This is a genomic window from Vibrio sp. M260121 (assembly GCF_036533715.1).
Classification (GTDB): Bacteria; Pseudomonadota; Gammaproteobacteria; order Enterobacterales; family Vibrionaceae; genus Vibrio.
The window spans coordinates 57,672-110,869 of the sequence record NZ_JATABF010000012.1 but is presented as its reverse complement, the minus strand read 5'-3'; the positions used below and the strand labels follow the sequence as shown (position 1 = coordinate 110,869).

45 protein-coding genes and 2 tRNA genes (1 of these 47 only partly in view) are annotated in these 53,198 nt (G+C 45.6%); 35 read left to right on the top strand and 12 right to left on the bottom strand.

The features are described 5' to 3' along the window. Positions 1–198: 198 nt before the first annotated feature. A complete protein-coding gene (locus QTO06_RS09470; RefSeq protein WP_331407593.1) occupies positions 199–3,585 on the bottom strand; it encodes a response regulator in 3,387 nt (1,128 codons plus the stop codon). Here QTO06_RS09470 and QTO06_RS09465 point away from each other — a divergent pair. Next, the gene (locus QTO06_RS09465) at positions 3,584–3,817 is read left to right on the top strand and encodes a hypothetical protein (protein WP_029790366.1); all 234 of its coding nucleotides are present in this window, start codon (positions 3,584–3,586) and stop codon (positions 3,815–3,817) included. The two genes, QTO06_RS09470 and QTO06_RS09465, sit on opposite strands and share 2 nt — an antisense overlap. Here the strand turns inward: QTO06_RS09465 and rsmC are convergent. The 3 genes from rsmC to hemL all read right to left on the bottom strand — a co-directional run bounded on the left by rsmC (position 3,814) and on the right by hemL (position 7,656). Beyond that, positions 3,814–4,839, bottom strand: a complete 1,026-nt coding sequence (gene rsmC, locus QTO06_RS09460; protein ID WP_331407590.1) for a 16S rRNA (guanine(1207)-N(2))-methyltransferase RsmC — start codon at positions 4,837–4,839, stop codon at positions 3,814–3,816. The genes QTO06_RS09465 and rsmC overlap by 4 nt on opposite strands. A 76-nt stretch (positions 4,840–4,915) precedes the next feature. After that, the gene (locus QTO06_RS09455; protein WP_005449176.1) at positions 4,916–6,001 is read right to left on the bottom strand and encodes an AI-2E family transporter; all 1,086 of its coding nucleotides are present in this window, start codon (positions 5,999–6,001) and stop codon (positions 4,916–4,918) included. Positions 6,002–6,360: 359 nt separating this feature from the next. Then, positions 6,361–7,656 carry a glutamate-1-semialdehyde 2,1-aminomutase gene (hemL, locus tag QTO06_RS09450; RefSeq protein ID WP_005449175.1) on the bottom strand — a complete coding sequence of 432 codons (1,296 nt, stop codon included), beginning with the start codon at positions 7,654–7,656 and terminating at the stop codon, positions 6,361–6,363. Between the two features lie 246 nt (positions 7,657–7,902). On the opposite strand from hemL, the gene erpA reads away from it, so the two are divergent. The 3 genes from erpA (at position 7,903) to QTO06_RS09435 (ending at position 12,617) form a co-directional block, all read left to right on the top strand. Then, positions 7,903–8,244 carry an iron-sulfur cluster insertion protein ErpA gene (gene erpA / locus QTO06_RS09445; protein ID WP_005449174.1) on the top strand — a complete coding sequence of 114 codons (342 nt, stop codon included), beginning with the start codon at positions 7,903–7,905 and terminating at the stop codon, positions 8,242–8,244. A gap of 113 nt (positions 8,245–8,357) precedes the next feature. Next, positions 8,358–9,473: an efflux RND transporter periplasmic adaptor subunit gene (locus QTO06_RS09440; protein ID WP_331407587.1), complete on the top strand. Its 1,116-nt coding sequence runs from the start codon at positions 8,358–8,360 to the stop codon at positions 9,471–9,473. A 9-nt stretch (positions 9,474–9,482) separates the two neighbouring features. Then, positions 9,483–12,617, top strand: coding sequence for an efflux RND transporter permease subunit (locus QTO06_RS09435; RefSeq protein ID WP_331407585.1), 3,135 nt, complete (start codon positions 9,483–9,485; stop codon positions 12,615–12,617). Between the two features lie 38 nt (positions 12,618–12,655). Here QTO06_RS09435 and QTO06_RS09430 read toward each other — a convergent pair whose 3' ends face one another. Beyond that, the gene (locus tag QTO06_RS09430; RefSeq protein ID WP_331407583.1) at positions 12,656–13,945 is read right to left on the bottom strand and encodes a peptidoglycan DD-metalloendopeptidase family protein; all 1,290 of its coding nucleotides are present in this window, start codon (positions 13,943–13,945) and stop codon (positions 12,656–12,658) included. Between the two features lie 130 nt (positions 13,946–14,075). Here QTO06_RS09430 and tyrS point away from each other — a divergent pair, with 130 nt between their 5' ends. Both tyrS and QTO06_RS09420 read left to right on the top strand, forming a co-directional pair. After that, the gene (gene tyrS / locus QTO06_RS09425) at positions 14,076–15,263 is read left to right on the top strand and encodes a tyrosine--tRNA ligase (RefSeq protein WP_005439437.1); all 1,188 of its coding nucleotides are present in this window, start codon (positions 14,076–14,078) and stop codon (positions 15,261–15,263) included. Positions 15,264–15,686: 423 nt separating this feature from the next. Then, positions 15,687–16,532 (top strand): magnesium transporter, encoded by an 846-nt coding sequence (locus QTO06_RS09420; RefSeq protein WP_041058704.1) that lies wholly within the window; start codon positions 15,687–15,689, stop codon positions 16,530–16,532. On the opposite strand, the gene dacB is transcribed toward QTO06_RS09420, so the two are convergent. After that, positions 16,511–17,935 (bottom strand): serine-type D-Ala-D-Ala carboxypeptidase, encoded by a 1,425-nt coding sequence (gene dacB, locus QTO06_RS09415; RefSeq protein ID WP_331407582.1) that lies wholly within the window; start codon positions 17,933–17,935, stop codon positions 16,511–16,513. The two genes, QTO06_RS09420 and dacB, sit on opposite strands and share 22 nt — an antisense overlap. 117 nt (positions 17,936–18,052) lie before the next feature. Then, positions 18,053–19,057 carry a porin gene (locus tag QTO06_RS09410; protein ID WP_039840252.1) on the bottom strand — a complete coding sequence of 335 codons (1,005 nt, stop codon included), beginning with the start codon at positions 19,055–19,057 and terminating at the stop codon, positions 18,053–18,055. A 534-nt stretch (positions 19,058–19,591) separates the two neighbouring features. Between QTO06_RS09410 and greA the strand changes: the two genes are divergently transcribed. After that, positions 19,592–20,065 (top strand): transcription elongation factor GreA, encoded by a 474-nt coding sequence (gene greA / locus QTO06_RS09405; RefSeq protein ID WP_005439449.1) that lies wholly within the window; start codon positions 19,592–19,594, stop codon positions 20,063–20,065. 92 nt (positions 20,066–20,157) lie between these two features. Here the strand turns inward: greA and yhbY are convergent, their stop codons facing one another. Beyond that, positions 20,158–20,454: a ribosome assembly RNA-binding protein YhbY gene (yhbY, locus tag QTO06_RS09400; protein ID WP_005425257.1), complete on the bottom strand. Its 297-nt coding sequence runs from the start codon at positions 20,452–20,454 to the stop codon at positions 20,158–20,160. Between the two features lie 138 nt (positions 20,455–20,592). On the opposite strand from yhbY, the gene rlmE reads away from it, so the two are divergent. From rlmE to vmrA, 17 genes are all read left to right on the top strand, one after another. Then, on the top strand, positions 20,593–21,222 hold the full coding sequence (gene rlmE / locus QTO06_RS09395) for a 23S rRNA (uridine(2552)-2'-O)-methyltransferase RlmE (RefSeq protein ID WP_005439450.1): 630 nt from the start codon (positions 20,593–20,595) through the stop codon (positions 21,220–21,222). A gap of 108 nt (positions 21,223–21,330) precedes the next feature. Continuing rightward, positions 21,331–23,307 (top strand): ATP-dependent zinc metalloprotease FtsH, encoded by a 1,977-nt coding sequence (ftsH, locus tag QTO06_RS09390; protein ID WP_012128827.1) that lies wholly within the window; start codon positions 21,331–21,333, stop codon positions 23,305–23,307. A 69-nt stretch (positions 23,308–23,376) separates the two neighbouring features. After that, positions 23,377–24,207 carry a dihydropteroate synthase gene (folP, locus tag QTO06_RS09385; RefSeq protein ID WP_045369753.1) on the top strand — a complete coding sequence of 277 codons (831 nt, stop codon included), beginning with the start codon at positions 23,377–23,379 and terminating at the stop codon, positions 24,205–24,207. 19 nt (positions 24,208–24,226) lie between these two features. Continuing rightward, complete coding sequence (gene glmM / locus QTO06_RS09380; protein ID WP_331407579.1) at positions 24,227–25,567, top strand: phosphoglucosamine mutase; 1,341 nt, start codon at positions 24,227–24,229, stop codon at positions 25,565–25,567. Between the two features lie 225 nt (positions 25,568–25,792). After that, positions 25,793–26,131 (top strand): preprotein translocase subunit SecG, encoded by a 339-nt coding sequence (secG, locus tag QTO06_RS09375; RefSeq protein ID WP_005530332.1) that lies wholly within the window; start codon positions 25,793–25,795, stop codon positions 26,129–26,131. 18 nt (positions 26,132–26,149) lie between these two features. Then, positions 26,150–26,233: transfer RNA gene (locus tag QTO06_RS09370), tRNA-Leu, on the top strand. A gap of 56 nt (positions 26,234–26,289) precedes the next feature. After that, positions 26,290–26,366: transfer RNA gene (locus QTO06_RS09365), tRNA-Met, on the top strand. A gap of 232 nt (positions 26,367–26,598) precedes the next feature. After that, complete coding sequence (gene rimP, locus QTO06_RS09360) at positions 26,599–27,054, top strand: ribosome maturation factor RimP (protein WP_005530330.1); 456 nt, start codon at positions 26,599–26,601, stop codon at positions 27,052–27,054. A 36-nt stretch (positions 27,055–27,090) separates the two neighbouring features. Next, positions 27,091–28,578 (top strand): transcription termination factor NusA, encoded by a 1,488-nt coding sequence (nusA, locus tag QTO06_RS09355; RefSeq protein WP_005530328.1) that lies wholly within the window; start codon positions 27,091–27,093, stop codon positions 28,576–28,578. A 21-nt stretch (positions 28,579–28,599) separates the two neighbouring features. Then, positions 28,600–31,284 carry a translation initiation factor IF-2 gene (infB, locus tag QTO06_RS09350; protein ID WP_331407577.1) on the top strand — a complete coding sequence of 895 codons (2,685 nt, stop codon included), beginning with the start codon at positions 28,600–28,602 and terminating at the stop codon, positions 31,282–31,284. 109 nt (positions 31,285–31,393) lie between these two features. Beyond that, entirely contained in the window at positions 31,394–31,801 is a 408-nt protein-coding gene (rbfA, locus tag QTO06_RS09345) for a 30S ribosome-binding factor RbfA (protein ID WP_331407575.1), read from the top strand. Next, positions 31,801–32,745: a tRNA pseudouridine(55) synthase TruB gene (truB, locus tag QTO06_RS09340; protein WP_331407574.1), complete on the top strand. Its 945-nt coding sequence runs from the start codon at positions 31,801–31,803 to the stop codon at positions 32,743–32,745. Before rbfA ends, truB begins: the two co-directional genes overlap by 1 nt. A 150-nt stretch (positions 32,746–32,895) precedes the next feature. Further along, a complete protein-coding gene (gene rpsO, locus QTO06_RS09335) occupies positions 32,896–33,165 on the top strand; it encodes a 30S ribosomal protein S15 (RefSeq protein WP_005380094.1) in 270 nt (89 codons plus the stop codon). Between the two features lie 314 nt (positions 33,166–33,479). Further along, on the top strand, positions 33,480–35,612 hold the full coding sequence (gene pnp, locus QTO06_RS09330) for a polyribonucleotide nucleotidyltransferase (protein WP_009707524.1): 2,133 nt from the start codon (positions 33,480–33,482) through the stop codon (positions 35,610–35,612). Positions 35,613–35,795: 183 nt separating this feature from the next. Continuing rightward, a complete protein-coding gene (nlpI, locus tag QTO06_RS09325; RefSeq protein ID WP_331407572.1) occupies positions 35,796–36,719 on the top strand; it encodes a lipoprotein NlpI in 924 nt (307 codons plus the stop codon). A gap of 97 nt (positions 36,720–36,816) precedes the next feature. Continuing rightward, a complete protein-coding gene (locus QTO06_RS09320; RefSeq protein ID WP_005439471.1) occupies positions 36,817–37,230 on the top strand; it encodes a MarR family winged helix-turn-helix transcriptional regulator in 414 nt (137 codons plus the stop codon). Between the two features lie 57 nt (positions 37,231–37,287). After that, a complete protein-coding gene (vmrA, locus tag QTO06_RS09315) occupies positions 37,288–38,634 on the top strand; it encodes a sodium-coupled multidrug efflux MATE transporter VmrA (protein WP_331407570.1) in 1,347 nt (448 codons plus the stop codon). Positions 38,635–38,704: 70 nt separating this feature from the next. Here the strand turns inward: vmrA and QTO06_RS09310 are convergent, their stop codons facing one another. The 3 genes from QTO06_RS09310 to QTO06_RS09300 form a co-directional block, all read right to left on the bottom strand. Continuing rightward, positions 38,705–39,583, bottom strand: a complete 879-nt coding sequence (locus QTO06_RS09310) for a U32 family peptidase (RefSeq protein WP_009707523.1) — start codon at positions 39,581–39,583, stop codon at positions 38,705–38,707. Between the two features lie 20 nt (positions 39,584–39,603). Further along, positions 39,604–40,617 (bottom strand): ubiquinone anaerobic biosynthesis protein UbiU, encoded by a 1,014-nt coding sequence (gene ubiU, locus QTO06_RS09305; protein WP_005431919.1) that lies wholly within the window; start codon positions 40,615–40,617, stop codon positions 39,604–39,606. A gap of 149 nt (positions 40,618–40,766) precedes the next feature. After that, entirely contained in the window at positions 40,767–42,806 is a 2,040-nt protein-coding gene (locus QTO06_RS09300) for a sensor domain-containing protein (protein WP_005439475.1), read from the bottom strand. A gap of 265 nt (positions 42,807–43,071) precedes the next feature. Here QTO06_RS09300 and ubiT point away from each other — a divergent pair, with 265 nt between their 5' ends. Together ubiT and QTO06_RS09290 are read left to right on the top strand one after the other, a co-directional pair. Continuing rightward, the gene (gene ubiT / locus QTO06_RS09295) at positions 43,072–43,599 is read left to right on the top strand and encodes a ubiquinone anaerobic biosynthesis accessory factor UbiT (RefSeq protein ID WP_005431915.1); all 528 of its coding nucleotides are present in this window, start codon (positions 43,072–43,074) and stop codon (positions 43,597–43,599) included. Then, positions 43,583–44,086, top strand: a complete 504-nt coding sequence (locus tag QTO06_RS09290; protein ID WP_009707522.1) for a GNAT family N-acetyltransferase — start codon at positions 43,583–43,585, stop codon at positions 44,084–44,086. The genes ubiT and QTO06_RS09290 overlap by 17 nt, the downstream gene beginning before the upstream one ends. Before the next feature lie 83 nt (positions 44,087–44,169). Here the strand turns inward: QTO06_RS09290 and QTO06_RS09285 are convergent, their stop codons facing one another. Next, positions 44,170–44,622: a hypothetical protein gene (locus QTO06_RS09285; protein ID WP_005439486.1), complete on the bottom strand. Its 453-nt coding sequence runs from the start codon at positions 44,620–44,622 to the stop codon at positions 44,170–44,172. Positions 44,623–44,685: 63 nt separating this feature from the next. On the opposite strand from QTO06_RS09285, the gene QTO06_RS09280 reads away from it, so the two are divergent. The 9 genes from QTO06_RS09280 to QTO06_RS09240 all read left to right on the top strand — a co-directional run. Continuing rightward, positions 44,686–45,084 (top strand): DNA polymerase III subunit psi, encoded by a 399-nt coding sequence (locus QTO06_RS09280; RefSeq protein WP_005431900.1) that lies wholly within the window; start codon positions 44,686–44,688, stop codon positions 45,082–45,084. Between the two features lie 12 nt (positions 45,085–45,096). After that, positions 45,097–45,552 (top strand): ribosomal protein S18-alanine N-acetyltransferase, encoded by a 456-nt coding sequence (gene rimI, locus QTO06_RS09275; protein ID WP_331407569.1) that lies wholly within the window; start codon positions 45,097–45,099, stop codon positions 45,550–45,552. A gap of 294 nt (positions 45,553–45,846) precedes the next feature. After that, positions 45,847–47,436, top strand: a complete 1,590-nt coding sequence (gene prfC, locus QTO06_RS09270; RefSeq protein ID WP_331407568.1) for a peptide chain release factor 3 — start codon at positions 45,847–45,849, stop codon at positions 47,434–47,436. 119 nt (positions 47,437–47,555) lie between these two features. Further along, positions 47,556–47,723 carry a DUF5363 family protein gene (locus tag QTO06_RS09265; RefSeq protein WP_009707518.1) on the top strand — a complete coding sequence of 56 codons (168 nt, stop codon included), beginning with the start codon at positions 47,556–47,558 and terminating at the stop codon, positions 47,721–47,723. Further along, positions 47,710–48,483 (top strand): TatD family hydrolase, encoded by a 774-nt coding sequence (locus QTO06_RS09260; RefSeq protein ID WP_331407566.1) that lies wholly within the window; start codon positions 47,710–47,712, stop codon positions 48,481–48,483. The genes QTO06_RS09265 and QTO06_RS09260 overlap by 14 nt, the downstream gene beginning before the upstream one ends. A 204-nt stretch (positions 48,484–48,687) precedes the next feature. Beyond that, a complete protein-coding gene (locus tag QTO06_RS09255; protein WP_005439507.1) occupies positions 48,688–49,971 on the top strand; it encodes a NupC/NupG family nucleoside CNT transporter in 1,284 nt (427 codons plus the stop codon). Between the two features lie 580 nt (positions 49,972–50,551). Then, complete coding sequence (gene deoC / locus QTO06_RS09250) at positions 50,552–51,328, top strand: deoxyribose-phosphate aldolase (protein WP_005530303.1); 777 nt, start codon at positions 50,552–50,554, stop codon at positions 51,326–51,328. 99 nt (positions 51,329–51,427) lie between these two features. After that, entirely contained in the window at positions 51,428–52,756 is a 1,329-nt protein-coding gene (gene deoA / locus QTO06_RS09245; RefSeq protein ID WP_255985241.1) for a thymidine phosphorylase, read from the top strand. Between the two features lie 68 nt (positions 52,757–52,824). After that, on the top strand, positions 52,825–53,198 hold the beginning of the coding sequence (locus QTO06_RS09240) for a phosphopentomutase (protein ID WP_331407563.1). 847 nt of this gene lie beyond the right edge of the window; the window shows 374 of its 1,221 coding nt (coding positions 1–374); the start codon lies at positions 52,825–52,827; its stop codon lies beyond the right edge, outside the window.

The window sequence follows — 53,198 nt, the reverse complement described above, 5'->3', positions numbered from 1 at the left end:
GGCGAATAACTTCTTTGCCAGAGTGATTATTGCCAACCGCATGAAAGCAGTGCTTACCTAAATCGATACCTAAAATGTGGATAGTAGACATATGGTTCACCTCGTTCTGATAGCCTACTCTAAGCGTAGGGCTTGAGAGTGAGGCGGACAATATAATTAGCCCCGCTGAGTCGCGGGGCTGATATTTGGTGATTTGCGTTAGCTCGTAAGGAGCCTTTGCATCTTATCGCGCTGTGCCTCTATGTAAGCGCGTTCAGGGCTTTGTTCTTTACAGTGCTCAAGAATGAACTCGATTGAGCTTAGAACCGTTCTCCAGCGCGGTGTCTTAGGCAAAGTCTCAATACGCATGTATTTATCGAGCGTACGTGTTTGCAATGTACTGCGGTCGAGGTAGACGCGCCATAAACCACTTTGTTCAGCAAAGGCAAACTTGGTTTCTCCAGTCACCGATTCCCAATATTCCAATGCATGAGTCATCGTATCGACTAATACTTCGCGCATCAGCTCTTGTTTGTCCTTCTTGTTACCCAATGCTTTATCAGCAAGGCGAGTAAACTCACCGCCAAGTTCTTTCAGCTTCTGCAGCTGGTCTTTGTCACCATCAAATGCGTAACTTGAAAGTACTTCAACGGCCGTCTCTAGGTTATGGATACGAGCTGCATTCGCGCCGCCTCCTACATTGAAGATATACATGACATCTAAACCAGAGCCTTCAGGCAGCTTGAGGATGTCTGCTTCAATGTTTTGACGAATATCTTCGATGTAGATATCAATCTTGCCACAGTAGTGCGGCTGCTTAACCGTAAGGAACTTAGGTGCAATTAGCTCATCAGCGGAAGAGCGTTTTAGCTGTTCTAGGCTACGTTTAAATAGCTTACATGCTGCTTCGTTAGCAAAGCGAATACGTTGATCTTCACGAAGACAAATAATCGCCTCAGGTGCCGATTCTAGCTGTTCTAGCAGTCTACCTTGTGTCTCGAGCAGGCTGGCTTCGACTTCAGCACGCTGGCGTAGCTCCGATTCCAGTAACTTGTTCTCGATGTGGCGCATTTCAGCCTGACTTGCCGTCAAGTGGGCCTGAATACGTGCCGCGAGCTCTTGCTTATTAAATGGTTTGGTTAGGTAATCGTTCGCTCCCGCTTCAAAGCCCCTAACTCGGTCTTCGGTTTGGCTTAGCGCTGTGAGCATAATGATTGGCAGCTCTGCATGATCGTAAGTTTCACGAAGTTCACTACAAACCTGATAGCCACTCATGCCTGGCATCATTATATCCAGTAGCAGCAACTCAGGCTTCTCTTGTTCAATTAAAGCGAGTGTCTCAGGACCATCAGAAATAGTGCGTACGCGGTAGCCTTCAAGCCTTAGGAAGCTTTCAAGAACGCGTAAGTTAACCGGTTCGTCATCAGCAACATACAACAGCGGACCATCAGGGTTCTCTGGTAATGATAAGTCGTCGTTGTTTTCAAAGTTCGCTTCTGGAATTTGGAAGTGTCCACGCGCCGCAAGGCTCTGTGTTGCTTGAATCTCTTCTTCATTAGCAAGTGGCAGAGTAAAGCTAAATGTAGTGCCGACCATTGGTTGACTACTTACATATAACGATCCACCCATCAATTCGATAAGTTGACGGCTGATTGATAAACCCAAACCAGCGCCTTGACGGTAGCGACTAGCGTCTTGGCCGGCTTGAATTAAAGGTTCAAAGATATGCTCAAGATGTTCAGCCGGGATCCCCTGACCAGTATCAACCACTTGTACGCGGACTTGATCGTCCACGACGGTAGCAGAAATTACGATCTTACCTTCAGAAGTATATTTAATTGCATTACCAATTAGGTTGTACAGTACTTGTTCCAAGCGTTGTGGATCGGCAGACACCGCTTTTAGATCGGCAGGAACCTGATTAATGATACGAATCGTCTTGTTGCCTAGTAGGTGACTTGAAAGCTCAAGCACTAAGCGAGTCGCACTTGCTAGGCTCACTGCCGATTTTTGGATATCCATGCTGCCATAGCGCATCTTGTGGTAATCCAATAAATCGTCAACAAGATTTGCCAAACGTTGACCACTTTTGATGATGATATCCAATTGGTATTTTTGACTCGCAGGAATTGCACCATTAGCACCAGATACTAAAGTCTCTGCAATGCCGACCATACCGTGTAATGGTGTACGTAACTCGTGAGAGGTTGTCGCTAGGAACTCATCTTTCAGCTTATCTGCCAACTGCAATTCTTCGTTTTGCTTTTGGATCAATTTGATGTTGCTTTCTAGCTCTTCATTTTGCTGCTTAATGGTTTGGATCTTTTCTCGAATTGAGCGTTGCATGCGCTCAAAGCTGATCGCGAGTCGACCGATTTCATCTTTACGCTCTGTATTAAAGGTCGTTTCGTCCAGATCGCCGGCAGATACTTTCTCTGCTGCCCAAGTCAGCTTAAGAAGCGGGGAGGTGATGAAATTAGATAAGTAGTGTGAGGCGATCACAACCAAGATGATCGCAATCAGCATCGCAATAACAAACAGCTTCTCGAGCTGGTGGACTCGAGCAAAGGCTTCTTTTTCTGGAAGTTGTACGACAATCGCCCAAGTTAGACCGCGAGTTTCAATTGGCGCAAATGCCGCAATCATCTCTTCACCCAAGCGGTTGCTGTAAGTACCTACTTCTGTGTCGCCTGCGAGTGCTTTATCGACAATCTCTAAGCTGTTTTGGATTTCTTCCTGTTTGGTGTTAATGGTGCGAGGTTTATGATCGCTGCCCACTAGTAAGGTTTCAATCGAGGAATCGCGGTTGATTTCAGCAATAAGCTTAGTAATGCCGTTGTTTGGTAAGCGGAACATCGCATAGCTGTGCAGGTAGCCTTGTTGGACAATCGGTGCGCCGAGCCAAGCGACCTGTTTACCGTTTTCGATATCAAAGTCAGACACGACAACTGGCGTGTAATCTTCATTGACCTTACGACGTGCACTCACATCTTCAGACAAACGTTTAAAGGTGCGCCCTAGCGCCGTATCTTTGTAGCGTCCTGTCAGTAGGTTAGTGCCATAGTTGTCGTCTTTATTGATTGAGTAAGTGACATTACCATCGATATCAACCAATAAAATGTCATTAAAATCAGATCGCTTTAACAGCTCTAGGTATGCCCAGTGGTAACGTTTGTGCAATAGGCGGTAACGTTCGCTGCCAACGTAGTTAGATGATTCCGGTAAAATCGAGGTTTTGATTTGATCGCCACTGCCTTTGATATAGCGCTGCTGTGCGTTTTCTCTGGCTTCATCAATATCGTGACCCAAGCGACTAAACGCATTGACCAAACCGTAGAATCGTCCGCCGCTGGCGTAAGCAAGTTCGGAGCGTACGAAGCCCATGACTTCAGTCTCTTGAGCTGCAAAGTAGTCGATGATTTGTTGTTGTTTGGTATCACGAACTGAAAGAAGGTGCGATGTGCTTTGTTCTTGAAGATCTTTACTGTGTGATTGCAGGAAGAAAATCGCAGTTATCGTCAGTGGCGTGATACTAAGAACCAAAAACGCGGTCATTAGCGTGCTTTGCAGGCGCTTAAATTTCTGCTTTTTGTAGAATTTAAACATGGATAAGATTACAACTCATAAAAGGGCAGCGACCAATTTACTGGGGCTTGCCAAGGTTCTCGTTAAAAACGGACAAGAAGTTAAATTCGATAGAATTAACAAAATTAACGAGTTTTTTTTCTTTGACAAGAAAGTTGATTGGAAAGCGTGGGGAGAGACGCAGTTTTTCGTTGAGTTGAATGAATTTTGGCAAAGGTTTGCGCAGGATTTCACCTGCGCAAAGAGAGATTAGGATTTTTTCGCGTAGTATATCGAGAATTTATTGGTCTTATTTAGCGTCTCGCAATTATTGAATGCTTGCTCAATAATTGGTGGGTATTTTAAGAAGCTGTTTGCCACAATGACCATTTCACCCTGTTTAGTCATGTATTGTGGTGCTTGACCCAAGAGTGTTTCCGCCGCGTTGTAGTTTGTATCTAGACCACTGTGAAACGGTGGATTACTGATGATGAAGCGATAATCTTTTGCCGTATCGGAATAGATGTCTGAAGCAAACACACGTCCAGTTATGCCATTCGCTTCTAATGTTGCTTGGCTTGATGTGATGGCATAAGCGTTAATATCACACATCTCAATCGCGATCTCTGGGTTTGCTTTAGCCATAAATGCACCCAGTACACCAGCACCACAACCAAAGTCGAGTACCTTGCCTGAAAGCTTAGGTAAGGTTTCAAGCAGAAGACGACTGCCTAGGTCAAACTCACCATGGCTAAATACACCAGGTAGACTCTTAACGGTAAGTGATTGTTCACCGAGTGTAATTTCGTAAGATTTAAACCAGTCGGCTTGATTGAACGGTTTTGGTTCGTTAAGGCAAGTGCCCCAGTAAAATGAACAGCGACGAGCAGAGTCGTACTTGTTCACTGGACCGTACTCTTTGAACATTTTCTCAATGCTCTTGATTCCTGAACGGTTCTCACCAACGACGACGATTTCTGTATTGATGCCAAGTTTCGCCATCAACATTGCCAGCAAGTATTCTGCCTCAGATTTAGCTTTTGGCCAGTACAGAAGCACCATGTCTGCTTGTGTCTCAATATCAAACTCTGAGCCAAAGTGGCTCTTCACCTTGTTCGATGTGCGAATTTGACGGTAGTAGCTGTAGTTAGAAGTAAAAACCTCCACTGACTCACAATGAGCCACTAACTCGAGAGGAAATAGATCTTCAACTTCACCAGCGACTAAAACGTGTTTTCCGTTAAAGTACTCAAGTTGGCGCTGAGCTATTTGGCTAGGAGCAATATAAGCAGACATAAATTTGGTTCATCAGAAATAATTAGGGGCAGATTTTCGCACAATCTGCCCCAAGCTTGAAGTGATTAAGCAGCGACTAACTGTTGTCTTGTTGGTTGAGGAAATCCTTAAACTCTTCTTCGTAGATGTTAAACAACACCATGGTGACGGCAAAAATCAGTGGACCGTAGATAAGACCGATCAAACCAAATAGATGCAAACCACCCAATAGAGAGAAAAATATCATTAGCGTGTTCATACCCGCGCTGCCTTGCATTAGCAGAGGGCGTAATAGGTTGTCGATAGAGCCGACTACCACGACACTCCATACCGTCAAGAAGATTGCCCAAGTGGTGTCACCGGTTAAGAACAAGTACGCTGCGGCTGGAATCCAAATTAGTGCTGTGCCAACTACAGGGATAAATGAAGCAAAGCCCATCATGGTTCCCCAGAATAAACCAGGGAAGCCTGCAAGCCACATACCGATACCACCAGCAAAGCCTTGAGCAATCGCGGTTAAGAATGACCCCATTACAGCGGATTTCGAGACTTGTTCAATCTCGGTCAGAATTTTGTCTTCTTGGCTGCGTGAGAGGGGCAGAATATGACGCATTGCTGAAATGATCTTGTCGTGGTCACGTAACAGGAAGAACAAAACAAACAACATTAGGAAAAAATCCATTAGGAAGTTCGTTGCATCACCCAGGATTTTTGCACTTATAGCTACAAGGTTTGAACCAAATGATGTTGCGAATTGCCCGATCTTTTCTGCGATGGCTTGTGGTTCGATTTTGTCGAAAGGTAAGTACTCATTAACCAACGCTAAACCTTTGACTACCCAAGGATGTTGGAAAATATCTTGGATGCCACCATTGGTTACCCACTTGTAGGTATTTTGCGAAAATACCGAACCTTGCTGCACGATAGCGGCAAAAACAAATAGTAATGGAATCACGATAATAAAGGTTAAAACCACACAAGAGAGCAGTGAGACCAAGTTTTTGTGATTAGGTAGTTTTCGTTCAAACCATTCATGTATTGGGAACATGAGCAGTGAAATGATAAACGCCATGACGATCGAGTTGATGTAAGGTTCGACCAACAAATAGCAGGCAAAAGCAGCGGCGAGCAGCGCAACAACTAGCACTCGATGACTCGACGTGATTTTTACATTATTCGGCATGTGATTAATCCAAATTACGGAATATTTACGTTTACGCCTTATACCACAGCGCAAAATCTTTATTACTTTGCACCGACGATTCTTTCAAGCTTATGACATAGCTGAATTGGGAAGGTGCAGTTGACCTTGTTATAATGACCACAAATCAGGTGGTTATCAATCAAGAGATGGAAAAATGGGTTGTTGTAACAGCGATAAGAAATGCCAGAGCGAAAAGAAGACCAGACGCATTCCTTGGTTTGGGATTGTTCTTGGGATTCTTGCCATCTTAGTCATCTTTAATTGGCAAGCATAATTCAAATAATAAAAAAGGACCTCGAAGGTCCTTTTTTGGGAATTTATGTTCTGGGAAGGAACGCTTATTTTGATTCTTCTGCCAGAATTGCGAAACAACGATCCGCAGCTTCTAGTGTTGCGTCGATTTCTTTTGAACCGTGAGCAAGAGAAGTAAAGCTTGCTTCGAATGCTGATGGTGCAAGGTATACACCGTGTTTTAGCATTAGGTGGAAGAAACGCTTAAAGCGCTCGACATCGCACTTAGTCACGTCTTCGTAGCACGTTACGGTTTCTTGGTCAGTGAAGAAGAAACCAAACATGCCACCCACTTGGTTTACTACCATTGGGATGCCGTGTTTTTCAGCAAGAGCTTTGAAGCCTTCAGCAAGTTGTTTGGTTTTTGCAGCAAGACGTTTCTCGTTACCTTCTTCTTTTAGCAGGTTCAAACATGCAAAGCCTGCCGCCATTGCTACTGGGTTACCGGAAAGTGTGCCCGCTTGGTATACAGGACCTGTTGGCGCAACATATTGCATGACTTCTTTACGACCACCAAAAGCACCCACTGGCATACCGCCACCGATCACTTTACCTAGTGTCGTTAGATCTGGTTTGATGTTGTAGTGTGCTTGCGCGCCACCTAGAGCTACACGGAAGCCTGTCATTACTTCATCAAAAATCAGTAGAGCACCTTCTTGGTCACAGATTTCGCGTAGACCTTCGTGGAAGCCTTCTACTGGAGGGATACAGTTCATGTTGCCCGCTACTGGCTCAACGATGATACATGCGATTTCGCCTTTGTTTGCGGCGAATAGTTCACGTACTGAATCTAAGTCGTTGAATGTTGCCGTTAGTGTGTGCTTTGCAAAATCGGCAGGAACGCCAGGAGAACTTGGTTGACCTAGAGTTAGTGCACCTGAACCTGCTTTTACTAGCAAGCTGTCTGCATGACCATGGTAACAGCCTTCGAACTTCATGATCTTGTCACGACCAGTAAAGCCACGAGCAAGACGGATAGCACTCATTGTTGCTTCCGTACCAGAACTTACCATGCGGATTTGTTCCATAGATGGCACTAGCTCAGATACAAGCTCGGCCATGGCAATTTCCATTTCAGTTGGCGCACCGAAACTTAGACCGCGTTGTGCAGCATCGATAACTGCTTCACGGATAACTGCGTGGTTGTGACCTAGAATCATAGGACCCCAAGAGCCAACGTAATCAATGTACGCTTTACCATCGGCATCAAAAATCAGGGCACCGTCTGCTCGTTCGATAAATAGCGGAGAACCGCCAACGCCGTTGAATGCACGAACTGGTGAGTTCACACCGCCAGGAATGGTTTGCTGAGCCTTTTGATATAGCTCTGATGATTTGGTCATGGGGTTATCCTCTTTTGATTGCTCGGACCAAGTGGAGCGCATTGTACCTAGCTAATCTCAAGTTAGAAACGTTTTGGGTAATTTATGTGTTGTCTGGCGGTGTAATCTTACATATCAGCATCTGATCTAAAGAATCGTCGTCGAATACTTGAACGAGTTGGTCAGGTATTGGATAATCGCTCTAATTAGCACAAATTTGACGTCTCGCTACAGGCTTGACGCATTACACGAGTGAGAGAGGTCTTCGTGAGCGAAGTAAACGTACCATTGTCTTTTTCTGATGCAGCAGCATCACGCGTTAAAGCGCTGATTGCGGAAGAAGAAAACCCAGCACTGAAGTTACGCGTATACATTACTGGCGGCGGCTGTAGCGGTTTCCAATATGGCTTCACATTTGATGAGAGCGTAAATGAAGGTGATACTACGATCGAAAACAGTGGCGTAACACTGGTTGTAGACCCAATGAGCCTGCAATACCTAATCGGTGGCGTGGTTGATTACACGGAAGGTTTAGAAGGAGCACGCTTCTTCGTTAATAACCCAAATGCGACGACAACTTGTGGTTGTGGTGCATCATTCAGTGTTTAATTAACACGACAACAGGCAGTCAATTGGCTGCCTGAGTTTTACGTAGCAGGGAGTCACGTAAACGCACTCCAGTTCCATAGAGGGCTGTGAGGTAAAAATAAAAAGGACTTTGTATGTCTGAAGTTTCTCTCGGACGAAGCCTTGTCGAACGTCCATGGCTAGTTTCTTTAACACTGATTTTCGTACTTGCTGCATGGCTTGCAATAGGCCAACTTAAGGCGCAAGACGAAGCGAGCTTATCATCCTCCCCTCAATCCGATGACACGCCTGTTGCTAAGGTGATGTTCAACTCTTTTACCGCCCAGCCAACCAGTAAAACCATAGAGTTATATGGACGAACTGCGCCAAATAGACAAGCTCGTTTAGGGGCAGAAGTTGCGGGTAAGATCATTCGCTTGAACGTTCAGAAAGGGCAACGTGTTAAACAAGGGCAGGTGATTGCCAACATCGACGAGCGCGATCTCGATATTCAACTTAAGCGCGCTAAAGCGATGTTGCGTGTCAAAGAGAAAGAATTTAAAGCGGCAGAATCTTTGAAAAACCGAGGTTTGCAAGGTGAAGTTGCCTTTGCCACGGCACAAGCTGCACTTGTTGATGCTCGCGCAAACCTGAGTAATGTTGAAACCGCACTTAAAAACACCAAAGTCAGAGCGCCTTTTGACGGCATTCTTGACCATCGATTCGTTGAAGTGGGGGATTTTGTTGGTGTTGGCGATCCTATTGCGACCGTCATTGACTTAGAGAAGTTAGTCATTGAAGCGGATGTGAGTGAGCGTCATATCCAATATTTAAAACAAGGCCAGCAAGCTGATGTCAGAACCATTGATAACACCCACCATCAAGGTGTTATCCGTTATATCGGGCGCGTATCTTCTACTTCGACCAACACTTTCCCGATTGAGATTGAAATCAGTAACGATGAAAGTGCAATGCCTGCGGGTGTTAGCGCTGAGGTGGTATTGTCGCTAAGTGAAGTGATGGCAGTGAAAGTAACCGCTGCAATGCTCGCGCTCGATGAAGAAGGCAACCTTGGCATCAAAACACTGCGTGAGCAGCATGTCCACTTTGTTCCTATTCAACTTGTGAAAGCCGAAAAAGATGGCGTTTGGCTGTCTGGATTGGGCGACCAAGTGGACATCATCGTACTCGGGCAGGGCTTTGCACGTGATGGTGATTTAGTGATGGCGACCAAAGTGGATGACGCCATTGAAGCTGCGAACCAGCAATAAGGAGGCAATATGTTTGCTTTGATTGATGCTGCGTTATCGCGTGCACGTACGATGCTCACCTTGTTGGTGATGATTTTGATTGCTGGTGTGATCACCTACATTACGATTCCTAAAGAATCGAGTCCAGACATCACCATCCCTATTATCTATGTTTCGGTAGGTCACCAAGGCATTTCGCCAACTGATGCGGAGCGCTTATTAGTTCGCCCAATAGAGCAAGAGTTGCGTTCGATTGAAGGCGTAAAAGAAATGACAGCGGTTGCTTCAGAAGGCCATGCCTCGGTTACGCTTGAATTTAGTGTCGGTGTTGATCTGGCTGAAGCGATGGCAGATGTGCGTGACGCCGTCGATCTTGCCAAACCTAAATTGCCTGAAGACAGTGATGAGCCAACGGTAAATGAAGTGACATTCGCATCAGAAGAGCCAGTCCTCACTTTGGTTCTGTATGGCACCGTCCCTGAGCGCACAACAGTACAAATTGCTCGAGCACTGCGTGACAAGCTAGAAAGCTACCGTCAGGTGCTTGAAGTTGATATTGCCGGTGATCGTGAAGACATTGTTGAGATCGTCGTCGATCCGCTGTTGATGGAAAGCTATGGCCTGGATCAAGCAGACATCTACAACTTGATTGCTCTCAATAACCGAGTTGTGGCAGCGGGTTTCGTGGATACTGGCTATGGCCGTTTTTCAGTCAAAGTTCCTTCCGTATTTGATTCTCTCAAAGATGTATTAGAGTTACCGATTAAGGTGAACGGCAAAGAAGTGATTACTTTTGGCGATGTGGCGACCGTGCGCCGGGCCTTCCGTGATCCTGAAAGTTTTGCTCGTTTGGATGGTGACCCTGCTGTCGTATTGAATGTGAAAAAGCGTGCTGGCGAGAACATTATTGAAACGGTGGAACTCGTTAAACAGGTTCTGACTGAAGCGCAAAAGCGAGCGGATTGGCCAAACAACTTGCAGGTCAAATATACGTGGGATCAGTCCGATGACGTCAAATTGATGCTCAACGACCTACAAAACAACATCCTTTCCGCGATTATCTTAGTGGTTATCGTCATTATCGCGATACTTGGTGTGCGGACCGCTCTCTTGGTGGGGATCTCTATTCCTGGCTCATTCCTTACCGGCTTATTAGTGCTTTCGGTGTTTGGCTTAACGGTCAACATTGTGGTGCTATTCGCGCTGATCATGGCCGTAGGTATGCTGGTGGATGGCGCTATCGTGGTGACCGAATTTGCTGATAGGCGGATGCAAGAGGGCACGCCACGTAAAGAAGCATATCGGGACGCGGCAAAACGAATGGCGTGGCCTATCACCGCTTCGACGGCAACGACCCTTGCTGCGTTTGCACCGCTATTGTTCTGGCCGGATATTACCGGCGAATTCATGAAGTACTTGCCGTTAACGTTGATTGCTACACTGACTGCCTCACTGATGATGGCGCTGCTGTTTGTCCCAGTGATTGGTGGGATTATTGGTAAGCCTCAAGTTGTGAATCCAAAAAGTCAGCAAGAGATGGTTGATCTGCATAACGGTGAATTTGATAAAGCCACTGGCATCACCAAGCTCTATTACAAGACACTTTCGATTGCGATTCGTCACCCGTTAAAAGTATTGTTCAGTGCGATTTTGCTCGCGGGTGGTGTTGGCTTTACTTATAGCAAAGCAGGCTTAGGCGCTGAATTCTTCCCAGAAGTGGACCCTGCATTCTTTACCGTCAAGGTGCGTTCTTACGGTGATTTATCGATCAACGAAAAAGACGTCGTGATGAAAGAGATCGAAAAAGTCATGCTAGGGCACGATGAGTTTGAAAGTGTCTACACACGTACCGGAACGGATTCAAATGATGGCGATGAGATAGGTCAGACTCAGATTACCCCTGTTGACTGGCAATATCGCCGCAAAGTGAAAGACATCATTGAAGAGCTCAAACAGACCACTAATCAATTTTCTGGCGTGGAGTTGGAGTACAAATTTCCCGATGCTGGTCCGCCAGTAGAGCATGATCTCGTCATTGAAATGTCGGCGCAAAATTCAAGCATTGACCAGTTAGACAGTGCAGCCAAAATGGTTCGTTACTGGGCTGATCGTAATCCTGCTTTAACTAACTTGAGTGATACCACTAATAAAGAAGGGATTGATTGGCAGATTGATATCCGCAGGGACGATGCTTCTCGCTTTGCCGCTGATGCGACTCTGGTTGGTAATACCGTCCAGTTCGTGACTAACGGTTTGAAGATTGGTGATTATTTGCCCGATGATGCCGATGAAGAAGTCGATATTTTAGTGCGTTATCCGCAAGATAAGCGGGATATCGGCCGCTTTGATCAATTACGTGTAAAAACGGCGGCAGGCTTGGTGCCGATCACTAACTTTGCGCAGATTAAGCCCGATCACAAACAAGACACAATTCGACGTGTTGATGGCCGACGCGTAGTGAACATCAAAGCAGATATGGTTGAGGGTTATAACCTTGCCCTTGAATTGCCCAAGATAACCGCAGAAGTAGAGCAGTTGGGCTTGCCTGCTGGTATTGAGTTTAAAATTCGCGGACAAAACGAGGAGCAAGAAAACTCTTCTGCATTTTTACAAAGTGCCTTTATGGTTGCACTTGGTGTGATGGCATTGATCCTGATTACTCAATTCAACAGCTTCTACCAAGCATTTTTGATTTTAAGCGCAGTGCTGTTCTCTACGGTTGGCGTGTTTGCCGGCTTGCTCATCTTCCAAAAACCGTTCGGCATCATTATGTCGGGGATTGGAGTGATTGCACTGGCTGGTATTGTTGTAAACAACAACATCGTATTGATCGACACTTACAATCAAATGCGTAGACGCGGTTTAGAAAAATCAGATGCGATTTTACGTACTGGGGTGCAGCGTCTTCGCCCCGTGTTGTTAACCACAGTCACTACCATTCTTGGCTTACTGCCAATGGTGTTAGAGATGAACATCGACTTAGTTAACCAGAAGATTGAGTTTGGTGCGCCAAGCACACAATGGTGGTCTCAGTTGGCAACAGCGGTCGCGGGCGGTTTGGCTTTTGCCACGGTGTTGACGCTGGTGCTTACGCCTTGTCTTCTCATGCTTGGTCGTGAACACAAGCTTGATGAAGAAGAACCACAAACAAAAGAGGCAGCTTAGGCTGCCTCTTGGGTGTTGTTCTAAACAATCATGTCTTTTTACTTCATCGCGAGTAATTTACTGTAGCGATCCAGCTTAGCCATACTGATCTTTGCGTTCGCCAAGAAGGTTTGTTTTGCTTTACCGGTCAGAGATTTCGACTGCGGTAAGTTTACCGTTCTTGGGTTTTTATGAACGCCGTTAACCAAGAATTCGTAGTGCAAGTGTGGACCAGTTACACGGCCAGTACCACCCAATGTACCGATGGTTTGGCCTTGCTTAACACGTTGTCCCGTTTTTACTGTTCGCTTAGTTAAGTGTAAGTATTTAGTAATGTAGGTATTGCTGTGTTTAATAAACACGTAGTTACCATTGAATTTGTTGTACGCTGATTTTTGCACAACACCATTACCCGCAGCCCAAATTGGTGTACCTACAGGCGCGGCATAATCAGTACCTCTGTGAGGGCGAACTCTCCCGGTAACTGGGTGTAAGCGACGAGGATTAAAGTTAGAGGTAACACGACGGAAATCCAAAGGTGCTCGTAAGAAGGCTTTCTTCATCGCTCGGCCATTTTCATCGTAGTACTTACCGCTCTTCTCATCTAAGATTGCGGTAAAGGTGTCACCTTGGTTGTTAAAGATTGCAGCAATGATTTTTCCGCGTCCAATCACTTCGCCTTCAACCACTTCTTCTTGGTAAAGCACGCGGAAGGTATCGTTTTTACGAATGTCCAAAGCAAAGTCGATATCCCAACCAAAAATTCCCGCCAGTTCCATAATTTGGTTTGCATTCAAACCGGATGAAATCCCCGCATTCCAGAAGTTGGATTTGATAGTTGCTTCAGCGTAGTTGTATTGGTAATCGACTTCTTTCTTGTCCACTTCAGAAACGTATTTGCTGCCTTGCAGTTTGATACGGAAAGTTTCGAAGGCATTGAGTGTACGTTTAAGTTGAATAAAGTCGTTGTTTTCATCAAAACCAAACTGGAGTCTATCGCCAGGACGAAGTCGAGTGAGCTGTTGTTTGATTTCTTTATCGGAAGTAATCAGTTCATGCAAAAGGCGAGGAGATAGACCAACGCGCTGAAACAAGACTGCAGCACTCTCACCATTTTTGACTTTATACGTTTCCCAGCGCAAAACTGAAGGGAGGTTAGAAGAAGTGCTGCGCTCGGGTGATTCTACGGAAATCGGTACCGAATAATGCTCACCAACTTTGAGTCGGCTTTGCTGCGGATCGAGGTCTTGCGGATCGGGTAAGAAAAACAGCGCGACAATGATAAGCGCACTAAAAAAACCGATCAGTACTTTGTGCAAGAGTGGTAGTCGGACAAAAATCGAATGCATGAGGTACTTGATTACTAAATTAAACGTAAAAATTGACAACTACCTAGTCTAACGTGTTTCAAAATGCATCGCTATTCAAGTAAGATGTTCAGCTATTATATTTTTGCCAAATCTGTGGGAGTGAACAAGAATGGCGAGCATTGAAGCTGCATTAGCCGAGATTAAGCGCGGTGTTGAAGAGCTGATTCCAGAAGAAGAGCTGATCGCAAAACTAAAAGAAGGTCGTCCTCTACGTATTAAATTGGGCGCCGATCCAACAGCACCTGACATTCACCTAGGCCATACGGTTATTTTCAATAAGCTTCGCTTGTTCCAAGAACTAGGTCATGAAGTGACATTCCTAATCGGTGACTTCACTGCGATGGTTGGTGACCCAACAGGTAAGAACACAACTCGTCCACCACTAAGTCGTGAAGACGTTCTACGCAACGCTGAAACGTACAAAGAGCAAGTGTTCAAAATCCTAGATCCAGCTAAGACAAAAATTCAGTTCAACTCTGAGTGGCTATCTGAGCTTGGCGCAGAAGGCATGATTCGTCTTGCTGCGAACCAAACTGTTGCTCGTATGCTAGAACGTGACGACTTTAAAAAGCGTTACGCTGGTGGTCAACCAATCGCTATCCACGAGTTCATGTACCCGCTACTTCAAGGTTGGGACTCAGTAGCAATGGAAACGGACGTTGAACTTGGTGGTACTGACCAAAAATTCAACCTGCTAATGGGGCGTGAGCTGCAAAAATCTCACGGTCAAAAACCTCAAGTTGTACTGATGATGCCTCTTCTAGTTGGTCTAGATGGCGAGAAGAAGATGTCTAAATCTTCAGGCAACTACATCGGTATCAGCGAAGCGCCAAGCGAAATGTTTGGTAAGATCATGTCTATTTCTGACGATCTAATGTGGAGCTACTACGAGCTACTGTCTTTCCGTCCATTGGAAGAAATTGCACAGTTCAAAGCTGACGTGGAAGCTGGTAAGAACCCTCGTGATATCAAAGTACTGCTAGCGAAAGAAATCATTGCACGCTTCCATAGTGAAGCGGATGCCGATGCGGCAGAGCAAGAATTCGTGAACCGTTTTGCTAAGAACCAAATTCCAGATGAAATGCCTGAGTTTGATTTTGAAGCGGGCACACCAGTAGCAAACCTACTGAAAGAAGCAGGTCTATGTGCTTCAACTTCTGAAGCAATGCGCATGGTTAAACAAGGCGCAGCTAAGATTGAAGGCGAGAAAGTTGCTGATGCGAAGTTTGCACCTGAAGCCGGTACTTACGTATTCCAAGTTGGTAAACGTAAATTCGCACGAATTACTATTAAGTAATCAATAACTGCTCAAAATGAAAGCGCCTTATAGGCGCTTTTTTTGTATGAAAATTTGGTGAATCCGCAAGAGATTGACTGTAAAAGTGGCTCGTTTTTGCTACTATACGCGCGCTGCTAGATGAGCAGCTTTATCGGAGATTTACATGAACAATACCGACCATCCTCCCAGTTGCTGGGTGAGTAAGATTAAGGGAGCGAAATAACCCGCTTCGGTATTGGCGATCTCCGCCTTACCTGAGTGGTGAGGCATCTTTTCGAATTTTTCCTTCTTGTTATTTCCCTTCATAAATTCTGAATAGACAGTGCTTTTGCATTGATGTTTTCGTGCATCCAGTGTTTCTAATACACGTAATGGATTGTGCCGAAGGCTTTTTGCGTGCGTTGTCGATGGTCGTTACCAATGCCAATCGGGAGATTCGCCATGACGGTAATGAACAACACTTTTATTGAAACAACACCAAACTTCTCAGAAGTAGAAATTGGTGCCGCTCGTAATGCTTTTTTGCGATACGAGCAAGAGCAACAACTGCATTTACTCACTGTTATGCCTATTGATGAGGCGGTAGGTATTTTGCAGCATTGCTCAGTAGGTTATGTGAATAGCCTTATCGCTCAACTTGAACAAGCAGGGCACGACAAACGTGCGCGCCATTACGCTCACCAGCTAGGTCTGCATATGTCTGAGGTTGATACACCAGACGGTTATCTTTCTACGAGCGTGCTAGGGCATGTGAAACAGCGTATTGGCTGGATCATTGCGCTTGCGCTGCTTGGAATAGTCTCCGGGTTAATTATCGCTCAATATGAAGACACCTTGAGCCAACTCGTTTTACTGGCGGTTTACATGCCGGTAATCGCGGCAGCTGGTGGTAATACAGGGACGCAAGCGGCAACCTTGGTGATCCGGGCTCTCGCAACGGGTGAGCTCAAGAAACGCCAATGGTTGGAAGTGCTATGGAAAGAAAGCCGTGTCGCTCTGTTTATCGCACTAGCGATTGCTATCGTTATGGTAGGTCGCATCATGCTATTTAGTGGTGGGCAATCTACAGGTGGCTTTGCGCTTGAGGATATCGCGTTGGCGATTGCCGTTGCGTTGTTTATTCAGGTGACCATTTCAACCACGCTAGGCGGATTACTGCCTATTATTGCACGAGCTTGTAAACTGGACCCAGCCGTATTGGTGAGCCCAGTTTTAGCATCGATTGTCGATATATCAGGGATGTGGATCTACTTTACCGTAGTGAACTACTTCTTAGGCATTGCCTGACTGAAACTCACAATGTCTTGATAGAACAATTTCTCAAACTGAGTAATAGGGGCGACAACAGGTTTGTTATCGTCCCTTTTTTCTGGGAAATAGTCCGACACAAACTGAACAAAGACCGTGTTTGGTTTGCCATTCTTATCTAATCCATACCCAGCCATGTTGTAGGTTCCGTAAAGTGAACCGCTCTTCGCAATCAACTGTCCTTTAATTGGCGCCTTACGCATACTTTTGCGATATTGCAAGGTCCCTGACTCACCAGACTTAGGCATGATTGCGATCAGGTTAAGCTCTTTCTCATGCTGCCAAATGTAACGCAAAATAGCCGCCATCGAAGTAGCTGAAATTCGGTTGTTACGTGATAAGCCTGAGCCGTCTTCTAATCTTGCATTACGAATATCGACACCTGTATTGGCAAAGATGATCTGTTTGATGGCTTCTGTGCCATTAGTAAAGCTTCCCGGTTGAACAAAAAACTTCGCGCCAAGTGTTTTAGTCAGTGTGTCAGCAATCAAGTTGTCTGAGCGTTTTAGCATCTGATCCAATAGTTGCGGCAACGGTTTAGATTTGTGTACAGCAAGCAATTTACGCTGCTTTTCTGGAGCTTTACCAATACGGACATTCCCTTTTAATGAAATGCCAACTTGTTTGAGGAGTTTTTGCACTTTTTGGCTGGTGTAGCGTTCAGGATCTTGCACGGCGAATTTAAGAGGAAGGGGCTTGTCGCCACGGTCGACCAGACAGCCGGTTAGTTCATATTTGTTGTCTGGGTTAGCAATAAGGTCTAAATCACAGTGACGGCTCTTCTGAACGCTTCTAGAGACGGTTTTGACACTCGTGCTGACATTAATTGGTTGATGTTCAGGAACATAAACCCGTGTTGAACCGTTTTTCTTGGTGTAAATGGAAGCTTGAACACAGTTGTCATTTAGAGTGATTGCGGACGCTGGCGCACTATAACAAACACCCAGAATATCCCATGGCCATCCTACAGCGCGGTTGTACCCAGTAAAGGCGCTATTATCTAACCAAAGATCGCCTTTAATTTGGTTTAGTCCATTTTTCTTTGCTCGCGTCAGCATCGTTTTTAGATCTTGAGTGAGCAAGGTTGGGTCGCCAGAGAAGGTAAGTACAGCATCTGAGCTCGAGCTTTCTAATGTGGTGCGAAATGCGAAGCTATTCCCTAGTTCGAGCTTTGCCGCTAAAGCCGTGACTACTTTTAAGGTACTGGCTGGTGGGAAATACTGATCGGTTGGGTGAATACCGGTTAGCTCGCTTTGGTCGTTAAGCTTTTCAGCAATCAAGCTGACACGAGAACCTTCTGGCAAAACCTCTTGGTGAGGATAGGCCATTGATGTGAGTGGGGCGAGACTAGAAAAAAATAGTAGAGACCAAGGTAAGCGCATAGTGACAGTTCGTGAGGTTAGTTATGCAATTGAGTATATACCGAAAAATCGCAGAATTCTGGATATAAAAAATGCCCGCATAGTGCGAGCATTTTATCTTCAAGTCTTAAGACTTAATTAGAAGTCGTAACGTAGACCTAGAGCTAGCTCGTCTTCTGCATCAGCTTTAGTAGCTTTGTAGTTAGAAGCAGTAGTTGAGCCCATTGAATCGCCAGCATCAATCAGGTTGAAGTTGTACGATACGTAGCCACGGAAGTTAGGCTTGAAGTAGTAAGACGCGTCTACAGCGAAGTTGTTTGCTGAAGTTTCGCCGTTAGTTTCTGCGTTGTTGTATGTAGAAGTGAACACAGTTTGACCTAGAGTGTAAGCACCCGCTAGTTCGTAACCTGTGTAGTCTACAGTGTTCTTGAATGTTGCTTCTTTTTCGCCGTCAGTGAATACACCAGCGAAGTATAGGTCGCTCATAGTGTAAGAAGCAGCAAGCATGTATTCGTTAGCGTCAGCTTGGTCTGCGTAACCAGCACCTAGGTCAAGACCTGTGTCGCCTAGAGTGTAGATTGCAGATAGAGAGTAGCCATCTTCGCCGTTGTCTTTGTATTCGCCGTTTACTTCTTCACGGTCAGCAAAACGGTAGCTAGCTTTAACAGCTAGGTTTTCGAATTGACCTTTGTAAGAGAACATGTTGTCAGAACGGTCAGCTGCAGCTAGTTTGTCAGCAGCAGAGTTACCGTGGTAAGCCATGATATCTGTGAAGTCAGTAATAACGCCTAGCGCACCGTCGTTTTTACCGTAAGTCATTTCACCGAAAGCGCCGCCTAGACCAGCGTATGCGTAACGAGTGTCTAGATTGCTGTTGCCGTCTACGCCGCCGTTTTCAGCTGTAGTGAACTCACCTTCCCAGAAACCAACACCGTATAGGTTGTCGTTGATTGCTTGAGTACCAAGGAAGTTTAGACGGATACGAGAGTTGTCCGCTACGTCGCCATCTTTCATAGATAGACGTGCTTCAGCACGGCCGCCCATTTCTAGAGAAGTGCCGTCTTGGTTGTAAAGCTCAGCTGCGTTAACGCCAGTTGCCATAGCTGCTGCAGATACAGAAAGAGCAATTAGAGTCTTTTTCATCTTATTTGTCCTAGTTAGCTGTCCATAATCATTGTTTTATGGGGGAGAGGTTATCTCTCACAAGTTGTTGTGCGTATAGTTTCACTCGTGAGAATCGCCCACATTCGAAAAAGCTATGACGTAACAACTTGCCGGACATGTTTTACTGCTAAAGTTTCCTTATGAGTTAGTAAAATGATATAAATCCAACTAATGAACAGTGTTCAATTGTGTGGTTGGTTATCTCAAGTTGTTGTATTTTAATGGTTTGTGTTGGCATGACATTAGCCTGACATTGATTTGTTTTTATATTTCTTGAGGTTTTTTATGTAATGAACAGTGTTGTTTTTCAATAAATTGCGATGATGGTTAAATCTAAAAACAATAGATGGCGTGTTATTAACCACACAACTAAGCAGCAAAATCGAATTAGGGTGATTTCATACCCTAGTTTGTTTAAACTAATCAAAACAGAATCTTTGAACGTACTACCCAGTCACCATGATTGGGTGGGCTTTTTTTGTCCAAAGACACCTTTGGCCTTGAGGTTATATAATGGAAAAAGTTCCAATGACACTGCGTGGCGAACAATTGCTACGTACTGAGCTAGATCGTCTACTAAAGCTTCGCCCACAAATTTCAGAAGCAATCGCAGAAGCGCGTGAACTAGGCGACTTGAAGGAAAACGCAGAATACCACGCAGCTCGTGAAGAACAGGGTATCTGTGAAGCACAAATCCGTGACATTGAATACAAGCTATCTGTAGCTCAAGTCATTGACGTAACAACGATGGACAACACTGGTAAAGTGATTTTTGGTTCAACGGTTACTCTAATTGACTGTGATACGGAAGAAGAGAAAACGTACCAAATCGTTGGTGACGATGAAGCAGATATCAAAGCCGGCCGAATTTCAATCAGTTCTCCAATCGCACGTGGCTTGATCGGTAAGATGGAAGGTGACGAAGTCGTTATTCAAACCCCAGGCGGTGCGAAAGACTTCGAAATTGACAGCGTCGAGTACATCTAATTAAAACCAGTCTGTTTTAATTAGGCTTAAATAGTAGATGCAAAAAAGGTCGCCCATGGCGACCTTTTCTTCTTCCTCTGCGCAAGTAGGGATTACTTACGTGGGATTTCGATTTTACGCTCTTCAGACTGGCGGTATAGCACAAGTACTTTACCAATTGTCTGAACTTTTTCAGCGCCCGTCTCACGTACGATAGCGTCGATGATCAGCTGTTTTGTCTCACGGTCTTCTGATGCAACTTTAATTTTGATCAGTTCGTGGTGGTCAAGAGCGATTTCAATTTCTGCTAGCACGGCTTCTGTAAGTCCATTTGCGCCCATTAGCACAACAGGTTTTAAACTGTGAGCCAGGCCTTTTAGGTGCTGCTTTTGTTTGGTGCTTAGGTTCATTACGCGGCCAATTTTCTTTAAAATAAGGGTTGAAAAAAGCTATTTTAACGCCATCTATTGCTGAAGACTATAATTTATTGAGTAATAGGTTGAGCCTATTAGAACAATAGCTCCTAATTACGCCTTGTTGGGATTAAAATGAGTAAACAAAAACATTCGGCTAGTTCTGGTCGTTGGTTGAAAGAACACTTTGATGATAAATACGCAAACGAAGCTCGTAAAAAAGGCTACCGTTCTCGTGCTTACTTCAAAATCGAAGAGATCCAAACGAAAGATAAATTGTTGAAATCTGGGATGACTGTCGTCGATTTAGGTGCAGCTCCAGGTGGATGGTCTCAATATGCTGCTAAGATAATAGGTGAAGAAGGTCAAATCATTGCATGTGACTTATTGCCTATGGATCCAATCGCTGGTGTAAGCTTCCTGCAAGGTGACTTTCGTGACGAGGCGGTTTTAGATGCTCTATTAGAAAGAATCCAACCTTCGATGGTTGACGTAGTAATGTCTGATATGGCACCTAACATCGCTGGTAATAACTCTGTAGATCAGCCACGAGCTATGTATTTAGTTGAATTGGCTTTAGATATGTGTCGACAAGTTCTAGCACCTAATGGTAGCTTTGTCGTAAAGGTTTTCCAGGGTGAAGGCTTCGATCAATTTGTGAAAGAAGTCCGAGACATGTTTAAAGTCGTAAAAATCAGAAAACCAGACTCATCGCGAGCTCGCTCCCGAGAAGTCTTCGTTGTAGCCACTGGTTACAAAGGTTAACTATTTCGCTCGTTTAGAGCATGGTTAACACTATAGCTACAGGAAATGAACTGTAGTACCCTACCTTTAATTACAATTAGTTATCGAGAGGCTGACACCTTGAGTGACATGGCAAAAAATTTAATTCTGTGGCTTGTTATCGCTGTCGTATTGATGTCGGTATTCCAGAGCTTTGGCCCTGGAGAGAGCAATGGCAGAACCGTGGATTACACCACGTTTGTACAGGAAGTTGGCCAAGGCCAGATTCAAGAAGCAACTTTTAAAGACGGTGAGATTAGCTTTGTTCGTCGCGGCGGCGGTGCCAAAATGGTTACTTACATGCCTGTGTATGACCAAAAGCTTCTAGATGACCTAATTAATCAAAACGTGAAAGTGCAAGGTACGCCTCCTGAAGAGCAAAGCTTACTAGGCACTATTTTCATTTCTTGGTTCCCAATGATCTTACTGATTGGTGTGTGGATTTTCTTCATGCGTCAAATGCAAGGCGGCGGCGGTAAAGGCGCTATGTCTTTCGGTAAGAGCAAAGCTCGTATGATGAGCGAAGAGCAGATCAAAACAACTTTTGCGGACGTTGCAGGCTGTGACGAAGCAAAAGAAGACGTTAAAGAACTGGTGGACTACCTGCGTGATCCAAGCCGCTTCCAAAAACTGGGCGGTAAGATTCCAACAGGTGTTTTAATGGTTGGTCCTCCTGGTACTGGTAAAACGCTACTAGCGAAAGCCATTGCTGGTGAAGCAAAAGTACCATTCTTTACTATCTCTGGTTCTGACTTCGTAGAAATGTTCGTAGGTGTTGGTGCATCTCGTGTACGTGACATGTTTGAACAAGCGAAGAAAGCAGCACCTTGTATCATCTTCATCGATGAGATCGATGCGGTTGGTCGTCAACGTGGTGCAGGTGTTGGTGGTGGTCACGATGAACGTGAACAAACACTAAACCAAATGCTTGTAGAGATGGATGGTTTTGAAGGTAACGAAGGTATCATCGTTATCGCTGCGACTAACCGTCCTGACGTACTTGACCCTGCGCTATTGCGTCCTGGCCGTTTTGACCGCCAAGTCGTTGTTGGTCTTCCAGACGTACGTGGTCGTGAGCAAATTCTTAAAGTACACATGCGTAAAGTGCCTCTAGCGGGCGACGTAGAGCCGTCTCTAATTGCACGTGGTACTCCAGGTTTCTCTGGTGCAGACCTAGCAAACTTAGTTAACGAAGCTGCTCTATTCGCTGCACGCGGCAACAAGCGCAACGTTTCTATGGTTGAGTTTGAACTGGCGAAAGACAAAATCATGATGGGTGCAGAGCGCCGTTCAATGGTGATGTCTGAGGAAGTGAAAGAATCAACAGCATACCACGAAGCGGGTCACGCAATTGTTGGTCGCTTGGTTCCTGAACACGATCCAGTGTACAAAGTGTCTATCATTCCACGTGGTCGTGCGTTGGGTGTGACGATGTACCTACCTGAGCAAGACCGTGTGAGCATGTCTCGCCAACACCTAGAATCTATGGTTTCTAGCCTGTACGGTGGTCGTCTAGCGGAAGAGCTGATCTACGGTGCTGACAAAGTATCGACAGGTGCATCGAACGATATCGAACGTGCAACAGACATCGCTCGTAAGATGGTTACGCAGTGGGGCTTCTCTGAGAAACTTGGTCCGCTACTGTATGCGGAAGAAGAAGGTGAAGTGTTCCTTGGCCGTAGTGTGACTCAGACTAAACACATGTCTGATGACACAGCGAAGCTGATCGACGACGAAGTTCGTAAGATCATCGACCGCAACTATGACCGTGCGAAGAAAATCTTGGAAGATAACATGGACATCATGCATGCGATGAAAGATGCGCTAATGAAGTATGAGACCATTGATGCTGGCCAGATTGATGACCTAATGGAGCGTAAAGCTGAGATCCGTGAACCTGCTGGTTGGGGCGACAAGCCAAACAAACCAGAAGATAACGATAAGCCTCAAGCGAAGCCTGAAGTAAAAGCAGAAGAGAAGCCGGTTGAGCCTACAAAACCTGTAGAGCAATCAACGTCTCAAGAAGCGACTTCAAGCGAAGCGCCGGAAAAGAAAGACTCTGAATAAAGAGTAGCCTTTGATAACAAACCCCGAGTTAAGCTCGGGGTTTTTGTATCTGTTGTGATTATTAACGCTATGATTATTAAAGCAAACAACAAATCTCTCGATCTTTCTCGCCCTCATGTTATGGCAATCCTCAATGTCACGCCTGACTCATTTTCTGATGGTGGTAAATTTAACTCACTTGAATTAGCGCTTGCTCAAGTTGAGAAAATGATCGCCGCTGGTGTGAGCATCATCGATATCGGTGGTGAATCAACACGACCAGGTGCCCCTGATGTTGAATTAGAAGAAGAACTGCAACGTGTGATTCCTGTTATCCAAGCGATACGTGATAAGCACGATGTTTGGATTTCTGTTGATACCAGTAAAGCTGAAGTGATGCGCCAAGCGGTTGCTGCTGGTGCAGACCTTATTAACGATGTTCGTGCGCTTCAAGAGCCAGGAGCATTAGAGGTAGCAGCAGAAGCTAAGTTGCCAATTTGCCTGATGCACATGAAAGGCCAGCCACGTACGATGCAAGCCAATCCTCAATACGATGATCTGATGGAGGATGTCTCTGCATTCCTTCAAGAACGAATTGCTGCTTGTGAGGCTGTGGGTATCGATAAGTCTCAACTTATCCTTGACCCAGGTTTTGGTTTTGGCAAAACCATAGAACACAATTATCATATGCTCGCTCATCTTGAGAAATTCCATGAATTTGGCTTACCAATCCTTGCTGGTATGTCGCGTAAATCCATGATTTTCAAGCTGTTGGATAAGCCAGCGGCTGACTGCACTAATGCGAGTGTCGTCTGTGCGACTATCGCGGCGATGAAAGGCGCGCAAATTATTCGAGTTCATGACTTTGAAGAAACCATTGAAGCAATGAAAGTGGTTGAGATGACGAACAAAAATATCTAAAAGAATTAAGGAAAGTTTTATGTCTGATAAAAGACGTTATTTCGGTACTGATGGCGTACGCGGTAAAGTTGGACAATACCCAATTACTCCAGATTTTGTACTGAAGCTTGGCTGGGCAGCTGGTCGTGTACTGGCGAAACAAGGCACAAAAAAAGTTATCATCGGTAAAGATACGCGTATCTCTGGTTACATGCTTGAATCTGCTCTTGAAGCCGGTCTTGCCGCTGCTGGCCTGAAAGCAACCTTTACTGGTCCAATGCCAACCCCAGCGGTTGCTTACCTAACGCAAACCTTCCGAGCGGAAGCGGGCATCGTTATTTCAGCTTCTCACAACCCATACTACGACAACGGCATCAAGTTCTTCTCGTCTGAAGGCACTAAGCTTCCGGATGATATCGAGCTTGCTATTGAAGCTGAGCTAGATAAAGACATTGAATGTGTGGAGTCTGCTGAGCTTGGTAAAGCCACCCGCCTGAGCGACGCGGCTGGTCGTTACATCGAGTTTTGTAAGAGTACCTTCCCATCAGATCTTAGCCTAGCGAACGTGAAGATTGTGGTTGATTGTGCCCATGGTGCTACTTACCACATCGCTCCTAACGTATTTAAAGAGCTAGGTGCTGACGTTGTTGCAATGGGCGTTGAGCCAAACGGTACTAACATCAATGCTGAAGTTGGTGCGACAGACGTTCGTGCGCTACAAAAACGTGTTGTAGAAGAGCAAGCTCACCTAGGCCTTGCGTTCGATGGTGACGGCGACCGTATTATCATGGTTGACCATTTGGGCAACAAGATCGATGGCGACCAAATTGCTTACATCATCGCTCGTGATGCACTGCGTCGCGGCGAACTAAAAGGCGGTGTCGTTGGTACGCTAATGACTAACCTAGGTATGGAAAATGGCCTGAAGCAATTGGGTATTCCGTTCGTACGTGCTGCGGTTGGCGACCGCTACGTAATGGAACAGCTACTTGCGAAAGGTTGGAAGATCGGTGCTGAAAACTCAGGCCACGTTATCTTGCTAGATAAAGTGACTACTGGTGACGCTATCGTAGCAGCGTTGCAAGTGCTTGCTTCTGTTGTCGGTAGCGAAATGACATTGCACGACCTGTCTCAAGGTATGACGCTTTACCCACAAGTACTAGAAAACGTACGCTTTGCTGGTGAAAGCAACCCACTTGAAGCTCAAGCTGTACTAGACTCAGTAGCAGCGGTTGAAGCTGAACTTGGTGATAAAGGTCGCGTATTGCTTCGCAAATCAGGCACTGAGCCTCTGATCCGAGTGATGGTTGAAGGTGAAGATGCCGAGCTTGTTCAAAGCTCTGCGCTTAAAATTGCAGATGCAGTAAAAGCAAGTTGTTAATCATTGCGTTAACCTATTTTGCGAGAGAAAAGGGCATCTTTTGCCCTTTTTTTGAGCGCTTAATGCGTTAGCGCTGACTTTTTACTAATTTTCCCTTGTCAGCGTTACTGGCTTTCGCTAGTATTGCTCCGCCTCCCGTTAGGAGGTCGCTAGCCTTGTTCATAAATAAACGCGATTGTTTTTGAACGGCGCTGGCTCAACAATTTGGAACATAGGTGGAAAAAAATGTTTTCAGTTCTACTTGTGATTTACCTGTTGGCGGCGCTTGGTGTGATTGGCCTTGTGTTGATTCAACAAGGTAAAGGCGCAGATATGGGAGCCTCGTTCGGTGCAGGTGCTTCAAACACAGTGTTTGGTGCAAGCGGCTCAGGTAATTTCTTAACCCGAACAACTGCTATTTTAGCAACCGTATTTTTTATCGTTAGCTTGCTACTTGGTCGTATGTCTACGCACAAGACTGAGTCACAATGGGTAGACCCAACACTAGGTCAACCAGTTGTAGAACAAGTTAAAGATGCAGCAAGTGAAGTTCCAGCACCTACAGGTGATGAGATTCCACAATAAGCTGTAAAGGTTTATGTAGCCGAGATGGTGAAATTGGTAGACACGCTAGCATGAGGTGCTAGTGCCTTAGGTGTGAGGGTTCGAGTCCCTCTCTCGGCACCATGAATTTACAAACTTGTAAATCACTTAGTTGAGCGTATAATGCTCAGCAAGTCGGACGCGGGGTGGAGCAGCTTGGTAGCTCGTCGGGCTCATAACCCGAAGGTCGTCGGTTCAAATCCGGCCCCCGCAACCAATCTCTTCTTTCATTTGGAAAGAATGATTCGATTGGCAAGTTTGCACAGTGCTAACCACACTGTGAGTTAAGAAAAGCAATTTTTGGCTATTCTTAACGTATCAGGGTCCAGCAGCATAAAACCCCGACTTTCGGGGTTTTTTGTTATCTGAGTTTTTGTAATTTAACTCGGATCACTGCTTGGTTTTTTGATTGGGCTCTGAGCCCTTTTTTTGTTTCTGGAGTGGTTCAAATGACTGGTTTAGAAAGACAACTTACTGAAATGCTTGAAGCTCCTGTAGAAGCAACAGGCTACGAGTTGGTTGGATTAGAATTTATTCGTGCGGGTGCGCACTCAACGTTGCGTATCTACATCGACCATGAAAATGGTATCAACGTAGATGCCTGTGCAGAAGTTAGCCATCAGGTAAGCGCAGTATTAGACGTTGAAGATCCAATTTCTGTTGCTTACAGCCTAGAAGTTTCTTCTCCAGGCTTAGAAAGACCACTTTTCAAAGCAGCACATTACGAGCAATTTATTGGTCACGAGGTCAGCATCGTATTGAAAATGGCTGTTGCAAACCGTCGTAAGTGGAAAGGTATTATCCACAGTGTTGATGGTGAGACAATTGCAGTTACTTGTGAAGGGCAACAAGAAGAGTTTGCTCTAAGTAACATTTCAAAAGCTAACCTGATCCCTAAATTTTAGTTCCCTAAAAAATTTGAAGCTTAGAGGCTAAATACAATGAGTAAAGAAATTTTAGCGGTAGCAGAAGCGGTATCGAACGAAAAAGCGGTACCTCGTGAGCGTATCTTTGAGGCTCTTGAGATTGCTCTAGCAACTTCTACAAAGAAAAAGTACGAAATCGAAATCGATGTACGCGTAGCTATCGACCGTAAAACGGGTGAGTTTGAAACATTCCGCCGTTGGTTGGTTGTAGAAGATGTTGAAAACCCAACAAAAGAAATCTCTCTAGAAGCTGCACAATACGAAGATGCAGACATTCAACTAGGTGATTTCGTAGAAGACGATATCCCATCGGTTACATTTGACCGTATTACGACGCAAACTGCTAAGCAAGTTATCGTACAAAAAGTACGTGAAGCTGAGCGTGCGCAAATCGTAGAACAGTTCATCGACAACGAAGGTGATTTGATCACTGGTGTTGTTAAGAAAGTAAACCGCGAGACGGTTGTACTTGATCTTGGTAACAACGCAGAAGCGGTAATCCTACGTGATGACCAACTTCCTCGTGAAAACTTCCGTCCAGGTGACCGTGTTCGTGGTCTTCTGTACAAAGTTGCTCCTGAAGCGCGTGGTTTCCAACTGTTCATCACTCGTTCTAAGCCAGAAATGCTGGCTGAACTGTTCCGTGTAGAAGTGCCAGAGATCGCTGAAGAAATCATCGAACTTAAAGGCGCTGCACGTGATCCAGGTTCTCGCGCTAAGATCGCTGTTAAAACAAACGACAAGCGTATCGACCCTGTAGGTGCGTGTGTTGGTATGCGTGGTGCACGTGTACAAGCAGTATCTGGTGAGCTTGGTGGTGAGCGTATCGATATCGTTCTTTGGGACGATAACCCAGCTCAATTCGTTATCAACGCAATGGCACCAGCTGACGTTGCTTCTATCATCGTTGATGAAGATGCACACTCAATGGACATCGCTGTTGAAGCTGACAACCTAGCGCAAGCTATCGGTCGTAACGGTCAAAACGTACGTCTAGCATCTCAACTAACTGGTTGGGAACTGAACGTAATGACTGTGGCAGATCTTCAGAAGAAACACGCTGAAGAGTCTCAAGCGTCTATCGAAAACTTCATGAAGTACCTAGACATTGAAGAAGACTTCGCTCAACTGCTTGTTGAAGAAGGTTTCTCAACGCTAGAAGAAATCGCATACGTTCCAGTTAACGAACTGCTAGACGTAGACGGCCTAAACGAAGAGCTTGTAGAAGAACTTCGTAGCCGTGCGAAAGACGCACTAACGACAATTGCCCTAGCGCAAGAAGAGTCTTTTGAAGGTCTAGAACCTGCTGAAGACCTACTAGGCCTTGAAGGTCTAGAGCGTGAGATGGCATTCAAGTTGGCAGCAAAAGGTGTAGCAACACTAGAAGATCTAGCCGACCAAGGTATCGACGATTTAGAAGGTATTGAAGGCCTGACAGAAGAACGCGCAGGTGAGCTTATCATGGCTGCACGTAACATCTGTTGGTTCGGCGAAGAAGCATAATATCAGCAAGGAGGAAGCGGCATGACACAATTAACAGTTAAAGCTCTGAGTGAAGAGATTGGTACTCCAGTCGACCGCTTAATGGAACAACTTGCTGACGCTGGCATGAACAAAGCGAGTTCTGACCATGTATCGGATGAAGAGAAGCAAAAGCTTCTCTCTCACCTGAAGAAAGAGCACGGCGATAAGTCGGGCGAATCTGAACCTACTAGACTGACGCTTCAACGTAAGACTCGTAGCACGCTAAGTGTTGCAGCAGGTGGCGGCAAAAGTAAGGATGTTCAAGTAGAAGTGCGTAAGAAGCGCACATATGTGAAGCGCAGCACTATCGAAGACGACGCAAAACGTGAGGCTGAGGAAGCAGCAAAGCGTGAAGCTGAAGAGCTTGCGAAGCGTGAGGCAGAAGAACAAGCCAAACGTGAAGCTGCAGAGAAAGCACAGCGCGAAGCCGATGAGAAAGCGAAACGTGAAGCGGATGCAAAACGTGAAGCTGAAGAAAAGGCAAAACGCGCACAAGCTGAAAAGGCTAAGAAAGACATGAATGCAAAAAATGCGGATGTTAATACGCAAGCGAAGAAAGAAGCTGACGAGCTAAAGCGTCGTCAGGAAGAAGAAGCCCAACGTAAAGCTGAGCAAGAAGCTGCGAAGCTTGTTGAAGAAGCTCGTAAACTTGCAGAAGAGAACGAAGCTCGTTGGTCTGAAGAAGAGTCTAAGAAGAAAGAACTTGAAAACTCTGACTACCACGTAACCACTTCTCGTTACGCTCGTGAAGCTGAAGATGCAGCTGACCGTAAAGAAGAAGGTGGTGCTCGTCGTAAGAAGAAGAAGCCAGCAAAAGAAGAGCAATCACGCGGTGGTCGTAACCAACGTGGTGGCAAAGGCCGTAACAAAGGCAAACTTGCTAAGCCAACTTCAATGCAACACGGTTTCGATAAGTCTGCGACTGTAGCAAAACAAGACGTAGTAATCGGTGAGACAATCGTTCTTTCTGAACTTGCTAACAAGATGTCGGTTAAAGCGACAGAAGTTATCAAAGTAATGATGAAGATGGGCGCTATGGCGACTATCAACCAAGTGATCGACCAAGAAACAGCACAACTTGTTGCTGAAGAAATGGGTCACAAGGTAGTTCTTCGTAAAGAGAACGAACTGGAAGAAGCAGTACTATCTGATCGTGATACAAACGCAGAAGCAGTACCACGCGCTCCAGTAGTAACAATCATGGGTCACGTTGACCACGGTAAAACGTCAACACTTGACTACATCCGTCGTACTCACGTTGCTTCAGGCGAAGCGGGTGGTATCACACAGCACATCGGTGCTTACCACGTTGAAACTGACAACGGCATGATCACGTTCCTTGATACTCCTGGACACGCGGCGTTTACTGCTATGCGTGCTCGTGGTGCTCAAGCGACAGATATCGTTGTTCTTGTAGTTGCAGCAGACGATGGCGTAATGCCACAAACAGTTGAAGCGATCCAGCACGCGAAAGCGGCAGGCGTTCCTCTGATTGTTGCTGTGAACAAGATCGATAAAGAAGACGCGAACCCAGACAACGTTAAGAATGAGCTAGCTCAATACGACGTAATCCCTGAGGAATGGGGCGGTGAGAACATGTTCGTTCACATCTCTGCTAAACAGGGTACAAACATCGACGGTCTTCTAGAAGCAATCCTTCTTCAATCTGAAGTTCTAGAGCTTACAGCTGTAGCAGAAGGCATGGCATCTGGTGTTGTTGTTGAATCTCGTCTAGATAAAGGTCGCGGTCCAGTTGCAACAGTACTTGTTCAATCAGGTACGCTAAACAAAGGCGATATCGTTCTTTGTGGTCAAGAATACGGCCGTGTTCGTGCAATGCGTGACGAACTAGGTAAAGAAATCACAGAAGCTGGTCCATCTATCCCTGTAGAGATCCTAGGTCTTTCAGGCGTACCATCTTCAGGTGATGAAGCAACAGTAGTACGTGATGAGCGTAAAGCGCGTGAAGTAGCGAACTACCGTGCTGGTAAGTTCCGTGAAGTGAAACTTGCTCGTCAGCAGAAATCTAAACTAGAGAACATGTTCTCTAACATGACTGCTGGTGAAGTTGCTGAACTAAACGTAGTACTGAAAGCTGACGTACAAGGTTCTGTAGAAGCAATCGCAGACTCTCTACTGAAACTGTCTACTGACGAAGTGAAAGTGAACATCGTTGGTTCTGGTGTTGGTGGTATTACTGAGACTGACGCAGTTCTTGCAGAAGCTTCAAACGCAATCATCCTTGGCTTTAACGTACGTGCGGATGCATCTGCTCGTCGTGCGATTGAAGCAGCAAGTGTTGACCTACGTTACTACTCAATCATTTACCAATTGATTGACGAAGTTAAACAAGCAATGGGCGGTATGCTTGCTCCAGAATTCAAGCAAGAAATCATTGGTCTTGCTGAAGTACGTGACGTATTTAAGTCACCAAAACTGGGCGCAATCGCTGGTTGTATGGTTACTGAAGGTCTAATTAAGCGTAACAACCCAATCCGCGTTCTACGCGACAACGTTGTTATCTACGAAGGTGAGCTAGAATCACTTCGTCGCTTTAAAGATGACGTTCAAGAAGTTAAGAATGGCTACGAGTGTGGTATCGGCGTTAAGAACTACAACGACGTTCGCGTTGGCGACCAGATCGAAGTATTCGAAATCGTTGAAATCAAACGTACTCTAGACTAATTGACTAAAATTACTAACTGTCTGAAAGACAAACAGTAATTGGTTGTTGAATACACCATGGGGGGCTGGCTTGACCATCCCCCCATTCTTTCTATTTAAGAGAATGAATATGTCAAAAGAATTTAGCCGCACGCAGCGCGTATCACAGCAGCTGCAAAAAGAACTTGCGATGATCCTTCAACGTGAAGTTCGTGACTCTCGCCTAGGCATGGTTACGATTTCAGACGTAGAAGTGTCACGCGACCTTGCTTACGCAAAAGTATTCGTTACTTTCCTATGTGTGGGTGAGCAAACACCAGAATCATGCCTAGCAGCACTACGTGAGCACGAAGTGCACATCCGTATGATGCTTGGTAAGCGTATTCGCCTACGTCTAACGCCTGAAATCCGTTTCTACTACGACAACACACTAGTAGAAGGTATGCGCATGTCGAACTTAGTTTCTGAAGTTGTTAACGAAGATAAACGTAAACAGCATGATTCAGGTCGCGAAGAAGATCAGGCAGGGGAAGAGTAATGGCTCGTCGTCGTAAAGGTCGTCCAATTAATGGCGTTATCTTGTTGGACAAACCAACAGGTATTTCTTCAAATGATGCACTGCAAAAAGTAAAACGTATTTTCTTTGCTGAAAAAGCGGGTCATACGGGTGCATTGGACCCACTAGCGACGGGCATGTTGCCAATCTGCTTAGGCGAAGCAACTAAGTTCTCTCAGTTCTTGTTAGATTCAGACAAGCGCTACCGCGTAATTGCAAAGTTAGGTGAGCGTACTGATACGTCTGACTCTGATGGCGAAGTGGTAGAGACGCGCCCAGTTGACGTGAACCTAGAGAAGCTAGAAGCGTGCATCGACACGTTCCGTGGTGAATCAGACCAAGTACCTTCAATGTTCTCAGCATTGAAGTACCAAGGTAAGCCATTGTACGAGTACGCTCGTAAAGGCATCGAAGTGCCACGTGAATCTCGCAAGATCACGGTATACGAAATCGTACTTCACCGCTTTGAAGGTGATGAAGTTGAGATGGAAGTACACTGCTCAAAAGGCACTTACATCCGTACTATCGTTGATGACCTAGGTGAAATGCTTGGCTGTGGCGCACACGTGACTATGCTTCGTCGTACTGGTGTTGCTAAGTACCCATACGAAAAAATGGTGACGCTAGAACAACTTAATGAGTTGCTTGAGCAAGCACATCGCGATGAAGTAGCACCGAAAGAGTTGCTTGATCCACTGCTGTTGCCAATGGACACTGCCGTTGAAGGTTTGCCTGAGGTAAACCTAAACGCTGAGCTAACTAACTTAGTACAACACGGTATGCCAGTGCAGGTACTGGGTGCGCCAGAGGGTACCCCAATTCGCATGACTTCTGGTGAAGATAAGCTGTTTATTGGCGTTGCTGAAGTGAACGACGATGGAAAAGTGGCACCAAAACGTTTGGTAGTTTTCCGCGACGAAGAGTAACTTCACTAAGCTCTAGAAAATACCGGCGATAATGCCGGTATTTTTATATTGCGCGGGTGAGGAAACTTCCCTATAATTCGCGCTTCGCGTAGCGGCTGAATCAGAGATTGGCTGCTACAACTTTAAACCTACTCTTATTAGGAGAGAATTATGTCTCTGAATGCAGAAACTAAAGCAGCAATCGTTGCAGAATACGCACAAGGCGAAGGCGACACAGGTTCACCAGAAGTTCAAGTAGCTCTACTTACAGCTTCTATCAACCACCTACAAGGTCACTTCAAAGCACACAAAGGCGATCACCACAGCCGTCGTGGTCTTCTACGTATGGTTTCTCGTCGTCGTAAGCTTCTAGATTACCTAAAAGGTAAAAATCTAGCTCGCTACCAAGACCTAATCAAGCGTCTAGGCCTACGTCGCTAATCAGCGACTGCATAGCAGTTTGTCTAAAAGGGGCTTTGTGCCCCTTTTTTGTTGCCCGTTACTTATTTTCACTGCTATGGCTTAGCCAAATCAAACTTATGCCGTTATACTACACGCGGCTAAATCTCGTTTTGAGATTTTCACAAAGACTCATTGCATTACAGTCAACCACGTCGACCAAAAGGTCGCGACTATTAAAAGCGAATTGCACACCATGTCAGTTTGTTTTCACTAGTCGCGATTCGTAATGTCTTGAGTATCAATCAATACTCTCTGAGCAAGTCCATCGATGCGCTTAGAAACAAGGAATAACAATGTTCGAAAAACCAGTTGTTAAAACGTTCCAGTACGGTAACCACACAGTTACTCTAGAAACTGGCGTTATCGCACGTCAAGCTACGGCTGCCGTTATGGTAACTATGGACGATACAGCAGTATTCGTTTCTGTAGTTGGTAAAAAAGAAGCAGTTGAAGGTCAAGACTTCTTCCCGCTAACAGTTAACTACCAAGAGCGTACTTACGCTGCAGGTAAAATCCCTGGTGGTTTCTTCAAGCGTGAAGGTCGTCCATCTGAAGGTGAAACGCTAACGGCTCGTCTAATCGACCGTCCAATCCGTCCACTTTTCCCAGATGCATTCAAAAACGAAGTACAAGTTATCGCAACGGTAGTATCTGTTAACCCAGATGTTCAACCTGATATCGTAACTATGATCGGTACTTCTGCGGCGCTAGCTATCTCTGGTATTCCGTTCAACGGTCCTATCGGTGCTGCACGTGTTGGTCACATCGACGGTCAACTAGTACTTAACCCAAGCAACACAGAGCTAGAAGCTTCTAAGCTAGACCTAGTGGTTGCGGGTACTGAATCTGCAGTACTAATGGTTGAGTCAGAAGCTGACAACCTAACTGAAGAAGAAATGCTATCAGCGGTTGTTTACGGCCACGACCAACAACAAACAGTGATCAACGCAATCAACGAGTTTGCTGCTGAAGTTGCGACTCCTGCTTGGGATTGGGTTGCTCCAGAAGAGAACACAGCACTTGTAAACAAGATCGCTGAACTGGCTGAAGCTAAGCTTGTTGAAGCTTACCAAATCACTGAGAAGATGGCTCGTTACGACCGCATCCACGAGATCGCTGGTGAAGTAAACGAAGTGCTACTTGCTGAAGATCCAGAAGCGAACACAAAAGAAATCCACACTATCTTCCACGATCTAGAGAAGACAGTGGTACGTCGCAGCATCATCGCTGGTAACCCACGTATCGACGGCCGTGAAAAAGACATGGTTCGTGCGCTAGACGTACGTACTGGTGTTCTTCCTCGTACACACGGTTCATCACTATTTACACGTGGTGAAACTCAGGCTCTAGTAACTGCGACTCTAGGTACGCAGCGTGATGCTCAAATCATCGACGAGCTAACAGGTGAGCGTAAAGATCACTTCCTACTACACTACAACTTCCCTCCATACTGTGTTGGTGAAACTGGTTTTGTAGGTTCTCCTAAGCGTCGTGAAATCGGTCACGGTAAACTGGCTAAACGCGGTATCGCAGCAGTAATGCCTTCTGTTGATGAATTCCCATACACAGTACGTGTTGTATCGGAAATCACTGAATCTAACGGTTCTTCTTCAATGGCTTCTGTATGTGGTACTTCTCTTGCTCTTATGGACGCAGGTGTGCCAATCAAGTCTTCTGTTGCGGGTATCGCAATGGGTCTTGTTAAAGAAGGCGACGATTTCGTGGTTCTTTCAGACATCCTTGGTGACGAAGACCACCTAGGTGACATGGACTTTAAAGTAGCAGGTACTAACACTGGTATCACAGCACTTCAAATGGACATCAAGATCGAAGGTATCACTAAAGAGATCATGCAAATTGCGCTTAACCAAGCTCAAGGTGCACGTAAGCACATCCTATCTGTGATGGATGAAGCTATCTCTGGTGCTCGTGAAGACATCTCTGAATTCGCTCCTCGCATTCACACAATGAAGATCAGCGCAGAGAAGATCAAAGACGTTATCGGTAAAGGTGGTGCAGTTATCCGTGCTCTAACTGAAGAGACAGGTACAACTATCGAAATCGAAGACGACGGTACTATCAAAATTGCAGCAACTGAAGGTGCAGCAGCGAAAGAAGCTATCCGCCGTATCGAAGAGATCACTGCTGAAGTTGAAGTAGGCCGTATCTACACTGGTAAAGTTGCACGTCTGGCTGACTTTGGTGCATTCGTAACGGTTCTTCCTGGTAAAGATGGTCTAGTACACATCTCTCAAATCGCTGAAAAACGCGTTGAGAAAGTGTCTGACTACCTAACTGAAGGTCAAGAAGTTCAAGTTAAAGTTCTTGAAATTGACCGTCAAGGCCGTGTACGTCTAAGTATGAAAGAAGCAGTAGAGAAGCCAGCAGAAGAAGCAAACGACGCTTCTGAAGCAAAAGGCGAGTAATCTAAGTTTCGACTTTTGGTCTTTTATTAGCTTAAGAGCCTGAAAGCATGCTATAAAAGGGGAGCATTTTCGCTCCCCTTTTTTTGGGCCTGTTTCACCAATTATCGCCTCAAGCGAAGTTAACTAGCCTATCGTGCATAAAGAGAAACAGACCCAGAGCGGTCCAAACAGGAGTACCAATTAGTGAAATGGTTTCAAACCGCAAGTTTATGTGTTGCTATCGCGCTGACCGGTTGTGCTAATACCTCTCAACAATCGGCACAACAGTGGATCTACCCTCCGATGGCGGTACCGCTACAACCAAGCGTGCAACAAGAAGTTCAGATTGCGCGCCTTTCCCAGCTTTTACAGCGTCCAGACCTGAGTGATGAAGTTCGCGCTAAGATGCATTACGAGCGTGGTAACTACTACGACAGTGTTGGCCTGCGTGATCTTGCTCGTTTGGACTTCAATCAGTCTCTACAACTGAATCCAGCTCAACCAGATATCTTTAACCTACTAGGCGTGTATTTCACTCAAGTTGGCGAGTTTGATGCGGCTTACGAAGCGTTCGATTCGACATTAGAGCTAGCACCAGAGAATTCATACGCAGAGCGTAACCGAGCGATAGCGCTTTACTACGGTGGTCGTATCGATCTGGCTCTGGAAGACATGACTAAGCATTATGAAGAAATGCCGAGTGACCCGTTCCGTGCACTATGGCTTTACATCATCGAAGCAGAGCAAAACCCTGAGCAAGCGAAAGCGAACCTAGAGAAGCGTTACCAGCGCGACCGAAGTGAAGAGTGGGGCTGGGTTCTGGTTGCCATCATGCTGCGTGACGTGTCTGATGATGCCGCACTAAAAGCTATCATGGATGGCACGCGTGAGAATTACCGCCTTGCTGAGCGTTTAACAGAAACTTACTTCTACCTTGGTAAGCGTTACCAACTAGAAGGTGATATTGCTGATGCGATTTCATTGTACAAGCTAGCAATCTCTTTCAACGTTTATGAATACGTAGAACACCGTTACTCCTTCTTGGAACTGGCGCAAATCTACGATCAGTTGCAGCAAGAACAACTTGCTAAGCTCAAAGCCGAGCAACAGCAACAAGAAGAAAAATAACCATGAGCCGCCCAACTAGAGCGGCTTTTTTGTGCTTGAAGAATTTGGATAGGTTCTCTAAAATAGTTAGCCTTGCTAACTAAATGAGCAAAGCACAATGGCACTAGAAAAAAGCCTGATTGAGTTAGAACGATTTTGTGCCAAAGCGTGGCGTGTTTATGCCAAGGAAGATCCGCTTTCACATTTGAGCTTTAATGAGTTCGATTACTTACGAGTGATTCAGCTTCATCCAGAAGGTGTGCGTATTACCGACTTAGCGGAAGAGCTGCAAGTCACCAAACCGTCAGCTTCAAATATGGTGGTTCGTTTGGAGAAAAAGGGGTTGGTTCGACGCATCGCTTGTAACGAAGATGCGCGTTCAAAGCGCGTTTTGCTAACGGAAGAAGTGATAGCAGAGATGTCCCTTGAACAGGTGGTATACAAGGATATTTCTGAACAACTCGTGCGTAAACTTGATAAGCAAGAAGCACAGCAACTGAAAGCGCTACTGGATAAAGCGCTCGGAAACTAAACGTACATTTTATTCTTTTATCTATTTAGTTAGCTTTGCTAACTATTGGTGGTAGTCATGCAAAACTCTATATACAAACAGTTTTGGAAATACACAATTCCGACCGTCGCAGCCATGTTGGTCAACGGTTTATACCAAGTCGTTGATGGTATCTTTATTGGTCGTTATGTGGGGGCTGATGGATTAGCGGGGATCAACGTCGCGTGGCCGATCATTGGTTCGATACTTGGTATCGGTATGATGGTGGGCGTAGGTACGGGTGCTCTCGCCTCTATCAAACAAGGTCAAAAAGACAGTGAAGGTGCTAAACGCATTCTCTCAACTGGTCTTTTGCTTTTAGTTGCTTTGATGCCTGTCGTAGCAACAACATTGTTCTTCTTCGCTGATGACTTTATTCGTTGGCAAGGGGCTGAAGGTCGTGTTTACGAGCTTGGTTTGCAGTACCTGCATATCCTGAGTGTCGCGTGTGTGTTCTCGCTGGGTTCGATTGCAGTGCCGTTTTTGCTGCGTAACGATGATAGCCCGAACCTAGCCACCATCTTGATGGTGATTGGTGCCGTGATCAATATCGTGCTTGATTACCTGTTTATTGCTTGGCTTGGTTGGGAGCTTGAAGGTGCAGCTATTGCGACTGCGTTAGCACAGATGGTGGTCACCATTCTTGGTGTTGGTTACTTCTTTACTTCAAGAGCTAAGATGCGTCTGTCGACTGGCGACTTGAAGATGCAATTTGATGTTATCCCTAAAATAATCATGATCGGCACATCGAGCTTCTTTATGTATGCCTATGGCTCAATGATGGTTGCTCTGCACAATGCTCTATTTGCCCAGTACGGTAGTGCGTTGTTGATTGGTGCTTACGCCATCTTGGGTTATATCGTGACGGTCTACTACTTGATCGCAGAAGGCATCGCTAATGGTATGCAGCCTTTAGTGAGCTATAACCATGGTGCACGTAATCAAGACAATATTCGTAAGCTGTTGAAGGTCGCAATGGGCACGTCAGTGCTTGGTGGTGTCGCGTTTGTTATTCTGATGAACATCTTCCCGTACGAGTTTGTATCGGTGTTCAACAATGCCGATCAAAACCTGATTGATGCGACAGTAGTGGGGATTCGCCTCCATATGTTTGCATTGTTCTTGGATGGTTTCTTAGTGGTTGCTGCGGCGTACTACCAATCGGTAAACAAAGGCAGCAAAGCGATGTTTGTGACTATTGGTAATATGGCAATCCAATTGCCGTTCTTGTTCATCATGCCAAAGCTATTCGGTGTTACTGGTATCTGGATTGCGTTCCCATTATCTAACATAGCTTTGAGCTTAGTGGTGATGACAATGTTGTGGCGCGATATAAAGAAGCTAATGAACGAGAGCTCTGTAGAGCCAAGTATTCAAGCGTCTTAACGACGAATAAAAATAATAAAGCGAGGTTATAACCTCGCTTTATTATTGCTTTGAAGCCCGTGAGAAAGAGTTAGATGTTCTTCACTTCTAGACCTGCAAGTTGATGCCAGTAACCGTTGCATTGGCGGTCTTGGATCTTGCCTGGGTTGGTGCCTTTCTCGTTTGAGCGGAATTGGTCTAGCTCAGAGAAGGTACTCAGACCGAGCGGGCTTAAACGAACCACATCAACCAGACCTTCCATACTTGGTAGATCGTTGATTAGGTTGTAGCAGTAACCAGACTGAGTTTGGATGCCGTTTAGGTTAAACACTTCCTGACCTTCTTGGCTGCTTACTTGAATACCCGTTGGGTACTTAATACAGCACGTTTCGCAATCATCTTTGGCTTTGTTTTCTGCACGAGCGGTAAAGCAGCGCGCCGAGTAAGCCAGCGGCAGATAACCGTGACTGAAGACTTCTACTTCAAACTTATTGCGAATACCAAGTTCATCACATTGAACCAGAGTGTTGCTGAGCCACTCGCGTGATAGTTCTACTGGCATGCACCAGCGGATCATGCCTTGTTTTAGGAACAAGTTAAGCGTGTGCGCGTTGTAAGTGTTAACCGCAGGACCAACTACGAAAGGCACTTTGTGCTCAGAAGCCAGTTGAACTGCAGAAACGTCGTTAGCTTCAATCGCGAAGTCACCGTTGTCGATGTACTTCTTCATGATGTTCACTTCACTTGGCGCTTCTAATAGTGCCATCGTGGAAAGCACGACTTGTTTGCCAGATGCAGAAAGTTCTTTCGCGATATCAAACCAATGTGCAGGCTTCATTTCACGACGTTTTGAACACACGGTTTCACCTAGGTAGATGATGTCCGCAGAGCTTGATTTCGCTTGTTCGTAAAACGCTTCAACGTCTTGCTTTGGCCAGAAGTACAACAGTGGACCAAGTGCGTATTTCATTGAGTTATCCATCTTAACCTCTACTGCCATTTACGGTGGTAAGCACCAAGTGTGGTTTGCGTACCTTCAGACACGTTTGCCAACGCTGCATCCCAAGCTGCTTCAACTTGGTAAGCCTCTGGATTTGCTTGGTAACGATCAATCGCAGCACGCCACGTGCGCGTTACTTGTTCTACGTAAGCAGGGCTGCGTTGGCGACCTTCAATTTTTACGGAAGCCACATTTGCCGCAAACAGCTCAGGCAACATAGAAAGGGTGTTCAAACTGGTTGGTTCTTCCAGTGCATGGTAGCGTTTTTTCTCGCCTTCAATTTCAGCTTCGAAACGACCTTTACACAAAGTTGGGTAGCCTGCGTTTTCACCAGCGCTGTAGCGATCGATCAGAATATCGTTAAGACGAGATTCCAGACCGTTTTCTGTTTCTTGCCAGCGAACGTATTTCGCCGGAGAGCACGCACCAACGGTGTTTGGTGATTCGCCAGTCATGTACGAAGACAGGTAGCAACGACCTTCTGACATGATGCACAGGCTACCAAAAGCAAAGACTTCCAGCTCGACATCGCTAGTGATGTTGCGAGAAAGCTGTTTTACCTGATGGATAGACAATACGCGAGGCAGTACAACGCGTTTTACGTTGAAGTTTTGCTTGTAGAAATCTACCGCTGCAACGTTGGTCGCTGATGCTTGCACAGAAAGGTGCAGTTCGAGTTCTGGGTATTTGCGAGCAGCGTACTCAAGTACCGCAATGTCAGCCACGATCAGCGCGTCTACACCCAAGGCGGCGGCATTGTCGACCGCATTTGTCCAACGCTCGAAACCATTTGGGTGGGCAAACGTGTTTAATGCAACGTGGATCTTTTTGTTGCGGTCATGAACGTATTGCACCGCTTTTTCAAGCTTCTTGCCGTTGAAGTTCAGACCAGCAAAGTGACGAGCGTTGGTATCGTCTTTAAAGCCGATGTATACGGCGTCTGCACCGCAATCAATCGCGGTTTTTAGCGCAGGCAAGTTACCCGCAGGACACAAGAGTTCCATATGCTCACAATCATAGAGAATAAAAAGGTGCCCGCATTTTATGAAGAATTATGAATAGCGAAATTGACCTAAGTTAGGTTTAGCTCAATAAAGTTGAGATTTACCCCTTGAGAGTAAGGGGTAACACTCAGATTTTGTTGCAGTTGAGATCAGTTCTTATGACGGCGGTTTTGCGCAAACAACTCTTCAACCTCGTGTTTAGGTTGAGGGCGGTAAAAATGGAAGCCCTGAATCGAGTTACATTGCAGGTTCGATAGCAGTGTTGCTTGTTGGTGGGTTTCCACACCTTCGGCGACCACGGTCAAATCCAATGATTTACCAAGGTTGATGATGTTCTCAATCACCGTCACCTGTTTTGGGAGCGTATCGATGTCGTTGATAAACGCGCGGTCGATTTTTAGTTCATCGATAGGGAAGCGTGCTAAGTAGGAAAGGGAAGAGTAACCTGTACCGAAGTCATCGATAGACAGGGCAAAACCAAGCTTCTTGATCGCATTAAGCATTTGCAGCGTGTGTTCGCTGTCGCTCATTACCGCACTTTCGGTGAGCTCAAAGGTAATGCAGCTTGGGTCAAGTTCGGTAGTGCGCAGTAACTTCTCCATATAGTCGATCAGTTGTGGGTTACCGAACTGCTCTGGAGAGAGGTTGATCGCCACGCGTCCCGGTAGAATGCCTTGCAGTTTCCAGCGTTTTACTGTGTTAAACACATCACGCATTACCACGCGACCAAGATGTTCAATCAAGCCTGCACGCTCAGCTACAGGGATAAATGCGCCCGGGCTAATGTAACCTTCGACTGGATGCTTCCAACGTACTAGCGCTTCGGCTCCGTTAATGCTGAAGTCGCGCGCGTTAACTTTTGGTTGGTACCATACTTCCAAGCCGTTTTGCTGCAACGCTTTTTGTAGCTCGATCTCTAACCACAAACGCATACGCGCTTCTTTGTTCATCTGATCGTTAAATTTAATCAGGCGGTTACGACCACGGTCTTTTGCTTCGTACATCGCGGTATCAGCGTTTTGCAGCAGAATGCGCGCGTCTTGCCCGTCTTCTGGGTAACGCACACTACCAATAGAACATGCTAGGCGCTTGCTGAAATGATGCAGATCGAAAGGTTGGTTGATCAGAGAAATAATGCGCTCAGATAAAATCTCCGCCATACGAGTGTTTTCTGGCTCAGGCAGGATAATGCCAAATTCGTCGCCGCCTAAATGGCCAATAATTGCTTGATTTGGTAAAGAACGTTTTAGACGAGCGGAAACTTCTTGAATCACTTTGTCACCGATGTGATGGCCAAGTGAATCATTGATATTCTTAAAGTTATCGATGTCGAGGTAGAAAACCAGCAACGGCGTCTGGCTCTTGATGAGTTGCTCTAATCGTTTCGTAAAGCCAAAGCGGTTATACAGCTTGGTCAGCGAATCAATGTGCGCGTCTTCATTGGAATTGGAAGAAAGCAGCTTGGGCGCATCGTCGGCGTCTTGGATCAAAATGATTTGAGATTCACTGCCGAGAATTGCTGTGGTATCGGCATGCAATTGAACTTTACGTTCGAAGCCACAACGAGCGCTGGTCAGACACACAAAAGGTTTTTCAGAGAGTAATGTGCTGATGCGATGAGTGAAGACTTTTTTGCTGTTTTCATCGATAAACAGACGAGTCAGCTCTTCTCCAAGTAGCTCATGAGGCGAGTTTAACCCGAGTAAACGTGCGGAGGCTGGATTGGCAGAAATGATGATGTCATCTTCCACCAACAGCAAACCGTCGGGCAAAAGCTGAGTTAGCTTAGCGAACTTGCTTTCGGACTCTTCTAACGAGCGAACCAGAATCTGTTTTTCAGACGTGTCAATGGCATGAAAGACCACAAAGCGAATTTCGTTTTCTTCATGAACGGGAGAAAGGCTGAAGTGAAGACTGGTTTCAAGATCGGTTTCGTCGAGCGTGATTTCCGCTTCAACATGATCACCTTTGAACGCGCGTTGGTAGTAGGGGGCGAGCTTCTTGTAGAACTGCTCTCCCAGTACTTGGCTGTCGTTCAGACCAACGATCTCGTCGTGTCCTAAGCCTGCAATGTCACAATAGCGATCACTCACCATTCGATAATTGTGTTTCTTATCAAGAATGGCAAAAAAGAATGGGCTATTTGAGGTAAGCGTTGCAAACCAATGTTGTAATTGCTGGGAAGGCATTAAGGTGTTACCGATCTCCAATGAGCCTGATTATTCGTCCGTGTAATAAAAACGCTATTTTGATAACTATAACTTTGAACATACCGTTATTAAAGCGTTTATCCACGACTTAGCGTCAATAATACACGTAAGGTCAAAAAAACGACGTTTGAGTGAGTAAACCGCCTACTTCTAAAACAAACAGATTTATTGATACATAACAGGTACAGGTATTACTCTATTGCGTAAGATAGACAACCTTATGACAAAGTAACGGATAATTAGCGTGTTAAACAAGATTCGCAGTCAACTAGTAAAGAACGCAGCATCAATTTTGCGATCTCCAGTCCAGTTATTGCCACAAACTGTTCAGAAAAAAGCCTTGCTAGAAGGTTTAAAAATGGTGTTCAAAGAAGCCCTAGAAGATGGTGATTTTGAGTTCCTTGAAGACAAGTGGCTGAAAGTTGCGATTAAAGACTTGAACTTAGCATGGTACATCAGCTACCAAGATGAAAAATTAGTGGTAGCAGAGAAACCGGTTCAGGAAGATGTGAGTTTTAGTGGTAACCTTAACGACCTAGTACTTATTGCTGGTCGTAAAGAAGACCCTGATACACTGTTCTTCCAACGTCGTCTTTCTATTGAAGGCGATACTGAGCTTGGCTTAGAAGTGAAAAACCTGATGGACAGTGTCGACTTAGAGCAGTTACCAAAAGCGATGCAAGTTGCACTGAACCAACTGGCTGACTTTGTTCAGAAAGGGGTTCAAGCGCCTGCACAAGAAACCGGAGTAGCGAATGCTTATTCGAACTGAAGCCCCTGCGGACATTCTCACCATTGACCGTTTATTAAAACACGCTTTCCCAACAGATGCGGAAGCCAACCTAGTGATGCGTTTGCGTGAAAACGGCAAGCTCACTTTGTCTTTGGTAGCCTGTACCGATGAAGGTGAAGTGGTTGGTCATGCGCTGTTTAGCCCTGTGACGTTGAATGGTGAAGATTTATCTTGGCAAGGTCTTGCGCCTTTGGCTGTGCATGAAGACTACCGCCGCCAAGGTATTGCTGCTGAGCTAATCAAAGAAGGTTTTGATTCGCTTCGTGACTTTGGTTACCCAGTGTGTGTGGTATTAGGTGAGCCAGATTACTACGCGCGCCAAGGCTTTACCGCTGCTGAAGATATGGGCTTCGACTGTGCATGGGAAGTGCCGCAAGGTGCGTTCCGCGTAGCAGAATTGGTCGAAGGTCAGTGTGACGGACGCTCTGGTCGCATCGATTATTCTCCAGAATTTTCTGAGCTATAATCGCCAATATTGAATGACAAAGCCCGCTGTAAAAGCGGGCTTTGTTTTTGAGCTCTTAGTGAGTCGCACAGAGCAAAAGTGGTTTAATCCTGTTCTTGGACGCGTTTTTTACCCCAAACTTCGATTTTTGCCTTTTTACTCATACCAGCTGCATTCAATGTCATGTTGCCCCAGCTTTTGTATTCCATCTCTAGACGTTTGAACTTCGCATCTTCAGAACCTGGTAGTGTCCAAGCGCGTGTCGACATACCATTCGTTAGTGTTCCAACCATGGTTTTGAGCTTTTTCTCGCTGCCATCGGTCATGGTCACTTTCATGTTCTTAATGCTCATGGTGCCTTGAGTACATTTGATTTTGATTTTGCTGAACTTACGGTTTTTGAACAGGCCGTTTGGTTCTACCGTGTCGGTCTCTGTTTGGAAGTTTACGGTTTTCTCGGCGATCAGCTCCCAGCCATCGTTGCTATCCTTAGCGAAAGCGGTAAAGCTGGTGGTGGCGATAAGTAACGTAATAGCGAGTGATTGGAAAAGCTTCATAACACCTCTGACTTTAAATGCGAAATTTTGATAGGATTGCCTCGTTCAAATAGGTGACAAAAGATGTCAATTAACGAGAAACAATATTTACATGAAATGGGGATCAGCACTTGGGAGCTGAGTCACCCAGAAAGGCTGGAAGGCTATCAATCGCCATTATTGGATTTGCAAAGTTCTTGTAAACTCCTATTGGTATCGCCAATGTGTCCAGAAAACGAGACAGCTTTGATGTTTGAGCGCGTATTGAAAAGCATTAAGCTCACGCTCGACGACGCACTGCACCTAGAGCCTGAGCGTTTATCCATGTTGGGTGAACATCAACTAGAGTGGGTGTGGTTCGCAGGTTGTGAGGCAGACGCCAGCATCAATGCCAAGCAGCTGACTTCACCACTATTACAAGATATTGATGGCAATAACGAACAACGCCGCGCATTGTGGCAACAAATCTGTTCGTACTCTTAACGGAGCGACCGCGTGACAATTGAAATTACGCCGATGCGTGCTGAGCACCTTGACCAAGTTTGGCAGATCGAGCAGCAAGCGCATTCTCACCCTTGGGCAGAATCTTTGGTGCGTGACTTATCCAGTCGCGGTGCTTGCCATCATGTGATGCTGGAAGGTACTCAGGTGGTGGGTTACTTCTACGGACAGAATATTGTCGGAGAAGTGACGCTATTAAATATTGCCATAGCGCCTTCTCAACAGGGGAAAGGGCTAGGGCAAAAATTGCTGGATGCATTTATCGAACACTGCGAGCAAGCGAAAGCAGAGAGCGCATGGTTGGAAGTGCGTGAAAGTAACCACTCAGCTATCCATATTTATGAGCAAGCAGGCTTCAATGAAGTGGACCGTCGTTACAACTATTACCCTGCCAAAACGGGCAATGGTAAAGAGGACGCCATCATTATGAGTTACCTATTTTTGATTTAGTTTTAATTCACTACGAATTACCTCATCAACACTTACGCTATAAATGCTTATCTGACTTCGAGGCTTGTGAACATGTAATAATAATTTTTTACATCTCTTGTGTGGAGCTAGTTTTCGATTGTTGGCGCCAGGGCATGTGAGCCTTTGTGAAAGGAAGAGATGAACTGAGCACATTGAGTTCATGTCTTTCCTGTTTGCTAGCATAGCGATAATAAGCGAGAATACTGCACAATATCGAATAGTAGATATGCTTGCCCATTTTGTGAGCATGAAAGTAATTTAGAAGATAAACTAATGTCAAATACAGCTTTTCTAGGCGAAGTTTCTAAGCGCAGAACGTTTGCTATTATTTCTCACCCGGATGCGGGTAAAACCACCATTACTGAAAAAGTACTGTTATTCGGAAACGCGATCCAAAAAGCAGGTACGGTTAAAGGTCGTGGTAACGCACAGCACGCAAAATCAGACTGGATGGAAATGGAAAAGGAACGTGGTATCTCGGTTACTACTTCTGTAATGCAGTTCCCTTACAACAATTGTCTGGTAAACCTACTTGATACTCCTGGACACGAAGACTTCTCGGAAGATACTTACCGTACTCTAACGGCAGTTGACTCTTGTCTGATGGTTATCGATGCGGCGAAAGGTGTCGAGGATCGTACTCGTAAGCTGATGGAAGTAACGCGTCTGCGTGACACACCAATCGTAACCTTCATGAACAAACTTGACCGTGACGTTCGTGATCCAATGGAAGTGTTGGATGAAGTAGAAAACGAGTTGGGCATGATGTGCGCGCCAATCACATGGCCAATCGGTTGTGGTAAAGAGTTTAAAGGTGTTTACCACATCCATCGCGACGAAACGATTCTGTACGAATCAGGCCACGGTCATGAGATCCAAGAAGTTCGCATCATCAAAGGTCTAGACAACCCAGAGCTTGATGAGAAAGTGGGTGAAAGCCTAGCAGCAAGCGTTCGTGAAGAGCTTGAACTTGTGATGGGTGCTTGCCCTGAATTTGATCATGACGCTTTCCTTACTGGTGAACTAACGCCAGTTTACTTCGGTACTGCATTGGGTAACTTTGGTGTTGACCACATGCTAGACGGTCTGACTGAGTGGGCGCCAGCGCCGAAAACTCGTCAAGCGGTTGAGCGTGATGTTGAAGCGACAGAAGACAAGTTCTCTGGCTTCGTATTTAAGATCCAAGCAAACATGGATCCAAAACACCGTGACCGTATCGCATTCATGCGTATCGTATCGGGTACTTACACACAAGGCATGAAGATGAACCACGTTCGTCTTGGCAAGCAAGTAAGTATCTCAGATGCGGTTACCTTTATGGCGGGTGACCGTTCTCGTGCAGAACACGCTTACGCGGGTGACATCATTGGTCTACACAACCACGGTACTATCCAAATTGGTGATACCTTCACTCAAGGTGAAGCGCTGAAGTTCTCGGGTATTCCAAACTTCGCTCCGGAACTGTTCCGTCGTATTCGTCTAAAAGATCCACTGAAACAGAAACAGCTACTGAAAGGTCTGGTTCAGCTTTCTGAAGAAGGTGCGGTACAGGTATTCCGTCCACTGCAAAACAACGATCTGATCGTTGGTGCGGTTGGTGTGCTTCAGTTTGACGTGGTTGTGGCTCGCTTGAAGTCAGAATACAACGTTGAAGCGATTTACGAAGGCGTTAACGTAGCAACTGCGCGTTGGGTTGAGTGTGGCGATGCGAAGAAACTGGATGAGTTCCAACGTAAGAACCAAACTAACCTAGCACTGGATGGTGGTGATAACCTAACGTACATCGCGCCAACTATGGTTAACCTAAACCTAGCGCAAGAGCGTTTCCCAGATATCGATTTCCGTGCAACTCGTGAGCACTAATCGAATCTAACTCGCTTTATATCGCGTACTAGATCATAAGCCGCCGTTAGCTATACACTTAGCTAACGGCGGTTTTTTATTGGCGCAATGCGAATTCTATTGGCTAAAAAGGGTGTGCGATGAACTGGTTTAAGAAAGGACTCAAGCGTTACGACGATTGGTGTAAAGAGATGGGGCTGACGCCTGATCAAAAGCGCAGTTGTGTGCCGTATAAACAAGACCCAGTTCATGAAGACGAGCCTGCTGAAAAAGCAGAGCAAGAGAAACCGAACAATGAAGCTGTTTGATACCCACTGCCATTTCGACTTTGATGTGTTTCAAGAGGATTTTGCTCACCAAGTTGACCTCGCTCGTGAGCAAGGGGTCGAGCGTATCTTGATTCCTTCTGTCGGACCGAGTAACTGGGTTCGTATTCAAGAGTTGGCTAATCAATACTCTCACCTTTATTACGCGTTGGGTTTTCACCCCTATTTTCTACAACAAGAGTTTGAGCAGTTTGCCCCAGAGCTGGAATCGTTACTTTCCTCGTCCCACCGACAATGCGTCGCGATAGGGGAGTGCGGTTTGGACTTCGCAATAGATGTGCCTGTCGAGCTTCAAGAGCAGGCGCTTGAGTTGCAATTCGAACTGGCAAGACGGTTCGATCTGCCCGTTATTTTACACAGCCGAAAAGCACATAATCGTCTCATCCAACTAGTCAAAGCAGCCAAGCTTCCTAAAGGTGGCGTATTGCATGCGTTCTCTGGCAGTTATCAGCAAGCAATGGAATGGGTTCGATTAGGTTTTCTTATCGGAGTTGGGGGCACAATTACCTACCCACGAGCGAATAAAACTCGCGACGCGATTCAAAGATTATCACTTGAGAATATCGTTTTAGAAACAGACGCTCCGGATATGCCTATAATTGGCTATCAGGGCGAGCCTAATCACCCTTCAAAACTGATTCATGTATTGAATGAGCTGGCTCTGTTGCGCACAGAAAGTAAGCAATCGATTGCCTCTCAGCTATGGGAAAATAGCAATTCGGCCTTCTTTATATGTGAATAAAATCTAAAGATGGTGTTTAAAAGCGAAAACGTTTTCCTGCTTATTGTGAGATAACTCACAAACGGGAGTGAATCAATGATGAATCTTATAAGAAAGTGTGAGGGTGGCATTACTTTAATTGATTCTGCATGAGTATAATTGCCCCCGCTTTATAGCTCCATTTTGTAACACGCCAATAAATAACTTATAAGGAAGTCATAAACTATGAGCCTGTTTATGAGCCTAGTCGGTATGGTAGTGCTTCTTGCTATTGCATTTGCATTCTCATCTAACCGCAAAGCTATCAACTTTAGAACTGTGGGTGGCGCATTTGCTATCCAATTCATCCTTGGTGCATTTGTTCTTTACGTACCTTGGGGCCGTGATCTACTAAACGGTTTCTCTACTGGTGTTTCTAACGTTATCAACTACGGTAACGATGGTTCATCTTTCCTATTCGGTGGTCTTGTTTCTGACAAGATGTTCGAAGTATTCGGCGGCGGCGGCTTCATCTTCGCATTCCGCGTTCTTCCTACACTGATCTTCTTCTCTGCACTGATTTCAGTTCTTTACTACATTGGCGTAATGCAGTGGGTTATCAAGATTCTTGGTGGTGCACTACAAAAAGCGCTTGGCACTTCTCGTGCGGAATCAATGTCTGCAGCTGCTAACATTTTCGTAGGTCAAACTGAAGCACCTCTAGTTGTTCGTCCATTCGTACCAAAAATGACTCAATCTGAGCTATTCGCGGTAATGTGTGGTGGTCTAGCATCTGTAGCTGGTGGTGTACTAGCAGGTTACGCCTCAATGGGTGTTCCACTAGAGTACCTAGTAGCAGCGTCATTCATGGCAGCACCTGGTGGTCTACTATTCGCTAAGATTCTTCACCCAGAGACTGACCAGCCTCACGAAGACATCGAAGAAGCAATGGACGGTGGCGACGACAAACCAGCTAACGTAATCGACGCAGCAGCGGGCGGTGCGGCTTCTGGTCTACAACTTGCACTAAACGTTGGTGCAATGCTAATCGCGTTCGTAGGTCTTATTGCTCTTGTTAACGGTATGCTAGGTGGCATCGGTGGTTGGTTCGGTATGCCTGAACTAACACTAGAACTAATCCTAGGTTACGCGTTCTCTCCACTAGCATTCCTAATCGGTGTTCCATGGGACGAAGCAGTTGTTGCTGGTTCATTCATCGGTCAGAAACTAGTAATCAACGAATTCGTTGCATACTTGAACTTCACACCTTACCTAGGTGAAGGCGCTCAAGTTGTTGCGGCAACTGGTGAAGTAATGTCTGAGAAGACTACAGCTATCATCTCATTCGCACTATGTGGTTTCGCGAACCTTTCTTCTATCGCGATTCTACTTGGTGGTCTAGGTAGCCTTGCACCAAACCGTCGTTCAGATATCGCTCGCATGGGTATTAAAGCAGTTCTTGCTGGTACGTTGTCTAACCTAATGGCAGCGACTATTGCAGGCTTCTGCCTTAGCCTTGCAGCACTTTAATTAGAATCGGTTCTTAATATATAGACGCCGTTTTAAATCATGCCCTGTAGCAAGAGATTGCTGCGGGGCATTTTTCGTTTTTCGGGCCTAAAAAATTAACCGCACGTAGGTCTACGTGAGTAGCTTACGCAGTCGGTGGAATAGGGGCTGGGAAATTTTGAGATACAAACCGTTTGCGCTCTATTTGGTGCTACAGTTTTGCGGTGAAACTCTATAATGTAGTAATCACGAATTCGTGGTTATGATGACCACTTAATCACAGAGTGAATACTACATACTCGGTGGGCAAATGAATTGCCCTGCAATATCAAATCTCACAAGCGTTTTATTGTTTGATGTGATATTAAAGACACCGCAATCATAGATTGTTGTGCCATAGGCCAAACTGGTACTGTGCGGTGACAAGGATAGCAATTGGTATATGATTTTTCGCAGTATATGCCGAGTCTTCAGGGAACCAAGTCCGTTCATTAATAGACTGCTTAGCTAAAATCTCACACTGTCTCTACTTGTTGATTATAGTTAGAGAAGCGATGTGAAGCTGAGTAGTGAATTTTTTGAATATTGATCGGAGATAGAAATGAGCGATTTAAAAGCAGCAGCGCTACGTGCACTGAAACTTATGGACCTTACTACGCTAAATGATGATGACACTGATGCAAAAGTGATCTCACTATGTCATGACGCGAAATCAGCAGTAGGCAACACAGCTGCAATCTGTATTTACCCTCGCTTTATTCCTATTGCTAAGAAGACACTTCGTGAGCAAGGTACGCCAGAAGTTCGTATCGCAACGGTAACGAACTTCCCACACGGTAACGACGACATCGAAATCGCAGTTGCTGAAACAAAAGCGGCGGTTGCTTACGGTGCAGACGAAGTAGACGTAGTTTTCCCATACCGCGCTCTAATGGCGGGTGATGAGAAAGTTGGCTTCGAACTAGTTAAGCAATGTAAAGAAGCTTGTGGTGACATTCTTCTTAAAGTGATCATCGAAACAGGTGAACTTAAAGAAGAAGCACTAATCAAGAAAGCATCTCAAATCTGTATCGAAGCAGGTGCTGACTTCATTAAAACTTCAACTGGTAAAGTGCCAGTAAACGCAACACCAGAATACGCTCGCATGATGCTTGAAGTTATTCGTGACATGGGTGTTGCAGAAACTGTTGGTTTCAAACCAGCAGGTGGTGTGCGTACTGCTGAAGATGCAGCGGCATACCTAGCAATGGCTGACGAAATCCTAGGTGACAACTGGGTTGATGCTCGTCACTACCGTTTCGGTGCGTCTAGCCTGCTAACAAACCTACTAAATACATTAGAAGTATCGGACGAAGTCGCTGATCCAGCAGCGTACTAATTCCAACAATACGTCTGAACGGTAGCACCAGCTTTGGTGCTACCAATCCTCTTCTATCCTACTTTTTCCATGGCTCATAATGAGCTTGGGGAGGCACTAATGTATTTACCACAAGAAATTATCCGTAAAAAACGTGACGGCGAAGTTCTAACAGCCGACGAAATCAACTTCTTTATTCAAGGCGTAGCAAACAACAGTGTATCTGAAGGTCAGATCGCCGCTTTTGCTATGACAATCTTCTTCAATGAAATGACGATGCCAGAACGTATCGCACTAACCTGTGCAATGCGTGATTCAGGTATGGTTATCGATTGGAGCCACATGAACTTTGGTGGTCCAATTGTCGATAAGCACTCTACTGGTGGTGTGGGTGACGTGACTTCTCTAATGCTTGGCCCAATGGTGGCAGCATGTGGCGGTTTCGTACCTATGATCTCTGGTCGTGGTCTTGGCCACACTGGTGGTACGCTGGATAAGCTTGAGTCTATTCCGGGCTACAACATCACTCCGACAAACGACGTATTTGGTCAAGTAACCAAAGACGCAGGTGTAGCGATCATCGGTCAAACTGGTGACCTAGCGCCAGCGGATAAGCGCGTTTACGCGACTCGTGATATCACAGCGACAGTAGATAACATTTCACTGATCACGGCGTCGATTTTATCGAAGAAGCTTGCTGCAGGTCTTGAATCTCTAGTGATGGACGTAAAAGTAGGTTCTGGCGCATTCATGCCAACTTACGAAGCGTCTGAAGAACTAGCAAAATCAATCGTTGCGGTAGCAAACGGTGCAGGCACTAAGACAACCGCTATCCTAACGGACATGAACCAAGTATTGGCATCTTCTGCGGGTAACGCAGTGGAAGTGCGCGAAGCGGTTCGTTTCCTAACAGGTGAATACCGTAACCCTCGTCTACTTGAAGTAACCATGGCTTCATGTGCTGAAATGTTAGTACTTGGCAAACTGGCTGAGAACACAGAAGACGCGCGTGCGAAACTAATGGAAGCATTAGATAACGGTAAAGCGGCTGAGTGCTTCGGTAAGATGGTTGCTGGTCTAGGTGGCCCTGTGGACTTCGTAGAAAACTACGACAACTACCTAGAAAAAGCAGAAATTATTAAACCTGTATACGCAACAGAAACTGGCGTTGTATCTGCGATGGATACTCGTGCTATCGGCATGGCTGTGGTTTCAATGGGCGGCGGTCGTCGCGTTGCGACAGATGAAATCGACTACGCAGTTGGTTTCGATAACTTCATCCGTCTAGGTGAAGTAGCAGATGGCGATAAACCTCTTGCGGTTATCCACGCTCGCACTGAAGAGCAGTGGGAAGAAGCCGCTAAAGCACTTCGTAGTGCAATCACTGTAGGTGGTGAGTACACGCCAACGCCAGAGGTTTACCGCCAAATCCGTGCAGAAGATCTTTAATCGAATAAGTAATTACACAAGGCCTACTCAACCATAATAAGAAGCCGAGTGGGCCTAAGGAACGAGCAATGAAAAGAGCATTTATTTTAGTACTAGACTCATTCGGCATCGGCGCAGCTGCAGATGCAGAGCAATTTGGTGATGTAGGTTCAGACACACTAGGTCATATCGCTGACCAGTGTGAGCAAGGCTTAGCGGATAACGATCAGCGTAAAGGCGCACTTCGTCTTCCAAACCTATCTAAGCTTGGTCTGGCAATGGCACATAAAGAGTCAACAGGTCGCTTCGCACCTGGCCTAGACGCAGACGCTGAAATCATCGGTGCATACGGTCACGCTGCAGAGCTTTCTTCAGGTAAAGACACTCCGTCTGGTCACTGGGAAATCGCAGGTGTGCCTGTTCTGTTTGATTGGGGTTACTTCACTGACAAAGCAAACAGCTT

Bases quoted from the DNA above. Each gene is read 5' to 3' on its own strand.
- QTO06_RS09465 (WP_029790366.1), top strand. From the start codon at position 3,584: ATGGATAAGATTACAACTCATAAAAGGGCAGCGACCAATTTACTGGGG.
- QTO06_RS09470 (WP_331407593.1), bottom strand. From the start codon at position 3,585: ATGTTTAAATTCTACAAAAAGCAGAAATTTAAGCGCCTGCAAAGCACG.
- rsmC (WP_331407590.1), bottom strand. From the start codon at position 4,839: ATGTCTGCTTATATTGCTCCTAGCCAAATAGCTCAGCGCCAACTTGAG.
- QTO06_RS09455 (WP_005449176.1), bottom strand. From the start codon at position 6,001: ATGCCGAATAATGTAAAAATCACGTCGAGTCATCGAGTGCTAGTTGTT.
- hemL (WP_005449175.1), bottom strand. From the start codon at position 7,656: ATGACCAAATCATCAGAGCTATATCAAAAGGCTCAGCAAACCATTCCT.
- QTO06_RS09440 (WP_331407587.1), top strand. From the start codon at position 8,358: ATGTCTGAAGTTTCTCTCGGACGAAGCCTTGTCGAACGTCCATGGCTA.
- QTO06_RS09435 (WP_331407585.1), top strand. From the start codon at position 9,483: ATGTTTGCTTTGATTGATGCTGCGTTATCGCGTGCACGTACGATGCTC.
- QTO06_RS09430 (WP_331407583.1), bottom strand. From the start codon at position 13,945: ATGCATTCGATTTTTGTCCGACTACCACTCTTGCACAAAGTACTGATC.
- tyrS (WP_005439437.1), top strand. From the start codon at position 14,076: ATGGCGAGCATTGAAGCTGCATTAGCCGAGATTAAGCGCGGTGTTGAA.
- QTO06_RS09420 (WP_041058704.1), top strand. From the start codon at position 15,687: ATGACGGTAATGAACAACACTTTTATTGAAACAACACCAAACTTCTCA.
- dacB (WP_331407582.1), bottom strand. From the start codon at position 17,935: ATGCGCTTACCTTGGTCTCTACTATTTTTTTCTAGTCTCGCCCCACTC.
- QTO06_RS09410 (WP_039840252.1), bottom strand. From the start codon at position 19,057: ATGAAAAAGACTCTAATTGCTCTTTCTGTATCTGCAGCAGCTATGGCA.
- greA (WP_005439449.1), top strand. From the start codon at position 19,592: ATGGAAAAAGTTCCAATGACACTGCGTGGCGAACAATTGCTACGTACT.
- yhbY (WP_005425257.1), bottom strand. From the start codon at position 20,454: ATGAACCTAAGCACCAAACAAAAGCAGCACCTAAAAGGCCTGGCTCAC.
- rlmE (WP_005439450.1), top strand. From the start codon at position 20,593: ATGAGTAAACAAAAACATTCGGCTAGTTCTGGTCGTTGGTTGAAAGAA.
- ftsH (WP_012128827.1), top strand. From the start codon at position 21,331: ATGGCAAAAAATTTAATTCTGTGGCTTGTTATCGCTGTCGTATTGATG.
- folP (WP_045369753.1), top strand. From the start codon at position 23,377: ATGATTATTAAAGCAAACAACAAATCTCTCGATCTTTCTCGCCCTCAT.
- glmM (WP_331407579.1), top strand. From the start codon at position 24,227: ATGTCTGATAAAAGACGTTATTTCGGTACTGATGGCGTACGCGGTAAA.
- secG (WP_005530332.1), top strand. From the start codon at position 25,793: ATGTTTTCAGTTCTACTTGTGATTTACCTGTTGGCGGCGCTTGGTGTG.
- rimP (WP_005530330.1), top strand. From the start codon at position 26,599: ATGACTGGTTTAGAAAGACAACTTACTGAAATGCTTGAAGCTCCTGTA.
- nusA (WP_005530328.1), top strand. From the start codon at position 27,091: ATGAGTAAAGAAATTTTAGCGGTAGCAGAAGCGGTATCGAACGAAAAA.
- infB (WP_331407577.1), top strand. From the start codon at position 28,600: ATGACACAATTAACAGTTAAAGCTCTGAGTGAAGAGATTGGTACTCCA.
- rbfA (WP_331407575.1), top strand. From the start codon at position 31,394: ATGTCAAAAGAATTTAGCCGCACGCAGCGCGTATCACAGCAGCTGCAA.
- truB (WP_331407574.1), top strand. From the start codon at position 31,801: ATGGCTCGTCGTCGTAAAGGTCGTCCAATTAATGGCGTTATCTTGTTG.
- rpsO (WP_005380094.1), top strand. From the start codon at position 32,896: ATGTCTCTGAATGCAGAAACTAAAGCAGCAATCGTTGCAGAATACGCA.
- pnp (WP_009707524.1), top strand. From the start codon at position 33,480: ATGTTCGAAAAACCAGTTGTTAAAACGTTCCAGTACGGTAACCACACA.
- QTO06_RS09320 (WP_005439471.1), top strand. From the start codon at position 36,817: ATGGCACTAGAAAAAAGCCTGATTGAGTTAGAACGATTTTGTGCCAAA.
- vmrA (WP_331407570.1), top strand. From the start codon at position 37,288: ATGCAAAACTCTATATACAAACAGTTTTGGAAATACACAATTCCGACC.
- QTO06_RS09310 (WP_009707523.1), bottom strand. From the start codon at position 39,583: ATGAAATACGCACTTGGTCCACTGTTGTACTTCTGGCCAAAGCAAGAC.
- ubiU (WP_005431919.1), bottom strand. From the start codon at position 40,617: ATGGAACTCTTGTGTCCTGCGGGTAACTTGCCTGCGCTAAAAACCGCG.
- QTO06_RS09300 (WP_005439475.1), bottom strand. From the start codon at position 42,806: ATGCCTTCCCAGCAATTACAACATTGGTTTGCAACGCTTACCTCAAAT.
- QTO06_RS09290 (WP_009707522.1), top strand. From the start codon at position 43,583: ATGCTTATTCGAACTGAAGCCCCTGCGGACATTCTCACCATTGACCGT.
- QTO06_RS09285 (WP_005439486.1), bottom strand. From the start codon at position 44,622: ATGAAGCTTTTCCAATCACTCGCTATTACGTTACTTATCGCCACCACC.
- QTO06_RS09280 (WP_005431900.1), top strand. From the start codon at position 44,686: ATGTCAATTAACGAGAAACAATATTTACATGAAATGGGGATCAGCACT.
- prfC (WP_331407568.1), top strand. From the start codon at position 45,847: ATGTCAAATACAGCTTTTCTAGGCGAAGTTTCTAAGCGCAGAACGTTT.
- QTO06_RS09265 (WP_009707518.1), top strand. From the start codon at position 47,556: ATGAACTGGTTTAAGAAAGGACTCAAGCGTTACGACGATTGGTGTAAA.
- QTO06_RS09260 (WP_331407566.1), top strand. From the start codon at position 47,710: ATGAAGCTGTTTGATACCCACTGCCATTTCGACTTTGATGTGTTTCAA.
- QTO06_RS09255 (WP_005439507.1), top strand. From the start codon at position 48,688: ATGAGCCTGTTTATGAGCCTAGTCGGTATGGTAGTGCTTCTTGCTATT.
- deoC (WP_005530303.1), top strand. From the start codon at position 50,552: ATGAGCGATTTAAAAGCAGCAGCGCTACGTGCACTGAAACTTATGGAC.
- deoA (WP_255985241.1), top strand. From the start codon at position 51,428: ATGTATTTACCACAAGAAATTATCCGTAAAAAACGTGACGGCGAAGTT.